Source organism: Paenibacillus massiliensis 2301065 = DSM 16942, assembly GCF_000377505.1.
Lineage (GTDB): Bacteria > Bacillota > Bacilli > Paenibacillales > Paenibacillaceae > Paenibacillus > Paenibacillus massiliensis.
In genome coordinates this window covers 1-56977 of the sequence record NZ_KB898209.1, presented here as the reverse complement: position 1 = coordinate 56977, position 56977 = coordinate 1, and the positions used below count along the sequence as shown (strand labels likewise).

Here is a 56977-nt window from a genome sequence, read left to right as displayed (position 1 = left end):
GGATGGAGAAATTACTACTACACGAACCACAGCCAAAAGAGATTAGCCAAGCTGGATTGGTATATTCTGCAGCGATTAACCCGGTGGTATGCAAAGAAGAGGCAGCGCAGGAGTTGGATGAGTTCAGGACCTGAAGTCAAGTATATTGCTAACATGTATGGACTAAAAACGTTATTGTGATCTGCATGCCCATGAAAGACGAACATCGGAAAGCCGTATGAGGGAAAACCTCATGTACGGTTTGATGAGGAGGGGCTGGTTTGAATCCAGCCCTTTACTCTAGAAGAGAATGATGTACCTACAAATACACACCTTCTTTGTTCAAGAGATAGTTCATCAGATCGAATCCAATCCTCATAATCGGAACCAGCTCAAAAGCAAAAACTAACCGAGTAAATTATTCACTATATCAGCTATGTTCTATTTGAACAGCTCTTAAAATAAAAACAGCTCCTGGCCATAAGGCCAAGAGCTGCATATTCTTGATAACAAGAAATATTAACGTTTGGAGAACTGAGGTGCGCGACGAGCGGCTTTGAGACCGTATTTTTTACGTTCTTTCATCCGTGGGTCACGAGTCAGGAATCCTGCTTTTTTCAGAGCTGGACGGAATTCTGGATCTGCTTTGAGCAGTGCACGGGAAATCCCGTGACGGATTGCTCCAGCTTGACCAGAGATACCACCACCATGTGCGATAACTACAACATCGTAGTTACCATTTGTTTCAGTCAGGTTCAGTGGTTGTCTTACGATCATTTTCAGTGTTTCTACACCGAAATAATCATTGATATCACGTTTGTTAATGACAATGCGTCCTTCACCCGGTACAAGACGAACACGAGCTACCGAATGTTTACGACGACCTGTCCCATAGTATTGTACTTGTGCCATGAAACTGTCCTCCTTTTAATTATCCGCGAAGTTCGTAAACTTCAGGTTTTTGTGCTGCATGTGGATGCTCAATGCCTTTGTAAGCTTTCAATCTCAGCTTCATTTTTTCGCCCATACGAGTCTTAGGAAGCATACCATAAACAGCCAATTCCAACATACGCTCTGGTTTGTTTTTAATCATGTCTTGAGCGACAGTCACTTTCAGACCACCTGGGTGCAGCGAGTGACGGTAGTATTTTTTGTTTTCCATTTTCTTACCAGTCAGTACAACCTTCTCCGCATTGATAACGACAACGAAATCACCGCCGTCAACGTGTGGAGTGAATTGTGGCTTGTGCTTACCGCGAATCAATGAAGCAGCTTCACTAGCCAGACGACCAAGAGTTTTGCCTTCAGCATCAATGATATGCCAATTGCGCTCAACTTCACTTGGCTTAGCCATATACGTAGTACGCATGAAAATGTTCCTCCCTTAGATCATTACAATCATTAATATTCATTTATCTTCGTTCATTAAGTTATTGCATTTGTGATGGATATTTACTCATTAGGTGTACATCTTAATTGGGGCTGTGGGAAAGCCATTAAGAAAACACAACTTATATACTACACGATATATTGAAATTCCGCAAGCAAATTATCATGTATTTTTAACTGTTTTATGTGTTTTCTTCATAATCCACTTTCCACAGCATCAGGGCATGAGCCACGGCAGTCGGACCAGCCGCACTTCGGTTCTTGGCAGCCAAAATATGCTGGATATCCTCAGGCTGTTTCTTCCCTTCACCAATCTCCAACAGCGTTCCCATCATGATCCGAACCATATGCTGCAAGAAGCCGTTGCCGGTAAAATACGTATGAATAATTCCTTGATCATCCGAACCTGGTCTAGAAAAGGAATAATCCACCGTCATATGGGCATCATACACGGTCCGTACATGATTCGTCTTCTGCGAATGCCGGGAAGCGAACGATGTATAATCATGCGTTCCGATGAGGAGCTGAAGCCCCTGCTTCATGGCTTCAACATCCAGACGAGTTGGATGATGCATCTGCGTCCTGCGATGAAAAATATCCGGGAAGCGATTGGCATTCACGGTATAGCGGTACGTCTTACGCTTGGCCATATGACGTGCGTGGAATTCCAGCGGCACTTCTGTGGCCTCCGTAAGAATGATGTCCTCCGGCAACCACGCATTCAGCGCCAGACACCAGCGGTGTAACGGGATACGTGATTCCGTTAGGAAGTTGAAGACTTGCCCATACGCATGCACACCTGCGTCCGTACGCCCTGAAGCAGTTATCTTGAGCCTTTCTCCTGTTAAGGAAAAGATGGCATCTTCAATATAATCCTGAATCGTATTACCGCCAGGCTGTGTCTGAAAACCGTAATAGCTTGTTCCATCATAGTTCACTTTCATGCAAATATTCCGCATGTCTGAAATCGCACCTTCTTATGGATCGTGTATGGCTTCATTTAGACCCGTACACTCAGATGAATGGATGCATGAATCCCTTCTATATCCCCGCCTACCGCCAAGCTTGCAGGAGTCCAGCGGACAACGTCCAATGAGCCCTTTCTGGCTAAAGAGAATGTAGGGGGACCGAAGACCGTTAATCAATTCATTAAAAAGGAGAAGCCCTTACGGAGCTTCTCCCACAGAAGAAAAAAAGGGCCGCTCAGAATCATCGGATTCTGCCACCCTTTCCTCTTCCACCTGCTTACGCGCGGTCAACCAATTCCAAGTAAACCATTGGAGCAGCATCGCCACGACGAGGTCCCAGTTTCAGGATACGAGTGTATCCACCTGGACGCTCGGAGTAACGAGTAGCCAAATCGCTAAACAGTTTTTGGATTGCATCCTGATCGCCGTCCAAAGTTTCGCGACGAACATAAGCAGCTACTTGACGACGTGCATGCAGATCACCTTTTTTAGCTTTAGTGATCAGCTTTTCAGCGATAGAACGAACTTCCTTCGCTTTCGCCTCAGTAGTTTGGATACGCTCATACAGGAACAGATCCGTTACCAGGTCACGGAACAATGCTTTACGTGCACTGGAGTTACGGCCCAATTTTTGATATGCCATGTGTTTTCCCTCCTTCACTCAGGACGTTGCTAAACTATTCTTCCGTACGAAGTCCTAAACCAAGCTCTTCCAGCTTCTCTTGAACCTCTTCCAAAGATTTGCGGCCCAAGTTACGGACCTTCATCATATCTTCTTCAGATTTCGTTGTAAGCTCTTGTACCGTGTTGATACCAGCGCGCTTAAGGCAGTTGTAGGAACGGACGGAAAGATCCAGTTCTTCAATCGTCATTTCCAATACTTTTTCTTTCTTGTCTTCCTCTTTTTCAACCATAATCTCAGCGTCCTTGGCTTCATCAGTCAAGCCAACGAACAGCATAAGATGTTCAGTCAAAATTTTAGCCCCGAGACTTACAGCCTCTTCAGGTCGAATACTTCCGTCGGTCCATACTTCGAGTGTCAGCTTATCGTAGTTGGTTACTTGGCCAACACGCGTATTCTCCACTCCGTAGTTTACACGTGAGATCGGTGTATAGATGGAGTCGACGGGGATAACGCCGATCGGCTGATCTTCGCGTTTGTTCCGGTCTTGCTTAACATAGCCGCGACCGCGATTGGCGAAAATACGCATGTGAAGTCTCGAACCCGGCCCCAATGTGGCGATATGAAGATCCGGATTCAGGATTTCAACATCACTATCCGCACGAATATCTCCTGCCGTCACAGTTCCTTCGCCTTCCGCATCGATTTCGAGCACTTTCTCTTCATCGGAATGGATCTTCAGCGAGAGAGCCTTCAGGTTCAAGATAATCTCCGTTACATCTTCCATCACACCTGGAACTGTTGCAAACTCGTGCAGAACTCCATCGATTTGCACCGATGTCACTGCCGCACCCGGCAGAGAGGAGAGCAGAATACGACGAAGCGAGTTGCCCAGCGTCGTACCGTATCCGCGTTCCAGAGGTTCTACTACGAATTTCCCATAGGTGCCATCATCATTGACGTCCACCGTCTCAATTTTCGGCTTTTCGATTTCAATCACTGCAATATCCCTCCTTCAAAACGTCGCTCCTATATGAAACCTTCACCATATCCATTTTTAACCATGCAGTATTGTCTAAACAATCATTATTAGCAGATTGCAATGGTTTTATACTACACGTACAGGATAAATCTCATTAGACACGACGACGTTTTGGAGGACGGCATCCGTTGTGAGGTACCGGAGTCACGTCTTTAATCAGGTTAACTTCCAGACCCGCAGCTTGCAGGGAACGAATCGCTGCTTCACGGCCTGCGCCTGGTCCTTTAACCATAACTTCAACACTCTTCATGCCATGCTCCATTGCAGCCTTGGCAGCTGTTTCAGCAGCCATTTGTGCAGCGTACGGAGTGGATTTACGGGAACCGCGGAATCCAAGACCGCCAGAGCTTGCCCAAGAGATTGCGTTACCGTGAGGGTCCGTAATTGTAACGATAGTGTTGTTGAACGTGGAACGGATGTGTGCCACGCCAGATTCGATATTTTTACGGTCACGACGTTTGGTGCGTACAACTTTTTTCGGTTTAGCCATTGAATGTTATCCTCCTTTCTTATTTCTTTTTATTTGCTACAGTACGACGAGGACCTTTACGTGTACGGGCATTCGTTTTTGTACGTTGACCACGAACAGGCAGACCACGACGGTGACGAATACCGCGGTAGCAACCGATCTCAGTCAGACGTTTAATATTCAAGGAAATTTCACGACGCAGATCACCTTCTACTTTTACCGATCCGTCGATTGTTTCACGTAATTTGCTCACTTCATCTTCTGTCAAGTCGCGAACACGAGTGTTCACATCGATGCCTGATTCTTTAAGGATTTTCTGAGAAGTCGTTTTACCGATTCCGAAAATGTAAGTCAAGGCGATCTCAACGCGTTTGTCACGTGGCAAATCCACACCAGCTATACGAGCCATTTTACGCTACACCCCCTTCTTTAACCTTGTTTTTGTTTGTGTTTCGGATTTTCGCAAATAACCATTACATTGCCTTTGCGGCGAATGACTTTGCATTTCTCGCAAATGGGCTTTACAGAAGGTCTTACCTTCATGCTAATTACCTCCTCCAAGTCTTACCCTGGTAAAACTCGTTTCATAACCATTCATAGTTTTTGGAACAAAAGATAACACACGATTTATTTCCGGTACGTTATACGACCTTTGGTTAAATCGTAAGGCGATAACTGAACGACCACTTTGTCGCCTGTCAGAATGCGGATAAAATGCATCCGCAGCTTTCCGGAAACATGAGCAAGAATTTGGTGACCGTTCTCGAGCTCCACCTTGAATGTTGCGTTGGGAAGAGGTTCGATCACAGTACCTTCTACTTCAATGACATCTTCTTTGGCCACAGCTAGTCTCCTTTCTCTTCAGTTGTTGGATTGGTGGAATCCAGGAATTCATTCACTGCATGACGCAGCTTTCCGTTCGTTACCCGACCGCATTCCTGCAAACTATTCACAACTTCGCTGCTAATTACTGGCTGCGGCATCAGGTGAAGAATATTCTTCTTCTTGGCCTGATCAAACTTGCGCTTGTTGCCATCAGCAATATATACAAAACGATCATCCGCTATGGATACTACGACAGCTGCCTGACCGGTATCTCTACCTCTCAGGATTTTCACAATCTGACCGATCTGCAGGCTGTTTTGTGCTTTCATGCTTACCACCTACGATTTCAGTATAGTGAAAATCTCCATGCCGTCCGGCGTTACCGCGACCGTATGCTCAAAATGAGCACAAAGTGATCCGTCCACCGTTACGACCGTCCAGTTGTCTTCCAACGTCCGTACATGCCGGGAGCCGGCATTGACCATGGGCTCAATCGCCAGTACCATGCCTGGTCTGAGCCTCGGTCCCACGTTCGGGATACCGTAGTTCGGAATTTGCGGATCCTCATGCAGCTTGGCACCTATGCCGTGACCGACATATTCCCTCACTACTGAGAAGCCAGCTTCCTCAATGTATCTCTGAATCGCATGCGAGATTGTAAACAGGCGAACGTCCGGCTTGACCTGAGACAGTCCCTCCATCAGGGCGCCTTCCGTCACATCTAATAACCTTTGGGCGGCATCTGAGATGCTGCCAACTGGATATGTCCATGCGGAGTCCCCATGGTACCCCCGATACTGCGCACCAATGTCAAACGTAACGATATCACCTTCGTCTAGCTTGCGGCTGCCGGGGAACCCGTGCACCAATTGTTCGTTGACTGAAGCGCAAATGCTAGCAGGAAAACCATTATAACCTTTAAAAGACGGCACAGCTCCCTGACTGCGAATGTACTGATCAGCTATATGATCAAGCTCACCGGTGGTTATGCCGGGCTCGATCTGTTCGGCCAGAATCTTGTGGGTCTCAGCTACGATGCGTCCGGCTTCCCTCATATAGCTCAATTCCGTTTCGGACTTGCAAACGATCATTACAATTAACCCCGCAGCAAGGATACCAGATCTTCAGATACCTGATGAATATCCTGCTCCCCGTCGATTTGACGCAAAAGATCTTTGTTCTCATAGAACGAGAGGAGTGGTGCCGTTTTGTTGCTATACTCATCAAGCCGTGTCGCAACGCTCTCTTCATTATCATCAGCGCGTTGGTACAGCTCGCCTCCGTCTTTGTCACAAATGCCTTCTACCTTTGGTGGATTGAATACCAGATGGTATGTTGCACCACAGGTCTTGCAGATGCGGCGTCCCGTAATACGGGCCAGCAGACGGTCGCGGTCTACCTTCAGATCGACAACATGATCAAGCGACATGCCCAGACGTCCGAGAATTTGGTCCAGCGCCTCAGCCTGTGCCAAAGTTCTTGGAAATCCATCCAACAGAAAGCCTTTCTTGCAGTCCGGCTGCTGGAGTCTCTCCTCTACGATACCGATCGTAATATCGTCGGGTACCAGATCTCCACGATCAATGTATTCTTTGGCCTTGATTCCGATTGGAGTACCGAGCTTCATAGCCAGACGGAATGCATCACCTGTAGAGATATGTGGGACACCGAGTTCATTAACGATTACTTCAGCTTGTGTGCCTTTTCCAGCCCCAGGAGGGCCCATGATCAGAATGTTCACTCTCTCACTCCTCAGGAACGACCCCTACACAAGAAACAGCACAATAGGTGCCGATGAACAGGCATAATCCTGTCCCGGAACCTATTGACTATTTATTGATGAAGCCTTTGTAATGGCGTTTAATGAGCTGGCTTTCGATTTGCTTCATGGTATCCAATGCAACACCAACGATGATGAGCAATGAAGTACCACCGATCTGTACAGAACGAGGCAAACCGGAAAGTGCACCGAAGAATACCGGCAGAACCGAGATGACTGCCAAGAACAGTGCCCCAGTCATAGTTAGACGGGACATTACCCGCGTCAGGTAAGTCTCAGTGGCTTTACCAGGGCGAATGCCTGGGATATAGCCGCCGTTCTTCTTCATATTGTCGGCCATTTGCTGCGGATTCATCTGCACAAAGGTGTAGAAGAATGTGAAGCCGATGATCATTACAACATATAACACCATACCGAGCGGTTTGTCATAGTACAAGTGAGTAGTTACCCATTGTGCCCATACCTTATCCGCCCAGAAGCTTGCAATAATAATCGGGAACTGCAGCAACGACACTGCGAAGATAACCGGAATAACGCCTGCCGCATTAATTTTCATCGGAATATGCGTATTCTGGCCACCGTACATTTTGTTCCCCACAACGCGCTTGGCATACTGCACAGGAATCTTACGAATTCCTTGCTGGATAAAGATAACACCCACGACAATCAACACGATTACCAAAACGATAATAATCGCCTTGAGAATATTGATGAACAGTTGATCCGCTTGGATGAACTGCGACTCAGCAATTGTCCGAATGTGTCTTGGTATACCAGCTGCGATCCCTGCGAAGATGAGGATGGAAATACCGTTACCAATACCTCTTTCCGTTATTTGCTCTCCAAGCCACATCAGGAACGTAGTCCCCGCTGTAAGCACGATCGCAATCAGGATGTAGTCTGCAACTGTTGCTCCAGGAATCATTTGTGCTCCATACAGACGATTAAATCCGATCGAGGTACCAAATGCCTGAATGAGCGCCAGTACTACCGTACCATAACGTGTAACTTGCGCCAACTGCTTTTTACCATGCTCTCCTTGCTTTGCCCATTCCGCAAGCTTCGGAATGACGTCCATGGATAGGAGCTGCACGATGATCGAAGCCGTAATATACGGCACGATCCCGAGAGCAAAGATAGAGAACTGATACAGCGCACCTCCGGAGAAGGTGTTCAGTAGGCCGAACAGCTCACTGCCTGCTGTATCATTAGCAAATACATTTTTGTCGACTCCTGGTACTGTAATAAATGAGCCAATACGGAACACTATGAGAATCATAAGTGTAAACCCGATGCGGTTCCGCAGATCTTCAACCCGCCATATATTAGAAAGGGCTTTGAACATTAGATCACCTCGGTTTTACCGCCGGCAGCTTCAATTTTCTCTACCGCAGATTGAGAAAACTTGTTAGCTTTTACAGTAAGCTTGACAGTGACTTCACCGTTACCAAGAATTTTGATTCCGGATTTTGTGTTTTTCACAACTCCGCTGTTAACCAAAAATTCAGGAGTCACTTCAGTACCTTCTGCAAAACTATTCAGATCTTCGATATTCACAACTGCATATTCTTTGCGAGTTGGGTTCACGAAACCGCGCTTAGGCAAGCGACGATACAATGGGTTTTGGCCACCTTCGAAGCCCGGACGTACACCACCACCGGAACGTGAGTTTTGACCTTTATGACCGCGACCTGATGTTTTACCTGTACCACTACTAGTACCGCGACCTACGCGTTTGCGTTCTTTGCGGGAGCCAGTAGCTGAGGACAGCTCATGTAACTTCATCGTTCGTTGCACCTCCTTGATTATTTGTTGAACTTCTGTATCTCTTAAGCTTCGATTTCTTTAACCGAAACCAGATGACTTACTTTGTTGATCATACCGCGAATGGCAGGATCGTCGTTGTGAACTACAGTTTGGTTCAGCTTACGCAGTCCCAGAGTGTTCACAGTTGTTCTTTGAGTACCTGGGCGGCCAATCAAAGAACGGACAAGGGTAATTTCTAATTTACTCATGACATATCCTCCTTAACCGCGCAGCTCTTCGACAGTTTTGCCACGCAATTTCGCTACATCTTCAGCGCGTTTCAAGCGGGACAAACCTTCCAAAGTCGCATTGACCATGTTCATGGAATTCGAAGAACCCAGAGATTTTGTCAAAATATCACCTACGCCAGCCAGTTCGAGCACCGCACGAACAGGACCGCCTGCAATTACACCAGTACCTTCAGATGCTGGCTTCAACAGAACGCGGCCTGCGCCGAACTTACCAGTAACCAAGTGAGGAACTGTAGTTCCTACGAGTGGAACGTGTACCAGGTTTTTCTTAGCGTCTTCCACACCTTTGCGAATCGCTTCAGGTACTTCGCCAGCTTTACCGATACCAGCACCAACCCAGCCATTGCCGTCACCGACAACAACCAGTGCGCTGAAACTAAAGCGACGTCCGCCTTTTACAACTTTAGCTACACGATTAATATTTACAACTCTTTCAGACAGTTCTAAAGTGTTCGGATCTACACGCAAGTCGTTAACCTCCTTTTGTAAAATGTCTTAAAACTCAAGTCCAGTTTCGCGAGCTGCTTCAGCCAGCGCTTGGATACGTCCATGATACAGGTAGCCTCCACGGTCGAAAACAACCGCAGTAACACCTTTTTCTTTACCGCGCTTAGCAACGAGTTCTCCGACTTTACGTGCGGATTCCACGCTAGCACCGTTAGCGATGTCTTTGCTCAGCTCTTTATCCATAGTGGATGCAGCTGCCAATGTCACGCCTGCTACGTCATCAATCAGTTGAGCGTAGATATGTTTTTCAGAACGGAATACGTTCAAACGAGGACGTTGAGCCGTTCCTTGGATTTTTTTACGAACACGCAGATGTCTTCTCACACGTGCTTTGTTTTTATCCTTTTTCGTAATCATCTTCTTCTTTCACTCCCTTCAGTTTGCCTTTAACAGCTTCAGATCAAGACGCACTGGGTAAAAAAGAGGCACGTAGTCTCCCCAAGACGGAAGACCACAGAAAGGCGGTAAGAAAGTTATTTCTTCTTACCGGCTTTACCTTCTTTACGGATGATGCGTTCGCCTTCATACTTAATACCTTTACCTTTATACGGCTCAGGCTCACGAACGGAACGGATTTTAGCAGCGTAGGCACCTACGCGCTCTTTGTCGATTCCGCGAACGATGATTTTAGTGTTCGAAGGAACTTCGAACTCGATGCCCGGTTCTGGAGTGATTTCTACCGGATGGGAGTAACCAACGTTCAGAACGATTTTATCTCCGGATTTGCTTGCACGATATCCGACCCCAACCAGTTCCAGAGATTTAGCGAATCCTTCAGTTACACCACTTACCATGTTATTGACAACGGAGCGGGTTGTTCCGTGCAAAGAACGGTGAAGTTTGTTGTCAGAAGGACGAACTACGTTAATTTCATTGTTTTCAACAGTAACCTGCATGTCTTTGTGAAGTTCACGAGTCAGAGTTCCTTTCGGTCCTTTAACAGTGATCACTGCGTTATTCAGTGTTACATCCACACCACTTGGTACTGCGATTGGTTTGCGACCAATACGGGACATGTATTGCACCTCCTATCTTCTTAGCTTTGTATTACCACACGTAGCAAATAACTTCTCCGCCGGCTTTGGACTGACGAGCTTCTTTATCAGTCATGATGCCTTTAGATGTAGAAATGATCGCGATTCCGAGTCCACCCAGTACGCGAGGAATCTCATTACTCTTCGTGTACACGCGCAGACCAGGCTTACTGATTCTTTTCAGACCAGTAATAACACGCTCGTTATTAGCACCGTATTTCAGGAAAACACGGATAATCCCTTGTTTGTTATCCTCAACAAATTCCGCATCACGAATGAAGCCTTCACGCTTCAGAATGTCTGCGATTTGCTTTTTCATTGTCGAAGCAGGCATCTCAACTGTCTCGTGGCGAACAGTGTTCGCGTTACGAATACGAGTAAGCATATCTGCAATTGGATCAGACATAGTCATTGTGTATAAACCTCCTTCCCGTTCAGGACTTTTTACCAGCTTGCTTTTTTCACGCCAGGAATCTGGCCTTTATAAGCTAATTCACGGAAGCAAATTCTGCAGATCTTGAATTTTTGCAACACGGAATGTGGACGACCACAACGCTCACAACGAGTGTATGCGCGAACTTTGAATTTCGGCGTGCGTTGTTGTTTAACTTTCATCGAAGTTTTTGCCACTTAGCCTGACACCTCCTAGATAGATTCGGAGAAATGGGCAGCTGCCCACAACGTTAAGCCAATATTACTTTGCAAAAGGCATTCCCAGTTGAGTCAGCAACTCACGGGACTCTTCGTCAGTGTTCGCAGTTGTTACGATAACGATATCCATACCGCGAACTTTGTCCACTTGATCATACTCGATCTCAGGGAAGATCAATTGTTCCTTCAGACCGAGTGTGTAGTTACCACGGCCGTCAAAGGCTTTAGTGGATACACCACGGAAGTCACGAACGCGTGGCAGTGTGATGTTGAACAGCTTATCCAGGAAGTAGTACATACGCTCGCCGCGCAGTGTTACTTTAACCCCGATTGGCATGTTCTCACGCAGCTTGAAGCCTGCGATGGATTTCTTAGCACGAGTGATAACTGGCTTTTGACCAGTAATCAGCTGCAGATCGTTAACAGCGGAATCAAGCACTTTGGAGTTTTGAACAGCTTCGCCAACCCCCATGTTGATTACAACTTTCTCGATCTTAGGCACTTGCATTACAGTCGTATAGTTGAACTTCTGCATCAGAGCAGGAGTGATTTCATTCAGAAAACGCTCTTTCATTCGAATAGCCATGAACAATGGTCCTCCTTTCCTTTAAAGATTATTTATCGATTTGTTCTCCGGAACGTTTAGCAACGCGCACTTTTTTACCGTTATCCAATACTTTGTAACCGATACGGGTTACTTTTCCGCTCTTTGGATCGATATGCATCACGTTGGAAACATGAATTGGAGCTTCTTTCTCGATGATGCCGCCTTGTGGATTTTGCTGGTTAGGCTTTTGGTGTTTTTTGATCATGTTAACACCTTCCACAAGCACACGGTTTTCACGAGGATAAGCAGCAATTACGCGTCCCTTTTTACCTTTATCCTTGCCTGTAATCACCATAACAGTGTCGTCTTTTTTGACGTGCAGCTTGTTGTTGTGGGATTCCAGAACCTTTTTCACTTTTGGCATTTCGTACACCTCCTATAACTTGCTGTATACGGGCAGGGTCTCTGCTTAGATTACTTCCGGAGCCAAAGAAACGATTTTCATGAAGTCTTTATCACGAAGTTCGCGAGCAACTGGTCCGAAAATACGAGTTCCGCGTGGGCTCTTGTCTTCTTTCACAACTACCGCTGCATTTTCGTCAAAGCCGATGTAGGAACCGTCTTTACGACGCACGGAACGTTTTGTACGAACAACAACCGCCTTAACTACATCACCTTTTTTGACAACGCCGCCTGGTGTTGCTTGTTTGACGGAGCAAACGATCAGATCACCGATTTGGGCTGTACGACGTCCAGTTCCGCCCAATACACGGATACACATCAGTTGCTTAGCACCAGAGTTATCGGCCACAGCCAAACGTGTAAATGGTTGAATCATTTAGATATCCTCCTTTCGGACAAAACTGCTTCTGTATTAGATAATTACTGCTTTCTCAACGATCTCGACCATTCTCCAATTCTTATCCTTGGAAAGTTTGCGAGTTTCCATGATTTTCACAGTATCACCGATTTGTGCAGTGTTGTTCTCATCATGTGCTTTGAACTTTTTCGTATACTTGATACGTTTATGGTAGAGATCATGTTTTTTGTAAGTTTCTACAGCTACCACGATCGTTTTATCCATTTTGTCACTAACTACTTTGCCGACTTGTACTCTACGGGCATTACGTTCGCTCATTGTTGGCCTCCTTCCTAATTACAGACGATGTCCTCGTCTGGTATGAGTTCTTAGCTAATCCCAAGTTCTCTCTCACGGATTACGGTTTTAGCACGAGCAATTTCCTTACGAACATCGCGGATGCGAGTCGGGTTGTCGAGCTGACCGGTAGCGAGTTGAAAGCGGAGGTTAAAGAGTTCTTCTTTAAACCCGGTAATTTTTTGTTCAAGTTCAGCAGTGGTTAGGTTGCGAAATTCACTAGCCTTCATTTACTTCACCACCCAATTCTTCACGTTTCACAAACTTAGTTTTGATTGGCAGCTTGTGAGCGGCAAGACGCATTGCTTCGCGAGCAACCTCTTCCGGTACGCCAGCAAGTTCGAACATGATCTTACCTGGCTTCACGACTGCAACCCATTTTTCAACGTTACCTTTACCGCTACCCATCCGCACTTCAAGAGGCTTTTGTGTAATCGGTTTGTCTGGGAAAATCTTGATCCACACTTTACCGCCACGTTTGATGTAACGTGTCATCGCGATACGAGCAGATTCGATCTGACGGTTAGTGATCCAAGCTGGTTCAACAGCTTGCAGACCGTATTCGCCAAAGTTCAGCGTTGTGCCGCCTTTAGCACGGCCTTTCATGTGTCCGCGTTGTTGCTTGCGGTGTTTTACGCGCTTTGGTACCAACATGATTAGTTGCCTCCTTCCTGAGCAGCTTGTTTCTTAGCCGTAGGAAGAACCTCTCCACGATAGATCCATACTTTTACGCCAATACGACCATAAGTAGTATGAGCCTCCGCTGTACCATAATCGATGTCGGCACGAAGCGTGTGCAGTGGAACAGTTCCTTCACTGTAGCCTTCTGAACGAGCGATCTCAGCACCGCCAAGACGGCCGCCCACTTGTGTTTTAATCCCTTTTGCACCGGAACGCATAGTTCTTTGAATCGCTTGTTTCAAAGCACGACGGAACGATACGCGACGCTCCAGTTGTTGTGCAATGCTTTCAGCAACCAGAATTGCATCCAGTTCAGGGTTTTTGATTTCAGAGATATTGATGTGTACTTTTTTACCGCCTGCGATTTTGGTGATTTCACCACGCAGAATTTCAACTTCAGAACCACCCTTACCGATTACCATACCTGGCTTCGCAGTGTGGATTGTTACGTTGATGCGGTTCGCTGCTCTTTCGATCTCGATACGGGAAACAGCGGAGTCTTTCAGTTTGTTCTTCAGGTGTTCACGAATCTTTACGTCTTCCAGCAAAAGATCACCGAAATCTTTGCCTGCGTACCATTTGGATTCCCAATCACGGATAATACCGACTCGGAGTCCTACGGGGTTTACCTTTTGTCCCACACGTTTTCCCTCCTTATTTTTCAGATACCACCAAAGTGATGTGGCTAGTGCGTTTGTTAATCCGGCTAGCACGACCCATTGCGCGTGGACGGAAGCGTTTCATTGTTGGTCCTTGGTTTACGAATACCTCGGATACATACAATTTGTTTACGTCCATGGAATAGTTGTGATCAGCGTTAGCAATTGCAGAGTTCAGCAACTTCTCTACTACTGGAGAAGCCGACTTTGGTGTGTGGCGCAGGATTGCGACCGCTTCACCCACTTGCTTGCCGCGGATCAAGTCAATAACGAGTTTAACTTTACGTGCGGAGATCCGAATAGATCTAGCATGTGCTTTTGCTTCCATTGAGTTACCCTCCTCTCAAACATAGCAGTGGTTCATTATCTTCTTGTTTTCTTGTCGTCGTCGTGGCCTTTGTAAGTACGGGTAGGAGCGAACTCTCCCAACTTGTGACCAACCATATCCTCAGTTACATATACAGGCACGTGCTTGCGACCATCGTATACACCGAAAGTGTGTCCGATGAACTGCGGGAAAATTGTGGAACGACGGGACCAGGTTTTGATTACTACTTTCTTGTCCGTTTCATTCAAAACCTCTACCTTTTTCAGCAGGTATGCATCTACGAATGGTCCTTTTTTAAGACTGCGGCTCATATGTGAATCCTCCCTTCGTCAAACGTTCTCGTTCTTAGTCCAGGCACGCATTAAGCAATGCGTGCATTATTTCGTGCGGCGACGAACGATGTATTTATCAGAAGCTTTATTTTTCTTACGAGTTTTGAATCCGAGTGTCGGTTTGCCCCAAGGAGACATTGGAGACTTACGTCCGATTGGCGCACGACCTTCACCACCACCGTGAGGGTGATCGTTAGGGTTCATTACTACCCCGCGGACTTCAGGACGCTTGCCCAACCAACGATTACGTCCCGCTTTACCGATCTTCACGAGCTCGTGATCTTCGTTACCAACGGAACCGATTGTAGCGCGGCAAACTTTCAGAATGCGGCGAACTTCACCGGAGGACAGACGAACTGTTACATACTTTTCTTCTTTACCAAGAAGTTGAGCTTCAGTACCAGCTGCACGGACCAATTGTCCGCCTTTACCTGGCTTCAACTCAATATTGTGGATCACTGTACCTACAGGAATGTTTTCCAGTGGCAGGGAGTTACCGATTTTGATGTCGGAAGCTGGTCCGGACACTACCTCGTCTCCTACTTTCAGACCTTTAGGAGCGATGATATAGCGCTTCTCGCCATCCACATAATGAATCAACGCGATGTTGGAAGTACGGTTCGGGTCATACTCGATTGTAGCAACGCGGCCCGGTATTCCATCTTTGGTACGTTTGAAGTCAATGATACGGTATTTACGTTTGTGTCCACCGCCGTGGTGACGAACCGTAATTTTACCTTGGTTGTTACGTCCTGCTTTTTTGCTCAGAGGCGCCAGCAAGGATTTCTCCGGCTGATTAGTCGTGATCTCTTCGAAAGTAGATACGGACATTGCGCGTCTTGCAGGTGACGTCGGTTTGTACTTTTTAATTGGCACTGATTTTCCCTCCTTACTTTAAAGGTTTCTTATACCGATTCAAAGAACTCAAGCGGTTTGCTGTCTTTGCTCAGCGTTACGAAAGCTTTCTTCCACTCGCTAGTGTAACCGGAGTGACGACCGTAACGTTTTGGCTTCGCAGGAACACGCAGAGTGTTCACATTGGAAACTTTCACGTTGAAAATAGCTTCAATCGCTTGTTTGATTTCGATCTTGTTGGAACGCATATCCACTTCGAACACATATTTCATATCGCCCATCATCTCAGCTGTACGCTCAGTGATAATAGGACGTTTGATAATATCACGAGGATCTTTCATTACGCGAACACCTCCTCAACTTTCTGGACTGCTTCTTTCGTAATGATCAGCTTGTCGTGTTTGAGCACGTCAAGAACATTAATACCGTCTGCTGCAACAAACTTCACCCCAGGAATATTGCGGGCGGAAAGAGCCACATTATCATCATAGCTAGGCGCTACGATCAACGCTTTGCGGTCTGCTTTCAGGTTGTTCAGGATAGCAGCGAATTCTTTCGTCTTTGGAGCATTCATAGTGAGTGCATCCAATACGATAATTTCGTTCGCGATCACTTTGGAAGACAGTGCCGATTTGATGGCAAGACGACGAACTTTCTTAGGCAGTTTGTAGGCATAGCTACGTGGTGTAGGTCCGAAAACAACACCGCCGCCTTTCCATTGTGGAGAGCGAATAGAGCCTTGACGAGCGCGACCTGTACCTTTTTGTTTCCAAGGTTTACGTCCACCGCCACGTACTTCAGAGCGCCCTTTCACTTTGTGAGTACCTTGACGCAAGGATGCCAGTTGCATAACAACTGCTTCGTGAAGAACGTGCTTATTCGGCTCGATTCCGAAAATTGCATCATTCAGTTCAACTTCGCCAACTTGGCTTCCGCTAATATTGTAAAGTGCTACCTTAGGCATTTCGTGTTCCTCCTTTCTTCAGTCCTTATTTCTTCACCGATTCTTTAATTTTCACTAAGCTGTTTTTAGGTCCAGGAATGGAGCCTTTTACGAGCAGCACGTTGCGTTCTGCATCGACTTTAACAACTTCAAGACGTTGGATCGTCACTGTATCATGACCCATGTGTCCTGGCAGACGTTTACCTTTAGGTACGCGGTTCGCTTGGATGGAACCCATGGAACCTGGACCTCTGTGGTAACGGGAACCGTGAGACATAGGACCTGTGCTTTGTCCCCAACGTTTGATAACACCAGCGAAACCTTTACCTTTGGAAGTACCGGTTACGTCAACGAATTCACCTTCAGCGAAGATATCTGCTTTCAATTCTTGACCTACTTCGTAGGCAGCAAAATCAACACCGCGGAATTCACGAACGTAGCGCTTAGGTGCAGTATTAGCCTTTTTGGCATGTCCTGCTTCTGGTTTGTTGGCATTCTTTTCTTTCTTATCTGAGTAACCCAGTTGAATCGCTTCGTAGCCATCGTTTTCTACGTCTTTCTTTTGCAGAACAACGTTAGGACCAGCTTCGATTACTGTAACCGCAACTACATTACCTTCAGCGGTAAACACTTGGGTCATTCCAAGTTTTTTTCCTAAGATACCTTTCATGTTGACACCTCTTTTCCTTTCCTTAGTTACATCTACTTATTACAGTTTAATTTCGATATCTACACCGGACGGCAGATCCAAGCGCATCAAGGCATCCACAGTTTGTGGAGTTGGGTTCACAATATCGATCAAACGCTTATGAGTGCGTTGTTCGAATTGCTCCCGGGAATCCTTGTACTTGTGCACCGCACGGAGAATAGTAATAACTTGTTTTTCAGTTGGCAGCGGAATTGGCCCAGATACACCTGCACCCGAACGTTTTGCTGTCTCAACAATTTTCTCAGCGGATTGATCAAGAATTCTGTGATCGTATGCTTTCAAACGAATACGAATTTTTTGCTTTGCCATTGTAGTCCCTCCTTCTATCGCCCAATTTGGTATCGGACATACTCCGTGAAAATTTTCCAACCACCACCCCATGGCAAAGGGGCCGGGTGTGTCAGTAACCTCTCACATCATCGCACAGTCACAAACAACATTCTTATTATATAGAATATATAGGCTTAATGCAAGCATTAAACCAAAAAAATATAAAATAATAATATCATTGCAGATACGCTAATGAAAAAGCCCCCACCCGAAGGTGGAGGCTTCCGAATCGTTACAGTACAATGTTACTCGTTCCAGTACAATGTTGCTTATGTGATAAGGGATAATCCCTTATTATTTAATGATTGTTGCTACAGCGCCAGCGCCTACTGTACGTCCGCCTTCACGAATCGCGAAGCGAGTACCTTCTTCGATCGCGATTGGAGCGATCAGGTTAACTGTAACTGTGATGTTGTCACCAGGCATAACCATTTCAGTACCTTCTGGCAGGTTGATGATACCAGTTACGTCAGTTGTACGGAAGTAGAACTGTGGACGGTAGCCAGTGAAGAAAGGTTTGTGACGTCCACCCTCTTCTTTAGTCAAAACATACACTTGAGCAGTGAACTCAGTGTGTGGTTTAACGGAAGCAGGTTTAGCCAGTACTTGACCGCGCTCGATTTGAGTACGATCTACACCCCGAAGCAGTGCGCCGATGTTGTCACCAGCTTGAGCGGAATCCAGCAATTTACGGAACATTTCAACGCCCGTAACAACGGATTTTTTAGTTTCTTCTTGGATACCGATGATTTCGATTTCGTCACCGACTTTAACAGTACCACGCTCTACACGACCTGTAGCAACAGTACCACGACCAGTGATGGAGAATACATCCTCAACAGGCATCAAGAAAGGTTTTTCAGTGTCGCGCTCTGGAGTTGGGATGTAAGTATCGATTTCTTTGAACATCTCAACGATTTTTTGAGCCCACTCACCATCAGGGTTTTGCAGAGCTTCACGAGCGGAACCACGAGTGATTGGAGTGTCATCGCCTGGGAACTCATATTCGTTCAGCAGGTCACGAACTTCCATTTCAACCAGTTCAAGCAACTCTTCGTCTTCAACCATGTCGCATTTGTTCAAGAATACAACAATGTAAGGTACGCCTACTTGGCGGGACAGAAGGATGTGCTCACGAGTTTGTGGCATTGGGCCGTCAGCTGCGGATACAACCAGGATTGCTCCGTCCATTTGAGCTGCACCAGTGATCATGTTTTTAACATAGTCAGCGTGACCTGGGCAGTCAACGTGTGCATAGTGACGGTTGTCAGTTTCGTACTCAACGTGAGCTGTGGAGATTGTGATACCACGCTCTCTTTCTTCTGGAGCTTTATCGATTTGGTCGAACGCTACTGCAGCACCACCGTAAGTTTTGGACAATACAGTTGTGATTGCAGCAGTCAGAGTTGTTTTACCATGGTCAACGTGACCGATAGTACCAATGTTAACGTGCGGTTTATTACGCTCAAACTTAGCCTTTGCCATTTGAACAAGTCCTCCTCAATATCTTGGTTTTATGTGTAGACTGTCGGGGCGACACCTTATGAGTGAAGCTCCGCCAGTCCAGTTACACTTCAGGTGTATTACTCACCTTTTGTTTTGGACACAATTTCGTCCGCAATGCTCTTAGGAACTTCTTCATAGTGAGAGAGTTCCATGGAGAACACACCGCGTCCTTGTGTACCAGAACGAAGAGTTGTCGAGTATCCGAACATCTCGGACAAAGGCACCTTCGCACGGATGATTTGAGCACCACCGCGAGCATCCATACCTTCGATGCGTCCACGACGGGAGTTCAGCATACCCATAACGTCGCCCATGTACTCCTCAGGAACCGTTACTTCAACTTTCATAATCGGCTCGAGCAATACCGGCTTACATTTGTCTTTCGCAGCTTTCAGCGCCATCGAACCAGCAATTTTAAATGCCATTTCGTTGGAGTCAACATCATGGTAGGAACCATCAACGATGGTAGCCTTAACGTCAACAAGCGGGAAGCCTGCGATTACGCCGTTCTTCATTTGCTCTTCGATCCCTGCAAGAGCAGGTCCGATATATTCTCTCGGAACAGATCCACCAACTACTTTACTCTCGAACTGGCTTCCTGTACCTGCTTCAAGCGGCTCGAACTCAACCCATACGTGACCGTATTGACCACGACCACCAGATTGACGAACGAACTTACCTTCAACACGTGCAGGAGCACGGAATGTCTCACGATAGGCAACTTGTGGTTTACCTACGTTCGTCTCCACTTTGAACTCACGACGCATACGGTCGATGATGATATCCAAGTGAAGTTCACCCATACCAGCCAGGATAGTTTGTCCTGTTTCTTCGTTAGTAGAAGCGCGAAGAGTTGGATCCTCTTCAGTCAACTTACCCAGAGCTACGGACATCTTGTCTTGGTCAGCCTTAGTCTTAGGCTCAACCGCGATCTCGATAACCGGATCAGGGAAGTTCATGGACTCAAGGATAACTGGATGCTTCTCATCACACAGTGTATCACCTGTTCCAGTATCTTTCAAACCTACAGCTGCTGCAATATCACCGGAGAATACTTCTGTGATCTCTTGACGGCTGTTAGCATGCATTTGCAGGATACGTCCGATCCGCTCACGCTTGCCTTTAGTTGCATTCAATACGTAAGAACCGGATTGCAGAACACCGGAGTATACGCGGAAGAATGTCAATTTACCAACATAAGGGTCAGTCATGATTTTGAAAGCCAAGGCAGAGAATGGCTCTTCATCAGAAGAGTGACGCTCTACTTCAGTTCCATCTTCCAGGTGACCTTGAATGCTTGGTACGTCAACTGGCGCTGGCAGGTAGTCGATAACTGCATCCAGCATCAATTGAACACCTTTGTTACGGTATGAAGATCCACAGATAACTGGGAAGATCTTAACTTCTACTACACCTTTACGGAGAGCAGCTTTGATTTCCGCTACGGAAATCTCTTCACCCTCAAGGTATTTCATAGTCAGTTCTTCATCCAGCTCAGCAACCTTCTCGATCAGCTCATTGCGGAGCTCCTCGACTTGGTCTTTGAACTCATCTGGAATTTCTACCTCTTCGATGTTTTGACCCAGATCATCCTTGTACATGTGAGCTTTTTGCTCAACGATGTCAATGATACCTTGGAAGTCATTCTCAGCACCGATTGGCAGTTGGATTGCAACAGCGTTTGCCTGCAGGCGATCACGCATATCAGCAACAACGTTCAGGAAGTCAGCACCGATGATATCCATTTTGTTAACATATGCGATCCGTGGAACGCCGTAGCGATCAGCCTGTCTCCATACAGTTTCAGACTGAGGCTCAACGCCTTCCTTCGCACTGAAAACACCTACTGCTCCGTCCAATACACGAAGGGAACGTTCAACTTCAACAGTGAAGTCAACGTGCCCCGGGGTGTCGATGATATTAACGCGGTGACCCTTCCAAGCGGCTGTAGTCGCAGCGGATGTAATCGTAATTCCGCGCTCCTGTTCTTGCTCCATCCAGTCCATTGTCGCAGCACCCTCGTGAACCTCACCGATTTTGTGCGTACGGCCTGTGTAGAACAAGATCCGCTCAGTTGTTGTAGTTTTACCCGCATCAATATGAGCCATGATCCCGATATTACGTGTATTTTTCAAGGAGAACTCTCTTGCCATGAAATGGGTCTCCCTTCAAAATAGAAGTTATTTTGTAAAACTGAATCCTACCAGCGGTAGTGAGCGAATGCTTTGTTCGCTTCAGCCATTTTGTGCGTGTCTTCGCGTTTCTTAACGGAAGCGCCTGTGTTGTTGGATGCATCGATAATCTCAGCAGCCAAACGCTCTTCCATTGTCTTCTCACCGCGGTTGCGGGAGTAGTTCACGAGCCAACGAAGTCCCAGGGAAGTACGTCTCTCTGGCTTAACCTCGATTGGTACTTGGTAGTTAGCGCCGCCTACACGACGAGCTTTAACTTCCAGGACTGGCATGATATTCTTGATAGCTGCTTCGAAAACTTCCATTGGGTCATTCCCAGTACGTTCTTGGATAAGCTTGAACGCATTGTACAGAATGTTTTGAGCAACTCCGCGTTTTCCGTCGAGCATGATGCGATTGATCAGACGAGTAACCAACTTGCTGTTGTATACCGGATCAGGCAGCACGTCTCTCTTGGTAACTGGACCTTTGCGTGGCATGGATATCCCCCTTTCTCACATATTCACCGACATTCATGCCGGGATTGAATTCATTAAGCTTTTTTAGCTTTTGGACGCTTCGCACCATATTTGGAACGAGCTTGCATACGGTTGTTAACACCTGCAGTATCCAATGCACCGCGAACGATGTGGTAACGTACCCCTGGAAGGTCTTTTACCCGACCTCCACGAATCAGCACGACACTGTGCTCTTGCAGGTTATGTCCGATACCCGGAATGTAAGCAGTCACCTCTACACGGTTCGTCAAACGAACACGAGCATATTTACGAAGTGCGGAGTTCGGTTTTTTCGGAGTCATTGTACCTACACGAGTGCAGACACCACGCTTTTGTGGAGCACTGATTTCAGTAGCCTCACGTTTCAGAGCGTTGAATCCTCTTTGCAGAGCTGGTGATTTGGATTTGTAAATTTTAGCTTTACGGCCTTTACGCACCAATTGATTGATAGTTGGCATGTTAATTGCCACCTCCTTCCTCGATTTTTAAAATGATCTTTTGCAAACTCACTTTTAAGTCCACAGACCCAGGCGGTTCATAAAAGAACAAATGAAAAGTTCTTGCCTTTGATGCTTACAGAAGCACTGACAAAAACATTCCTTACGTTATTGTTTTACGATAGCAGCCATCGCTGCTCCCACTTCAATTCCGCAAGCTTTACCAAGCTCTTGCATGGTAGCTACAAGCGTAACCTTCACTTCTTGTCTGTTACACAGTTCAAGCAAGCGTGAAGCGAGGCGTGGATCTGCGTCCTGCGCCAGATATACCTCTGAGGCCAAACCCAATTCGACAGTCTTAAGTGTCTGCTTGGTACCGATCTTGACATGAGCATCTTGCAGTGCATATTCATTGTTAGACATTTCGCATTCCTCCGAAAAGACCTGAATATCTCAGCTGCAACTCACGCACCTTTGCTATATTAGCATTCCTAATAGACAATGTCAAGACATATATCTATTTCACAAAAAAACTCCGAAAATACTGCTACATCGCAATTCACGACCAGTTACGGCCATACATCGAGGCAGTATTTTCGGGAATTTTTTAATGCGGAGCGTGTCTACATCAGACAGCGCTCCTGAATATTTATGGGTACGTTACAGCAGCTTATTCAACGCTAGCTGTCTCCAGCTCTTCAGCAGACAATTCACCATTGTCAGCCTCGGCAAATCTTACACTGCGGTAACGGTTCATTCCCGTACCCGCTGGAATCAGCTTACCGATGATAACATTTTCTTTCAGACCAAGCAATTGGTCTACCTTGCCCTTGATTGCAGCATCGGTAAGTACGCGTGTCGTCTCCTGGAAGGAAGCCGCAGACAAGAAGGAGTCTGTCTCCAGGGAAGCTTTCGTAATACCGAGCAGGACTGGCTTGGCAACAGCCGGCTCATTACCACCAAGAATGGCAATCTTATTGGCTTGCTCATATTCATGAACATCCACGAAGGAGCCGGGTAGCAATGTCGTGTCACCAGCGTCAATGATACGAATTTTACGCAGCATTTGACGAATCATAACTTCAACGTGCTTGTCGTTGATCTCAACACCCTGGTTACGGTATACACGTTGAACCTCTTGCAGAATGTAGTTCTGCACACCGCGAACGCCTTTAATGCGCAGCATTTCCTTCGGATCGATAGAACCGTCGGTCAGCTCATCCCCTGCTTCAATGGTCATGCCTTCGCTTACGCGCAGACGAGAGCCATAAGTAACAGAGTATGTCTTAGTCTCAGCTTCACCCTCAACTTCAATCTCACGACGATCTTTACCTTCGCGGATCTCCTTGACGACGCCGTCAATTTCACTGATCGTAGCTTGACCTTTAGGGTTACGTGCTTCGAACAGCTCCTGAATACGAGGCAAACCTTGTGTGATATCGTCTCCAGCTACGCCCCCGGTATGGAACGTACGCATCGTGAGCTGTGTTCCTGGCTCCCCGATGGATTGAGCTGCGATGATACCGACCGCTTCACCGATCTCCACGTGCTTGCCAGTCGCAAGGTTGCGACCATAGCACTTCTTGCAGACACCGTGCTTCGCACGGCAGCTGAGTACGGAGCGAATCTGCAGCTTAGCTACACCAGCTTTGACAATGGCTTCGGCTTTGTCAGAATCGATCAGCTCGTTACGGCGAGCCAATACTTCACCCGTTTCTGGATGACGAACTGTCTCGAAGCAGTAACGACCTTCAATACGGTCATACAGATCCTCGATAACCTCTTTACCGTCTTGGATACGGCTTACTGTGAAGCCTTTATCCGTACCGCAATCCTCATCGCGAACGATAACGTCCTGAGCTACGTCTACCAGACGGCGAGTCAGGTAACCGGAATCCGCTGTACGCAGCGCCGTATCCGCCAGACCTTTACGTGCACCGTGTGTGGAGATGAAGTACTCGAGAACCGTAAGACCTTCACGGAAGTTCGATTTAATTGGGAGTTCGATGATACGACCTGATGGATTCGCCATCAGACCACGCATACCGCCCAGCTGGGTAATCTGCGATTTGTTACCACGCGCTTTGGAATCCACCATCATCATAATGGAATTATAACGATCCATGGACTTCATCAGCACTTCGGTAATATCATCTTTTGCTTTAGACCAGATATCAATGATTCTATCGTAACGCTCTTCGTTCGTAATCAGACCACGACGGTACTGGTTCGTAACGATTTGCGCTTTATCATCGGATGCCTTCAGGATCTCCTGCTTCTCATGCGGTACGACTACGTCTGCTACGGCTACGGTTACACCCGCACGAGTAGAGTACGTGAAGCCAAGCTGCTTGATCTTATCCAAGATCACTGCAGTCAGCGTCGTATGGTAGATCTCGAAGCAACGGGCGATAATGTTACCCAGATAATCCTTACCAACACCACCAGCTTGAGGCGCATTCTGAATAGCTTCGTTCAGATTGACACCCTTCTCGTATACGAAGAACTCCTCAGCTGTACCCTGCAGCAGGTTCGCACGGGTAGCGTCGTTAATATACGGGAAGCTTGGCGGGAAGATTTCGTTGAAAATGATTTTACCGATCGTTGTGATCAGCAAAGCACCTTGTTGTTTTTCGGTAAAGCTCGTTTTGCCCAAAGACTTAACCGGGATAGCTACACGCGCATGCAGACCGGCGATACCGCGTTGGTATGCGGACACCGCTTCATGTACGTCACGCAGCACCATGTTGCTGCCGATTTCTTCTTTGTTGTCCATTGTCAGATAGTAAGAGCCCAAGACCATATCCTGAGACGGAGTAACAACAGGCTTGCCGTCCTTAGGGTTCAGGATATTACCGGAAGCGAGCATCAGAAGCCGTGCTTCAGCTTGTGCTTCAGCGGACAATGGTACGTGAACCGCCATTTGGTCACCATCGAAGTCAGCGTTGTAGGCTGTACATACGAGTGGATGCAGACGAATCGCACGTCCTTCTACCAGGATTGGCTCGAATGCCTGAATACCAAGACGGTGAAGCGTAGGGGCACGGTTCAGCAGAACCGGGTGCTCCTTGATAACTTCTTCAAGAACATCCCATACTTCAGCGCTCACGCGTTCAACCTTGCGCTTCGCACTCTTGATATTATGAGCCAGACCTTTATTAACAAGCTCCTTCATAACAAATGGCTTGAACAGCTCCAGTGCCATTTCTTTCGGGAGACCACATTGATACATTTTCAGGTAAGGACCTACTACGATAACGGAACGACCGGAATAGTCAACCCGTTTACCGAGAAGGTTCTGCCGGAAACGACCTTGCTTACCCTTCAGCATATGGCTGAGGGATTTAAGCGGACGGTTACCTGGTCCAGTAACAGGACGACCGCGACGACCATTGTCGATCAGCGCATCAACAGCTTCCTGTAGCATCCGTTTTTCGTTCTGTACGATAATGTCAGGAGCACCGAGGTCCAACAGTCTTTTCAGACGGTTGTTACGGTTGATTACGCGACGATACAGATCATTCAGGTCAGACGTCGCAAAACGTCCACCATCCAGCTGTACCATTGGACGCAATTCTGGCGGGATAACCGGAAGGACATCCATAATCATCCAGTCTGGTTGGTTACCAGAGTTGCGGAATGCCTCAATAACCTCAAGGCGCTTGATAGCACGGTTACGACGTTGTCCCTGAGCTGTACGCAGCTCTTCCTTTAGGAACTCCAGTTCTTTCTCGATGTCCAGATCTTGGAGGAGCTTCTTAACAGCCTCTGCTCCCATACCAGCCTGGAATCCATAGCCGTATTTCTCACGATAGCTGCGGTATTCCTTCTCGGAGAGCAATTGCTTCTTTTCGAGCGGTGTATCACCTGGATCAGTGACTACGTAGGAAGCGAAGTAGATGATCTCTTCCAGGGATCTTGGAGACATATCGAGCGCAAGGCCCATACGGCTTGGAATCCCTTTGAAATACCAGATATGCGAAACTGGAGCAGCCAGCTCAATGTGGCCCATCCGTTCACGGCGAACCTTGGCGCGGGTTACTTCGACACCACAACGGTCACATACAACGCCCTTATAACGGACACGTTTGTATTTACCACAGTGACATTCCCAGTCCTTCGTCGGTCCGAAAATCTTTTCGCAAAACAGTCCTTCTTTTTCCGGTTTCAACGTACGGTAGTTAATTGTCTCCGGTTTTTTGACTTCTCCGCGGGACCAAGAGCGAATTTTTTCCGGGGAAGCAAGCCCGATCTTCATATATTCGAAATTGTTGACGTCCAACAAGGAGCAACCCTCCTTAACCCAATCCTATGTTCTAGGTTCCACACCGGAGAGAATTCTCTCCGGTACGGGAGCCTGCAGAATACCATTGCTGTAGACGAATATCAGCGGCACTTGCCGGAGCTTATTCAGCTCCGACTTCAGCACCTTCCAAGTTAAGGCTCAGCTTGTCGCCTGTGTTATCGTCCTCGTCGTCGATTTCTTTCATTTCAATTTCCTGCTCGTCTTCAGAGAGAATCTTGACGTCCATCCCCAAGCTTTGCAGCTCCTTGATCAATACCTTGAAGGATTCAGGCACGCCTGGTTCTGGAACATTCTCGCCCTTCACGATGGATTCGTACGTTTTCACACGGCCGACCACATCGTCAGATTTGACGGTAAGGATCTCTTGAAGTGTATAAGCAGCACCATAAGCCTCAAGTGCCCATACTTCCATCTCACCGAAACGCTGTCCACCAAACTGAGCTTTACCACCCAGCGGCTGTTGCGTAACGAGAGAGTATGGTCCAGTGGAACGGGCATGGATTTTATCATCAACCATGTGCGCCAGTTTGATCATATGCATGACGCCTACAGTAACTTCACGCTCAAAACGGTCGCCTGTACGTCCATCGTACAGTACGGTCTTACCATTACGCTGCATACCTGCTTCTTCCATGGTATCGAATACATCGTACTCGTTCGCTCCGTCGAAGACCGGAGTAGCCACGTGAATTCCCAGACGCATTGCCGCCATACCCAAGTGAACCTCGAGTACCTGACCAATGTTCATCCGTGATGGTACCCCCAGCGGGTTCAGAACGACCTGAACCGGAGTACCGTCCGGCAGGAACGGCATATCCTCTTCTGGCAGAATACGGGCAACGACACCCTTGTTACCGTGACGTCCGGCCATCTTATCGCCTTCGGAGATTTTACGTTTTTGGGCAATGTATACGCGAACCAGCTGATTCACACCTGGTGGCAGTTCATCACCGTTCTCACGAGTGAACACCTTAACGTCCACAACGATACCGTCAGTACCGTGTGGTACACGCAGGGAGGTATCACGCACCTCGCGCGCTTTCTCACCGAAGATCGCATGCAAGAGACGCTCTTCCGCCGTCAGCTCCGTTACACCCTTCGGTGTAACTTTACCTACGAGAATATCGCCTGCGCCAATCTCGGCACCAATACGGATAATACCACGCTCATCCAGATTGCGGAGCGCTTCTTCGCCCACGTTCGGGATATCACGCGTAATTTCTTCAGGACCAAGCTTCGTGTCACGTGCTTCGGATTCGTATTCCTCAATATGAATGGAGGTGTATACATCCTCTTTCACAAGCTTCTCACTCAGCAGGATCGCATCCTCGTAGTTGTAACCTTCCCAAGTCATGAATGCTACGACTACGTTACGTCCCAATGCCAATTCGCCCATCTCTGTGGATGGTCCGTCTGCAAGAATGTCGCCCTTCTTGACGGCATCCCCACGTTTCACAATTGGACGCTGATTGATGCATGTTCCTTGGTTCGAACGCATAAATTTGTGTAATTTATATTTAACAATGTCGCCTTTGACTTCTTGACCGTCCACTAATTCAACCCGGCGCAGCCAGATCTCATTCGCAGAGGAACGCTCAATAATTCCGTCATATTTGGACACAATACACACACCAGAGTCTTTCGCAGCCTTATGCTCCATTCCTGTACCTACCAGCGGAGCCTTCGGAATCAGAAGCGGAACAGCCTGACGTTGCATGTTAGATCCCATGAGCGCACGGTTGGAGTCATCGTTCTCAAGGAACGGAATGAGCGCCGTCGCTACGGATACAACCTGCTTCGGTGATACGTCCATGTAGTCAACACGGCTACTTTGCATCGGAATGATGTTGTCGGATTGTTTGTTGTAACGCACAATTACGACTTCATCCTTGAAGGTATTCTCTTCTGTCAGCTCCGCATTCGCCTGTGCCACGACATAGTTATCCTCTTCGTCAGCCGTCAGATAATCAATCTGTGTAGTAACTTGGCTGTTCTTAGGATCAACCCAACGATAAGGTGCTTCAATGAAGCCATACTCATTGATCCGCGCAAAGGTGGACAAGGAGTTGATCAGACCGATGTTCGGTCCTTCCGGTGTCTCGATTGGACACATACGACCGTAGTGACTCGGGTGAACGTCCCGTACTTCCATGCCCGCACGCTCACGTGTCAGACCGCCTGGTCCCAGTGCTGATAGACGACGCTTATGCGTCAGTTCAGCCAGTGGGTTGGTCTGATCCATGAACTGAGACAATTGGGAGCTTCCGAAGAACTCTTTAATGGATGCGATAACGGGACGTATGTTGATCAGGGCCTGTGGTGTAATCACATTTGCATCCTGAATCGACATTCTCTCACGAACTACACGCTCCATACGGGATAGACCGATACGGAACTGATTCTGCAGCAACTCACCTACAGAACGCAGACGACGGTTACCCAAGTGGTCAATGTCATCGGTGCTACCGATTCCGTGAAGCAAGTTGATGAAGTAGCTAATCGACGAAATGATGTCCGCAGGAGTTACGTTCTTCACGGATTTATCAATATTGCCGTTAGCGATCAACTTGATTACCTTGCCATCCTCGATCGGCGAGAACACGTCAATCGTCTGGAGAGGAATATCATTGCTGTCCAGTACACCGCTCGCTACATGATAAGTGCGGTGGCCAACAGTGCTCTCCAGATGCGGCATGATCTCATCCAGCAGACGACGGTCCACCATTTGACCCGCCTCGGCAATGATTTCACCTGTAGTGGTATCTACCAGTGACTCAGCCAGACGTTGGTTGAACAGACGGTTCTTGATGTGCAGCTTTTTGTTGATTTTGTAACGACCTACATTAGCCAGGTCATAACGTTTTGGATCAAAGAAACGCGCTACGAGCAAGCTCTTGGCGTTATCCAGCGTAGGCGGCTCACCCGGACGAAGACGCTCGTAAATCTCAATGAGGGCCTTTTCCGTAGAATCGGTGTTATCCTTGTCCAGTGTGTTGCGAATATATTCGTCATTGCCAAGCAAATCCAGAATCTCGGCATCGGTGCCGAACCCCAGAGCACGCAGCAGAACAGTAACCGGAATCTTACGGGTACGGTCAATGCGGACATAGATAATATCCTTCGCGTCCATTTCCAGCTCAAGCCAGGCTCCGCGGTTAGGAATTACTGTTGCCGTATAGGCCTGTTTACCGTTTTTATCTACTTTAGTACTGAAATAGACGCTGGGAGAGCGAACCAACTGGCTGACGATAACCCGTTCCGCACCGTTAATAATAAACGTACCGGTCTCGGTCATCAGCGGGAAGTCTCCCATAAATACTTCCTGCTCTTTAACTTCTCCGGTTTCTTTATTAATAAGCCGGACCTTTACACGCAGAGGCGCTGCATACGTGACGTCGCGTTCCTTCGCATCGTCAACTGTATATTTAGGCTCCCCGAGGCTGTAATCGATGAATTCCAGCACCAGATTTCCCGTAAAATCCTGAATTGGCGAGATATCCTGGAACATTTCACGCAATCCTTCTTCAAGGAACCAGTCATACGATTTCTGCTGGATCTCAATCAGATTGGGAACTTCGAGTACCTCGTTAATTCGTGCATAACTGCGCCGAGTGCGTCGACCATATTGAACAAGATGTCCTGCCAACTTTAACTCACCCCTCATGTCTACTCACTTAAAAATTTCATTGCGAACCTCTGTTTGGAGCCGTATAATGAACTCATACAGAAGAGCATGTAACACACATACCACACAAATAAAGAAAAGCCCTTACTCGAATTCATTCGAAAAAAGAGCGACTCATCTGTGAGGTCTTCCTGCCGGAACCACATTATTACTTGTAGATTTACCCAAAATGGTTATATTATACGTAGAGAAGGACTTATCCATGCCTAATTCTCGTATAAAATAGTTGACATTTCAGCAAACTAAAGCCATAAAGGGCATCCTAATACTGACATTATACAATAATATCATAGGCTATGACCTAAGTCAATGGTCTTATTCGAATTTTCTGTAATTATTTACTTGCCTTAAATATCCGATAGCCTTTGTCCTTGGTGACTTCCTCGACCTGTGAAAATAACTCCTCCAGCTTGGCTCGTGCCGATGGCGCACCTTGCTTCTTCTGAATGACTACCCACAGTGTTCCGCCTTCCTTCACATGAACCGCAGCCTGCTCAAAGATCGAATGCACCGTTTGCTTACCGGCCCGTATAGGCGGATTGGTCAGAATCACATCGAATTGCTGTCCTTGCACAGCCTCTAGCCGATCACTCTGCATCACAGTCACATTCTTAATCCCGTTGTTGCTTGCATTTTCTTTGCTCAGTTGAACTGCCCGCTCATTAATGTCCAGCATCGTTACATGACCCGAAGGATTCAGGCGTGCTGCCACAAGACCTATCGGCCCATATCCGCAGCCCACATCCAAAATGCTTGCACCCACCGGCAGCTCCATGGCCTCGATCAACACTCGACTGCCATAGTCCACTCCATCCCTAGAAAATACCCCGGCATCACTAATAAAGCGAAGAGAACGTCCGCGCAGCTCCGTCTCCAGCACACGCCGATCATGTCCCACACTCGGGCTATTGGAATAATAATGCTCAGACATCATCTGCCCACCTTTGGTTTTGTTATGATCGCGGTCCGTCTCCTGAGAGTACGATGATAGAGGGTTTCTTAACATCCTATCCATCTCCAGGTTTTTTCAGACATCTATACTGAACAAACTACAGCAATAAACCCCTTGAAGAATACTCCAAGGGGTTTATTACTAACCTCATAGCAAAATACTATTTCAGCTCGATTGTAGCGCCTGCTTCTTCCAGCTTAGCTTTGATGGACTCAGCTTCTTCTTTGCCCACTTTTTCTTTAACTGGCTTTGGAGCGTTGTCAACAAGCTCTTTAGCTTCTTTCAGGCCGAGACCTGTAACTTCACGAACTGCTTTGATAACGTTGATTTTGGATGCGCCTGGGTTAGTCAGAACTACATCAAACTCGGATTGCTCAGCTTCAGCAGCGCCACCAGCAGCTCCGCCTACTACTGCTACTGGAGCAGCAGCTGTTACGCCGAATTCTTCTTCGATTGCTTTAACAAGATCGTTCAGTTCCAGTACAGTCATACCTTTAATTGCTTCCAAGATTTGCTCTTTACTCATGGTTGAACCTCCGTTTATATAATAGTTTTTTTGTTTATACCATTACTGCCGTCGCAGAACCGAATAATCGATTATGCGCTTTGCTCTTCCTTCTCGGCAACAGCTTTAACTGCAAGCGCGAAGTTGCGCACAGGAGCTTGAAGCACGCTGAGGAGCATGGAAAGGAGACCTTCGCGGGATGGCAGTTCTGCCAGTGCTTTAATTTCTTCAGCACCAACTACACGACCCTCTACTACTCCGCCTTTCAGTTTCAAAGCATCGTTCTTTTTAGCAAAATCATTAAGGATTTTTGCTGGAGCAACAGCATCGTCAACGCTGAACGCGATTGCGGTAGGACCCGTCAATACTTCGTCCAGTTCAGACAGTTCTGCAGCTGCAGTTGCACGACGCAACAATGTGTTCTTCAGTACTTGAAGTTCTACGCCTGCTTCACGCAGTTGCTTGCGCAGCTCAGTTACTTGAGCAACATTCAGACCACGATAGTCAGCAACAACAGTAGTTGCGCTCTCGCGCAGCTTTGCAGTTACAGCTTCAACGGCTTCTTGTTTTGCTTGAATCACTTTTGCATTTGCCAAACTGTACACCTCCTGATGAAATTTATTCACTTCTAATGAAGATCCCTAGATCTCACTACAAGTAGGCTACTTGAGCACAAGAAAAGCCTCCGTAGCAATCACGAAGGCTTGATAAATCAACATGAGCGGTAACAACCGCCGCATGAGTCGTTCTATCATAACACCTCGGTAGGAAATTAAGCCTGATGGCACCTACTGTCTACGGTAAGCATATTCAAATTTAACGGTCAATCTTCCGTAACCAACTTTAATATAATAACAGATCAGACTGAACTAGTCAATCAAAATTTATTATCTAAAGCTAGCTGTGTTTACACGAGCACTTGGGCTCATTGTGGAAGATACTGCGATGTTCTTCAGGTATACACCTTTAGCAGCCGCAGGCTTCGCGCGGTTCAGGGCATCAACCAGAGCTTTGAGGTTCTCACCCAGTTGCTCAGCTGTGAAGGACGCTTTACCGATTGGCGCGTGAATTTGACCAGCTTTGTCGAGACGGTATTCGATTTTACCAGCTTTGATTTCTTGAACAGCTTTGGCAACATCGAAAGTAACTGTTCCTGCTTTAGGGTTAGGCATGAGACCTTTACCACCGAGCAGACGACCCAGTTTACCAACCTCGCTCATCATATCTGGTGTAGCTACGCAGACATCGAATTCGAACCAGCCTTGTTGGATTTTGTTGATCATATCTTGATCACCAACATAATCAGCACCAGCTGCTTCTGCTTCTTTCACTTTGTCGCCTTTAGCGAACACCAAGACGCGTTGGGTTTTACCAGTACCGTGCGGCAATACAACTACGCCACGAACGGCTTGGTCTTGTTTACGAGCGTCAACGCCCAGACGAACTGCTACTTCAACGGTCTCGTCGAATTTTGCAGTCGCTGCCTTTTTCACCAGTTCAACGGCTTCCAAAGGCTCGTAAGTTGCTTCGCTATCGATCAGCTTAGCAGCTTCCAGGTATTTCTTACCGTGTTTAGCCATTTTCATTTCCTCCTTTGTGGTATTAGCGGATATACCTCCCACATGAATCGGTACAAAGCCGATTGTCGAAGCTTACGATTAATCTTCGATGGTGATACCCATGCTGCGAGCAGTACCTTCAACCATACGCATAGCTGCTTCAACGGAAGCTGCGTTCAGGTCAGGCATTTTTTGCTCAGCGATTTGACGAACAGTATCGCGTTTTACAGTAGCTACTTTCGTTTTGTTCGGCACGCCGGAACCTTTTTCGATTTTAGCAGCAACTTTCAACAGAACTGCAGCCGGTGGAGTTTTTGTGATGAAAGTAAAGGAACGATCTTCAAACACAGAAATTTCAACCGGAATGATCAGGCCTGCTTGATCAGCAGTACGAGCATTGAATTCCTTACAGAATGCCATGATGTTGACACCTGCTTGACCCAAAGCCGGACCTACTGGAGGCGCTGGATTCGCTTTACCTGCAGGGATCTGCAGTTTTACCATTTTGATTACCTTTTTTGCCATGGTGACACCTCCTTGACTCAATAGTGGTACAATGGATCAGATGATCCTCCCACAAGAAACCTTAAGAAAACCTATATTTTCTCCACTTGAGTATAATCCAACTCCAGCGGGGTTTCCCGTCCAAACATGTTGACATGCACTTTCAACTTGCTTTTGTCAGCCAATATTTCTTCCACGGAGCCCACAAAATTCGCAAATGGACCAACTTTAATCCGAACGGATTCCTTCACGTCGAATTCAATCTTCGGTTTCGGCTCGACCATACCCATATGCTTCAGAATCTGCTCAACTTCCTCAGGAAGCAAAGGCGTAGGCTTGGAACCAGAACCCGTCGATCCTACAAATCCGGTTACACCCGGTGTATTGCGTACAACATACCAGGAATCATCGGTTTGAATCATTTCGACCAAGACATAACCCGGGTAAACTTTACGCATGACAGTCTTTTTCTTACCGTCTTTGTTTACCAGTTCTTCTTCCATCGGAACAAGAACTCGGAATATCTTGTCCTCCATGCCCATGGACTCAACGCGTTTTTCCAAATTGGCTTTGACTTTGTTCTCATACCCAGAATAGGTATGAACGACATACCATCTTTTTTCCATATCAAGCCACCTGGGACCCTTCTTAAATAATCGCTTCGATCACAGCAGAGATGCCGATATCCAGAACCCAAAAATAAATTGTGACAAACGCAATTGTACCGATAACGATCAACGTATAGTTCGTCAACTCTTTACGATTGGGCCAGCGAACTTTCTTGAGTTCAGCCCAGCTTTCAGAGAAAAAGGAAATCAGAGACTTGAAACTACGTTTCACGCCGACTACACCTCCAAAAAACTATCTAGTTTCCCGATGAGGAGTCTGCTCGTTACAGAACTTGCAGAATTTCTTCATCTCCATGCGGTCAGGGTGATTACGCTTGTTTTTGGTCGTAGTGTAATTTCTTTGTTTGCAAGTTGTACAAGCCAAAGTAATTATTACCCGCATGATGTGCACCTCCCGAAGACATCCAAAAAAGACGGAGTCTCTAAATTGATCCTAAAAAAACGCGAATTTAGGCCTACCTAAAACACTTTATCACAAGGGGGTAGTCATGTCAACGAATGTTTGTAGTCATTTTCTCTGATTTATTTTCCGCATCTTGCTGTCTAAATCCCAAACGGCTAAAGGCTTCTGGCCACAATCACCAGATTGGATATCCATACATTCATATGCCAGTATTTATCAAATCGCAGCGTTATAAACCTCCGACTTGTCGACAACCAACATTTTGTACCGTTTGATGTCATTGCTCTTGTGAAATACATAGACGGATGAATCATTTCGATCCCTCATTGCTGAAATTGGAGACTACACTTCAGATTACTCACTTTAGACTTTGTAGAATAGTCTCCAACAAAAAAAGACTCGAATCACTGAGCCTTTTCTCGAAACGTATATACTAATTATCGCGAACTTCTAGGTATTTTTCAAGCTTTCGTTTGACTCGCTGCAAAGCGTTGTCTATGGACTTCACATGACGGTTCAAATCCACTGCAATTTCTTGATAGGAACGTCCATCGAGATATAACATTAATACCTTGCGCTCCAGATCGCTCAATATCTCAGACATCTTGTCTTCCAGGCCGACAAATTCTTCCTGATTGATAATTAATTCCTCAGGGTCACTGACCTGCGAACCGCAGATGACATCCATCAATGTACGATCCGACTCTTCATCATAAATAGGTTTGTCCAGCGACACGTAAGAGTTCAAAGGAATATGCTTCTGACGTGTGGCCGTCTTGATCGCCGTAATAATCTGTCGCGTGATACATAATTCCGCAAACGCTTTAAAGGAAGCCAGCTTATCACCCTTGAAATCACGAATGGACTTATACAGACCAATCATGCCTTCTTGAATGATGTCTTCGCGATCGGCACCGATCAGAAAATAAGATCTGGCCTTCGCGCGAACAAAGTTCCGATACTTGTTGATCAGGAACTCCAGAGCCTCGCTGTCACCTTCATGGACCGCTGCAACAATGTCTTCATCATCCCTGTAATCATAATCAGATAACATGATATCCTTGAGGTCGACACTCACTTAACAATCCCTCCGGCCGCAACGCAAGGTCCCCGTTACTTCTCTCAAAATATACGACAAGTATAAGCGAACGCATACGACAACGTCAACTGAACTTTCCACAATTATCATAAAGGAGGATAATTAATGTGTAATTTGTAAAAATTTAAAATTATTTGGAGAAGATTAGGATCACTCTCTGCGCCAGCGCTCGAATAGCTTTCTCATCTCTGGCGAAAGCTTTGCATCCAGTGTATTGCCCTTTGAGCGCTGCTGATCCAGCTCAATCCTTTGCTTCACCTGTCGCTCGGACTCCTGCACCTCAATCTTCAGCTCACGGGCAGATACCCGTAAAGCTCCCTGAGCAAAAGCCACATGCTGCTCCACCTGATCGCTTGTTGCCACATAGATCGTTCGACGCCTCGTACTTAACTCCCGGACCAGACGCTCGATGCATTCGTCTGCCGTCTCTTTCTCCTTGGTAAAGTAAATCTGTACTTTGCTATGTGTAAAAGATTTGCCAAGCCCGGGTACACGATACGCATCAAATACAACGATGACCCTTCTCCCCGAAAAGGCCTGATGATCCGCGAGCCTCTCCAGCAGACTGTCCCGTGCCTCCTGCAAGCTGTACTGCGCCAATGCGGAAAGTTCGGACCAGGCCCCGATCATGTTATAACCGTCCACAAGCAGAACATCCCGCATATCAGCCATAGGCTAGCTCCCGGCCAATCGACCGCGCAGCACTTCGTACATTACGACCCCGGCGGCTACGGAAGCGTTCAGGGAATTAATGCGACCCTCCATCGGCAACTTGACAAGGACGTCACATTTTTCACGGATCAGCCGTCCCATCCCTTTGTTTTCATTTCCGATCACAACAGCGACCGGCCCTGTGAACACATTGTTGCCGAACACTGGCTCTGTAGCTTCGACATCGGTGCCGACCACCCATATACCAGCTTCCTTCAAACGATCAATGGTCTGTCCAAGGTTGCTCACTCTGGCGACGGGGACATACTCTACTGCGCCCGCCGACGTTTTGGAGACCGTTGCCGTGATGGATGCAGAACGTCTTTTGGGTACGATTACACCATGAGCACCTGTGCAGTCAGCTGTACGTAGAATGGAGCCCAGATTATGAGGGTCCTCTATTTCGTCCAGCAATATCAGAAAAGGAGCTTGTCCTTTTGCCGCAGCAGCTGCGAGCAGGTCCTCAACCTCTGCATAGGCATATGGCGCTGCCTGTGCGACTACTCCTTGGTGCTGTATGCCTGGTACCATCTGATCCAGCTTACGCTTGTCCGCCTGCTGTACGATGACACCCGCTTTTTTAGCCTCCGCAATGATTGGCTGAACCAAGTGCTTCTGTGCTTGCTCAGCCAGCCATATTTTATTAATTGTCCTGCCTGACTTCAAAGCCTCGATAACCGAGTGCTTACCGGCAATCCATTCTTCTTCCATCCGTGTGACCTCCCTGCTGTATGAAGCCTTCCTGCCCACTTCTTACATGCACTATATAATTTCTTTATTGTATGCCCACAAAGTATTTGCCCAAAGTGAGCTTTCAAACATTTTATCGAAATTCGCCTAGTTAATACTAGACATTAGACTCCATCGCCCGAATCCCCTCATCAAGCAGCTCGGTGAGCCTGTCCAGTCGACCATCACAGTACAGGAATCCTACCAGCCCTTCCAGAGCTGTAGCATGTCTGTACTCTAGCACGTCCGCATTTTTGGGGATGCTGCCTGATTTAGCATTGCGACAAGCCCGTACAATATCCTGCTCCTCTTCTGTGAGGATCGCTTCGAGCTTCTGCAGCATCACACTTTGTGCCTTGGCTGACACCAGACTTATCGCTTTGCGGTGCAGATGGTGTGGGCGCAAGTTAGTCTGGCTCAGCAAAAATTGGCGGATGGCAACCTCATATACAGCGTCCCCAATATAAGCCAACGATATAGGGGGGATGAGTCTTGCTGGCTTGGAAGGGGGGTAGGGGAACCAAAGCTTCTGCAATTCCATTTTCCCTCCGCTTATCTCCGCCGCCAGCGCATGCCTTGAGCCGTATCCTCCAGCAGAATGCCCTGTTCTGCCAGCAGATCACGAATCTCATCAGCTCTGCCCCAATTTTTCGACTTTCTTGCCTCTACGCGCTCTGCGATCAGCTGCTCTACTTCCTCATCCAGCAGTTCACTGCTCGTAGCGTCATAAAGTCGCAGCACACTGTTCATCCCCTCGAAGGTCTTCAGGAGAGCTGTCAGCTCAGCAGAAATCACTACCTCCCGCTGCAATGTCTGATTAGCTTCACTTACCCAATCGAACAGTGCTGTAATCGCATCTGGAGTATTAAAGTCATCATCCATTTTCTCGCGGAACTGAGACTGGATTTGCTGCAGCTTGCTCTCTAGCTCTTGGCCTACTTGACCATCACCTGGCAATGCCGTCTTCAAGCGGTGTGTTACATTTGCGACAGCATTCGCAATACGTTCGACACTTTTCTCAGCCTGACTCATGGTCTCCTCATTGAAATTCAGTGGATTGCGATAATGCGTAGACAGCATGAAGTAACGTATGGCTTCCTTCTTATACTGTGCCCGCAGATCCTTGACAAGGATACCATTGCCGAGCGATTTCGACATCTTCTCATTATTGATTCGAATATAGCCATTATGCATCCAGTAGCGAGATAGTGGCTGACCAGTCAACGCTTCTGATTGTGCGCATTCGCATTCATGGTGCGGGAACTGTAAATCCTGTCCGCCGCCATGAATATCCAGCGTATCGCCCAGATAATGACGGGCCATGGCAGAGCACTCGATATGCCAGCCGGGTCTGCCATTCCCCCACGGACTGGACCAATAGATCTCACCTGGCTTGGCAGCCTTCCATAGTACAAAATCCTCCGGGCGCTCCTTGCGCTCATCGACACCGATCCGAATGCCAAATTGCAGCTGCTCCAGATTCTGACCTGACAGCTTACCGTAGTCCTTGAACTTCTCGGTACGGTAGAATACATCTCCGCCGTTCTCATAGGCGTAATCACGCTCAACCAGCTCACGGATGAATTCAATAATCAGATCCATGCTCTCGGTAACTCGCGGATTAAGAGTGGCCGCAGGTATGCCGAGCCCCGCAATATCCTCGTAGTAAGCGTTAATGAAACGCTCAGCCACTGTAGGTACATCTGTGCCAAGCTCTTCCGCCTTACGGATCAGCTTGTCGTCCACATCGGTAAAATTCGTAACGTAGTTAACTTCGTATCCCGAATACTCAAGGTAGCTACGCACCATATCAAACACGATAATTGGACGGGCATTGCCAATATGAATATAGTCATACACCGTCGGTCCGCATACATACATCTTGACCTTTCCAGGTTCTTGGGGGACGAACACCTCTTTATTTCTATGCATCGTGTTATAGACCTGAAGCGTCATACGCTATTCCTCCTTAACCGGAATCCCATGCACCGCATGAGGAGCTATATCCGGACAGCTTTTGCTGTATTAATATCATCTTACTTGATTGCCACGACGTTTCTCAATCCTGCTCGTCTTTTACCGATGGGACATGCATACGCTCATCGTGAAGCTTTTCCCGCGAAGATGGGCTGCTTTTCACTTCAGCAAGCTCTGTGCGCAGTAGCTCGATTTCAGCCTGCAGACTCCGTATGGAATCTACGATCGGGTCTGGAAGCTGGTGGCTTAAGCGATCCTGTTTAATTCCCGCCTGCTTCACAATACGTCCTGGAATGCCTACTACCGTACTATATGGAGGAACCTCCTTCAGGACCACTGAGTTGGAGCCTATATTGGACTGATCTCCGACAGTGAATGACCCTAGTATTTTCGCGCCCGAGCCGATAACTACATTATTACCAATGGTAGGATGCCTTTTACCCTTTTCTTTTCCCGTCCCCCCAAGAGTAACTCCCTGATATAAAATGACATCATTTCCGATCTCGCAGGTCTCACCAATGACGATTCCCATACCGTGGTCTATGAACAGACGATCCCCGATGCGGGCTCCCGGATGAATCTCGATTCCTGTCATAAAGCGCGAAAATTGCGATATAATGCGAGGCAGTGTACGCCACCCCCTGCGATAAAGGCCATGAGCTGCTCTGTGAAACCAAATGGCATGAATCCCGGAGTACGTAAAAATAACCTCCAGCGGCCCTGTAGCTGCCGGGTCATTATCCAGCACCGCCTGAATGTCCGACTTCATCTTCCTGAACATAGGAGCCCCCTTTTTGCTTCGGTCGAGATTCCATACATGCAATAAGGCAAATAAGGCATAAAAAAACGCCTCCGCAGCCAAAGCTGCAGAGACGTTTTACCGTGGTTCCACTCTGCTTGAGATGCCGCAGCATATGCCGACCTCTCATCTTTCACATCCAGTAACGCGGATGACACGGTTCAACCTGTCCTGGGCTACCGATCCGGCATCTCAGGTTCAATCGAACAGCTCCCAGGCGCATTTCTACTGCTGGCCATCTGGACAACTCACAGCCCCGGCCTTCGCCTTCGTCTGTCCTCTCTGGTTAGATGACTATTGCAATGTACTTCTCCTGCTCGTTGCTTTTATGTTACGGCGCAAATACGCCGTCATCAATCATTTCGTTGGTGACACCCATTATAGCGGAAAGACAACAAACTGACAACAATTCCAGTCCAGGAATTAGCCTTTGATCTGGGATTGCAGACGCTGAATGACCTTATCCCGACCAAGAAGATAAATAGTCTCGTTCAGATCTCTTCCGTGGGTCTGGCCCGTCAATGCCACACGAATCGGCATAAATAGCTGCTTGCCCTTGAAGCCAGTCTCCTTCTGCACTTCCTTGATGAGGGCAGCCATACGTACTGCTGTGAACTCTTCACTTGCCTGTACCTTGTCCACAAATGCCTGTAGTACAGCTGGGACCTGCTCTTCTGCCAGTACAGCCTGGGCTTCCCCGTCAAGCTCCAGATGTGAGCGGAAGAAGACGTCTGATAATTTGACAATATCCGAAGCAGCTGTCATTTGCTCCTGATACAAGCGTACCAGAGCCTCGGCCCATGCAGCCTGCTCCTCTGTCAGCTCCTGTGGAATTAATCCAGCTTCCTGCAGATGCGGAACAGCCATTGCCGTAATCCGTGCAGGGTCAGCATGCTTGATGTAGTGATTATTCAGATGAGCCAGCTTCAGCGGATCAAATACAGCCGGACTCTTGGACAGACGATTCGGATCGAAGATGGAGATCAACTGCTCTTGATCGTAGATCTCTTCTTCTCCCTCAGGTGACCATCCCAGAAGTGCGATAAAGTTGAACATAGCCTCTGGCAAATAGCCAAGACGGTCATATTGCTCCATGAATTGGATAATGGATTCATTCCGCTTGCTAAGCTTCTTGTGATCCTCACCCACGATTAGAGTCATGTGTCCAAAGATCGGCGGCTCCCAACCAAGCGCCTCATAGATCATCAGCTGCCGCGGAGTATTGGATACGTGATCCTCGCCGCGCAGGACGTGAGTAATCTTCATCAAATGATCATCCACCGCTACCGCGAAGTTGTAGGTCGGAATTCCATCCTTCTTGACGATAACGAAATCGCCACTCTCCTTGGAGTTGAACGTAATGGAGCCCTTCACCATATCATCAAATGTATATTCACGGTCCTCCGGTACCCGGAAACGAATGCTCGGCACACGTCCCTCTGCCTCGAAGGCCTTACATTGTTCTTCAGTCAAATCCCGGTGCTTGCCAGAGTAGCGAGGCGTCTCGCCACGAGCCATCTGCTCTTCACGCTCTTTCTCCAGCTCTTCCTCCGTGCAATAACAACGATAAGCAAGCCCATTGTCCAGCAAGGACTGCCATTGCTCCTTATAGATATCCAGACGCTCGGTCTGACGATAAGGGCCGTATTCACCGCCAACATCCACGCTTTCATCCCAGTCGATGCCAAGCCACTTCAAGTATTTGAGCTGACTCTCCACGCCACCCTCAATGTTACGCTTCACATCGGTATCTTCAATACGAATAATGAATTTACCGCCCTGATTTCTAGCATACAAATAATTGAACAGTGCTGTTCTTGCATTTCCGATATGTAGATGTCCCGTTGGACTTGGCGCATACCGTACACGGACTTCCGTGCTCATACAATCCCCTCCGAATGGGCGTTTTCCGAAATTAGTACCCGCTTTTGCTGGCAAAGTCTCCATTGTTCAAGGAGCTTTTCCAGCAAATTAGCGGTACTTTATTTCGGAAAGCTGCCTAACTTATCTCTCAACTCATGATGATAGCATACCCTTGACAAGGCACACAACCGATTGTGCAGCGACTCCCTCACCACGCCCAGTGAAGCCAAGCTGCTCAGTCGTTGTAGCCTTGACGTTAACCTGTGAACGTTCCTTCGCTCCAAGTGCTTCTGCTATAACATCTACCATTTGTGGAATATATGGAGCCATCTTTGGGCGCTGGGCAATAATCGTGCTGTCAATATTGCCAAGCTCGTATCCCTGCTCCTTGGCCAATTGCCATACATGCTGCAGTAGCTTGAGGCTATCCGCATCCTTAAATGCAGGATCATTGTCAGGAAAATGCTTGCCGATGTCTCCCATACCCAGGGCTCCCAAGATCGCATCCGTAATCGCATGCAACAGTACATCCGCATCAGAGTGGCCCAACAGACCTTTCTCATACGGAATGGTTACGCCCCCGATAATACACGGCCTTCCTTCGACCAACTGATGAACATCGAATCCTTGTCCTACTCGAATCATTCTGTCTCCTCTTCCTCTCTGCCCGTCCATAATGTTGCGATCTCCAGATCCTCCGGGGTAGTAATCTTGATATTGGTATAACTGCCCTCTACCATCTGTACACGGATACCAAGACGCTCTACCAGCATCGAATCATCCGTACCCAGGAATCCGTCTTTCTCCGCCAGCACATATGCCTCTTCCAAATCGGAAAGACGAAAAGTCTGTGGCGTTTGAATGCTCCACAGACTTCGGCGTTCTGGCGTTGCCACAACTTTACCGTCCTGATCCACCTGCTTAATCGTATCCTTGACAGGAACACCCAGCACGGATGCTCCATGCTCGCGAGCAGCTTCCAGACAGTCCCGTATGGCCTTCCGGGTCACAAAAGGGCGTACCCCATCATGAACCATGACCCACTCCGTATTCAGCCGCGCAAGACCGCGCTTGACCGAATGCTGACGCTCAGCACCACCAGCGACGATAGATGACACCTTATCAATGCCGAATTCATCAATCCAGTCACGACAGCGGTCCGTATCTCCTTCACCAGTGACGAGTACGATCTCCTGAATCTCAGGCATACGGGCGAACACCTCAAGAGTATATATAAAAACAGGCTTGTCCCCTAATTTCAAAAACTGCTTGCTCTCTGTCGTGCCCATTCGGGTTCCGCGTCCTGCGGCCACAACGACGACACCGAGACTATTGTCCATCGCTCCAATCCCTACCTTAACAGTCAGTATGCCGGAATGGCTATGGTCGGTAACACCGACCCTTCCATCATACCGTGTTTACTGAGCTTTTTCCAATAATTTCGGTTTGGCGAAGATCATGCGGCCCGCAGAGGTCTGCAGTACACTCGTCACAAGCACTTCCATGGTCGTGCCAATGTAATCCCGTCCACCCTCTACTACGATCATGGTCCCATCATCTAGATAAGCGACGCCTTGACCGTGCTCCTTGCCGTCCTTAATGATCTGCACGACAATCTCTTCACCCGGCAGCACGACTGGCTTCACCGCATTGGCTAGATCATTGATATTCAGTACAGACACACCCTGCAGCTCACATACCTTATTCAGGTTGAAATCATTGGTCACGACCTTGCCCTGCAAAAGCTTCGCCAGCTTGACGAGCTTGCTATCCACCTCAGAGATTTCTTCAAAATCACCCTCATAGATAAGCACCTTCACATCAAGCTCCTTCTGAATCTTGTTCAGAATATCGAGCCCCCTGCGCCCACGATTACGCTTGAGTAAATCGGATGAATCCGCAATATGCTGGAGCTCCTCCAGTACGAATTCTGGAATAACAATTGTGCCTTCAATGAATCCCGTCTTGCAAATATCAGCTATTCTGCCGTCAATGATGACGCTGGTATCCAGAATCTTGTGCTCCTCCAGCCAGCGTTCCTCAGGCTCCTCCGTGTGGTGAAAGCGTCCTGACGTCCATAGAGACGTAAGCTCATCACGCTTTTCCAATCCCACCATCATACCGACATATCCGCACACGAGCATGATGCCCAGACCGAGGATCTGCCCACTAACTCCGAGCCAGGACAGCCCTGGATAAATGAGTATCGCAAACAGCAGACCACTCAGCAAGCCTACTGTGCCCGAAGCAATCTCATGAATTGGGATGCCAGCCAGCCTATCAATTCCTCGTTGTAATCGGTTGGAAAGCGCTGAGCCCGCAGCTGAACAGCTAACGAGAAACACCAACGCACCCAGTATCGTCCAAATCACGCCACCCGCAGGAGAATCCTGCATCCATACCGGCAGCCAGCGAACAGTCCCTGCAACTCTATCATATAACGTATAGCCGAACCATGCCCCGCACAATCCTGTAAAAGTTAAAATGGCTCTTTTCCACATGAACCCCCGCACCTCCTCTGTTTCCTTGGTATCCATTTCTATCTGGATTCTTTATCCAGTATGGTCCAATTCAGCCAGGGTTAACCGTGGGTTGATGAACTTTTTTCCCAAGCTAGACAGGGAGAGTCAACGAGCAACCTTGATCTTTATATTGAAAGGGTATATTTTTTTGGCATATAATGAATTTATTCCTATAAATCAGAGGTGGGTAGCGAAATGACCGTACAAAGCTTGCACGCTTTTCAAGATCAGGTATCCGAACTGCTGCTCCGTCACCGCAGTCTGCTAGATGTTCTGTCCAAAACTGGGCAATCAGGCGCCTCTGTGAACCGTGCCGTTGCCAAAGCAATAACAGAATGCGGCTGCATTGAGGTCCACGCCAAAAAACAGGATTATGAGCTGGAGTCCAGTCTGGAGGATGCCAAAGCTCAGTTGGATAACCACGTTCAAGGGTCGCTTTGTGAGAATTGTAAGGAAGTTATTATGTCCGAGCTTGGTCGTAGCCTCTTCTACATGTCCGCTCTTTGCAATCTGCTGGAGATCAATTTGGAAGATGTGGTGGAGCGCGAGTCTCAGAAGTGCTCGACGCTGGGACTATTCAATATGTCTTAATGCTTTCTTTTACCTGAACAATGCTTCTCATCAACATCATAGAAGGCTTGGGACGCTAAGTATCCACGCTAGTGCCCTAAGCAACAAAAAGCATGTGTGCCCCATTAATGAGACATACATGCTTTTCCTTTTGCTTTGTTGAAATGGCCACAGCCAACAGCCAATACTCGATCCTAGTAAACATGGATAACAGCTTAATCGCTAAATCTATTCCAAAGCATATGTGATACGAATAATTCCTGTAACTTGTATTAGCTATCGCATAATTAGCGTACAAACATTAACGTTCAGAGTGGCGATACTGATCATCAGACGATTTACGCTTCTTCCGTCGTCTGCCGAAGATTCTTTCCAGGTGATGCTTCATACCGTAGAGCGCATAGAGCACCAGAGGTACGAAAATCAGCTTGGAGAGATTATCAGCGAACTGGATCGCAATGAACACGGCCCCGATTGCAACCAGAGGTGCAATCCATATCGCTTTCTTTGGAAGACCAACCTTCTTGAAGTTAGGATACTTTAAGGAGCTGATCATCAGGTATGAGAGTAGCATCGTCGCTACAGCCATCGGTATAGGAGATATATCTGCATGGAACAGGGACAGAGTCGCGAGCACACCGCCCGCTGCTGGAATCGGAAGTCCCGTAAAATAGCCTGGAATCCCCGCACGCACGTTGAATCTCGCTAGGCGCATTGCACCACACATAGGAAAAATGGCCGTAGCCGTCCAGCCCAGTGCTGGATGTACATCATGGAAACTAACCATATACATAATTACAGCAGGTGCTGCGCCAAAAGAAACCATATCCGACAAAGAATCAAGTTCTTTGCCGAAATCACTCTGTGCATTAAGTGCTCTCGCAGCACGGCCATCCAATCCGTCAAGCAACATTGCAACAATAACCATAATGGCTGCATAGCTGTATTTACCGTCTACCGCAAGCATCATGGCAATCATTCCAAGGAACAGATTACCCAAAGTAAACATGTTCGGAATTGATTTGGCTATCATATTTTCACCTCATAAGCTAAGCTCTAGTTCCAATATCATCCACTGATGATATTGCAATTACATCTGCCTGTCAATGAACACTTGCTCCTGCAGTCGCTTCAGCCCTTCCTTGATGGTACGGGCACGCACCTCACCAATGCCATCCACCTCATCCAGTTCCTCAATGGAAGCCATCATAACCTGTGGCAGCTCACTGAATTGGTCTACCAGATTATGAATAATCACATTAGGTAGCCTTGGAATTTTATTCAGTACACGATAGCCTCTTGGGGATACCGTTTCCTCTGAAGTGGCCGCGGACGAAGGATAACCAAGCAATCGTGCTATATGATGGGCATCGAGCAGTTCTTCATCCGTTGAATGCTTTAGACCATTAATGATTTCGCGAATTTTCTCATCACTGTCTTCTTTGGCATAGTCCTTATAGAGTAACCAAGCTTCTTCCTCTGTGGTCCCCACAAGCTCCTCCATCTGCATGCTGATCAGACGGCCTTCATTGCCAAGCTCGTTGACATAACGCTTAATTTCCATCTTAATCCGCATGACCATCTCCGTACGCTGGATTACATTGATAACCTCAGGGATGGTTACCAGCTCCTCGAATTCGGAGGCAGACAGGTTCGTCAGGGCCTGATTCAGTACAGATTTGTATTTCTCCAGCGTCTGAATAGCCTGATTGGCTTTGGTCAATATGACACCAATTTCCTTAAGGGCATAGCGAAGTGTGCCTTGATACAAAGTAATGATATTACGACGCTGAGAAATGGACACAACCAGCTTCCCCGTTTGCTTCGCAACACGCTCGGCCGTTCGATGACGAATCCCGGTCTCAATGGAGGAGATAGAGGAATCCGGTATCAACTGCGTGTTCGCATATAAAATCCGCTTTAAATCTTCGCTCAAAATGATGGCCCCATCCATTTTGGCCAATTCATACAGATAGTTCGGTGAAAAGTCACAATTAATGGAGAACCCTCCATCTACCACTTCCATAACCTCTGGACTGTAGCCGACGACGAGAAGCGCTCCGGTCTTAGCCCTGAGTACGTTTTCTAGACCTTCACGAAAGGGTGTACCCGGCGCTACAAGCCGCAATAAATCGTTCATTTTACCGAGTTGGCTCGTTTCCTTCATTGTATTTTTTCCCCCTAATTTAATGCGGCTGCCAGTGCTTCAGACACAGTCCCTACCCCAATGATCTCCAGATTTTTAGGTGGCGTCCAGCCTTTCAGACTTTTTTCCGGCAAAATCACTCGTTTGAATCCGAGCTTATGAGCTTCACGCACCCGCTGCTCTGCCCTGGACACAGCACGTACCTCACCAGTCAGTCCTACTTCACCAAAAATCACATCATAAGGCTTCGTAGGTACATCACGGAAGCTTGAAGCAATACTGACGGCAATTGCCAGATCTACCGCCGGCTCATCTAGCTTCACGCCTCCTGCTACATTCAGATACGCATCCTGATTCTGCAAGAACATTCCCATACGCTTCTCCAGCACCGCAATAATCAAACTTAAGCGGTGGTGATCAATGCCCGTGCCCATTCGCCGCGGGGAAGGAAAGTGGGTACTTGCAATCAACGCCTGCAGCTCCACCAATACAGGTCTCGTGCCCTCCATACTCGCAACCACTGTTGAGCCTGCTACTCCTAGTGGACGTTCGGATAGGAATAGCTCTGAAGGATTCTCTACTTCCCGCAAGCCTCCTTCTCCCATCTCGAAGATCCCCATTTCATTGGTGGAACCAAATCGATTCTTGACGGCCCGAAGCAAGCGATAGGTATGATGACGTTCCCCTTCAAAATACAGTACACAATCCACCATATGTTCAAGCAGTCTTGGACCTGCAATGGCTCCTTCTTTGGTAACATGACCTACGAGGACCGTGGCTATGCCAAGACCTTTGGCGATGCGCATAAAACGAGCTGTGCACTCTCGCACCTGGGATACACTGCCCGGCGCACTTGTCACATCTGGCAAATAAACAGTCTGGATTGAGTCAATGACCAGAAATTGGGGCTTCATTTGATCTACAGCTGCCTCAATGGTCTCCAGATTCGTTTCACATAGAACATATAATTCAGGCGAGAGCACTCCAAGTCGATCAGCACGCAACTTGGTCTGACGAACTGATTCCTCACCAGATACATACAGCACACGCAAGCCTGAACGTGCCAGTTCATTAGACGCCTGCAGTAGTAGCGTGGATTTGCCGATTCCAGGATCTCCGCCGACGAGAACTAATGAGCCTGGAACAAGTCCTCCACCCAGCACCCGATTCAACTCTCCAATACCAGTGAGCACACGCGGCTCTTTCCCACTCTCGACCTCGGTAATCGACAAAGGCTTCTCTTGCGTCTGGTTATGAAAAAGGGATGAGCTCATCCCTGCTGTCTTTACAACAGTCTCTGTTGCCTCAACCATGGAGTTCCATGCTTGGCACCCTGGGCATTTTCCGTACCATTTAGGCGATTCATAGCCGCATTCCGTGCAATAAAATTTGGTTTTTACTTTAGCCATTCGATTCTCCTTGTTCAAAAAGCTCCAATACTAAAAGTGTACCATTGAAGCAGAGCAACCGTAAAGCAATATCACAAACTTTTCCAATCACTGTAATGAAGCAAAATTCTGATTACCGAGCATGACTATGCCCGGAATTCAAGGCAGATAAGATTAATATATGACAGCATTTCACGAACATGAAGATGCTACCTCTCGAGATAAAAAAAAGGGTTGCCCCCATTGTATGCAGCACATCGCAGTACATAACGGGAGCAACCCTTTTCTATATAGTTCTCACTTGTCAAACGCTATATTCATCAGGATTGAGTGGGAACATTCGTTTTCTTACTAACCTTCAAGCCACCATCGATCTCATCGATCAGCAGGGAATCCCCCTTGGTAATCGTTCCGCTCAACAGCTCCTCGGACAAACGATCCTCAATATGCTTCTGAATCGCTCTACGCAACGGACGTGCCCCGTAGGCTGGATCGAAGCCTTCTTTAGCCAGGAACGCCTTAGCCTTGTCAGTCAGCTCGAAGTCCACATCGTATTCGTTCAGACGCTTACGAAGCTCTTCGGACATGAGGGAAACGATTTGACCAATGTGCTTCTCTTCAAGAGAGTGGAACACTATGATCTCATCAATACGGTTCAGGAACTCTGGACGGAAGCTCTTCTTAAGCTCTTCCATGACCTTACCCTTCATATTGTCATAGTCTGCCCCAGCATCCACCACAGCTGTGAAGCCCAGCGTAGAGTTCCGCTTGATGGCTTCTGCCCCGACGTTGGAAGTCAGGATGATGAGCGTATTCCGGAAGTCAACTACGCGACCTTTGGAATCCGTCAAGCGTCCATCCTCCAGCACTTGCAGCAGGATGTTGAAGACCTCAGGGTGAGCTTTCTCAATCTCATCAAGCAATACGACTGAGTATGGCTTACGGCGAACCTTCTCCGTCAGCTGACCGCCTTCCTCATACCCTACATACCCTGGAGGCGCTCCGACCAGACGTGATGTAGAGTGCTTCTCCATGTATTCGGACATATCGATACGGATAACTGCATTTTCATCACCGAACATGGACTCGGCAAGTGCACGAGCAAGCTCAGTTTTACCTACCCCTGTAGGACCAAGGAAGATAAAGGAGCCCATTGGACGCTTAGGATCTTTGAGACCAGCACGTGCACGACGGATCGCACGGCTGACTGCCTTGACGGCTTCGTCCTGACCGATTACACGTTCATGCAGCAGTTGCTCCATGTTCAAGAGACGCTCCGTTTCTTCTTCCTTCAGCTTGCTGACAGGTACGCCCGTCCAGAGTGCTACGATCTGCGCGATATCCTCAGGTGTCACCTCGGAATCGGTACGACCTTGTTTTTCTTTCCACTGATTTTTGGTCAGATCCAGCTCTTCACGCATTTTCTGCTCTGTATCCCGAAGCGCAGCAGCCTTCTCAAATTCTTGACTTTGTACAGCTGAATCCTTCTCTTTACGAATATCCTCAAGACGGTTCTCCAACTGTTTCAGGTTTGGCGGTACGGTGTAGGAGTTCAGTCTTACTTTAGAACCCGCTTCATCAATCAGATCAATCGCTTTGTCCGGCAGGAAACGGTCTGTAATATAACGGTCAGACAGCTTAACAGCTGCTTCAATCGCTTCATCCGTAATTTTCACACGGTGATGTGCCTCATAGCGGTCACGCAATCCGTACAAAATCTGAATGGCTTCCTCTGGAGATGGCTGATCCACTGTAATAGGCTGGAAGCGTCGTTCCAGGGCTGCATCCTTTTCAATGTATTTACGATACTCGTCCAGGGTGGTGGCCCCGATACATTGCAGCTCGCCACGTGCCAGTGCAGGCTTCAGAATATTGGACGCGTCGATCGCTCCCTCTGCACCACCAGCGCCGATCAATGTGTGCAGCTCATCAATGAACAGTACAATATTACCAGCTTGGCGAATCTCGTCCATAATCTTTTTCAGACGATCCTCGAATTCACCGCGATATTTTGTACCAGCTACAACAGAGCCCATATCAAGTGTCATAACACGCTTATCACGTAGTGTCTCCGGAATCTCATTAGCGATAATCTTCTGAGCAAGACCTTCAGCAATCGCCGTCTTACCTACCCCTGGCTCACCAATCAACACTGGGTTATTCTTCGTACGACGACTCAGCACCTGAATGACCCGCTCAATCTCTTTGCTGCGGCCAATTACAGGGTCAAGGTTACCATCCTTCGCGATGGCTGTCAGATCACGAGCCAGGCTATCCAATGTAGGAGTGCTCACATTCGCTTGTGTGCCGCTGTGACTGGATACCGCTTCACTGCTACCAAGCAGCTGAAGCACTTGCTGGCGAGCCTTGTTCAGGCTAATGCCTAGATTATTCAGTACACGAGCAGCTACACCTTCACCTTCACGAATAAGACCCAGCAAAATATGCTCTGTGCCCACGTAGGTATGACCCAGCTTGCGAGCTTCGTCCATGGAGAGCTCAATAACCTTCTTCGCACGAGGTGTATACGCGATATTCGTAGGCTGCTCTTGACCGCGTCCGATCAATGTCTCTACTTCGTCCTGAATTTTCTCAAGACCCAGCCCCAGACCAATCAGAGCCTTGGCAGCGATTCCTTCACCCTCTCGAATTAGTCCCAGCAGGATATGCTCTGTACCAATATTGTTGTGTCCAAGACGGACCGCTTCCTCTTGAGCCAATGCGAGTACCTTCTGCGCTCGTTCTGTAAATCTTCCGAACATCATATGTGTTGCACCTCCATATATAGTGTAGTTCTTTGTAATCCAATATTCATTAAACTATATGACTATATCATGCTCGGGAAGCTGAGGAACGAAGTTGCTCCCGAATCAATGTTGCTCTATAGGTGTCTCGCCCAGCATTGTCGAGCTCACCTCCAAATTTCTTTTGCAGGAAGCCCGGCTGCGTCATGACATGTAGCTCATTTAACGTCTGAATCGAGGGTCCCTCCAGGATGCCCATGTCCACACCAAGTCGTACATCAGATAACCGCTGAGCGGCTTCCTTCGATTCGACAACAGTGGCATAAGACAAGATACCGTAGGATCGCATAATTCGGTCTGTAATCCGCAATATCGATTCATTCATCAGACGCTCTCTGGCTGCTCTCTCATGCTCAATAATCTGCAGTACGACACCGTGAAGGTTCTCTATGATCTCCTCCTCGGTCTGTCCCAGCGTAATCTGGTTGGAGACCTGGAACAGATTACCTACTGCTTCGCTGCCTTCCCCATAAATTCCTCTAACCGTCAGTCCCACTTGTGAGACAGCAGACAAAATTCGATTAATTTGATGGGTCATTACCAAAGCTGGCAGGTGCATCATGACAGAGGCCCGCAGTCCAGTACCTACATTGGTCGGACAACTGGTCAGATAACCACGTCGATCATCAAAGGCATAATCTACAGCTGCCTCGAAGACATCATCAATACTGCTTGCCTTTTGCCAAGCCTCTTTGACCTGACAGCCGGGATACAGACATTGAATACGTAGGTGATCCTCCTCATTAATCATAATACTTACGGCCTCGTTCTCGCTGATCATCACGGCACCATTGCGAGATTCACTGGCCAGATTTGGACTAATCAGATGCTTCTCCACCAACACTCTTTGATCCAGATCACTGGTCTCGGGAATCTTAAGCAAATGAAAAGCACCATACTCCTTCATTTCCTCTTGCTCCAGCACCTCACTGAGCTTGTTCAACACCGCTTCCGATTGCTGGTTCGTAGCAAGCATAGGGAAGGGAAAATGCTGCAGATTGCGTGCGATCCGGACTCTACTGCTAATTACAATCTCAGAGTCCACAGCATCGCTGCGCATCCACTCACTTAAGGGCTGTTCGGTGAATCGGAGATTAGGCATGTCGCATCCCTCCTACTTTCCAACTTTACTCTTGGGCTATCTGTTTTTCAAGCTCACGGATCTGATCGCGCAATTGTGCAGCTGATTCGAACTCTTCCTGCTGGATCTTGAATTGCAGCTCACGCTTGAGTTCATCCACTTGCCGTCTGACTTTCATTTTGCCGCCAGTACGCACGGGCACCTTGCCCACATGTGTAGTGCCACCATGCACACGCTTGAACAACGGATCTAGTCGTTCATCAAAATATTTATAGCAAGAGCTGCAGCCAAAGCGCCCGATCTTGCTGAATTGAGAATAGGTCATTCCGCATTCCTCACACCGTATAGCCTGTGGTGCGGAAGCTCCCTGCATCTGACTCTTATTAGCAGGATCAAAATCAAGAAGGCCTGATAATAGACTGTGAATAGAAAATCCGTTAGAGGTTCCGGGAATGAGCTCACCCTTTTCCCTGGCACAGGCCTCACAGATATGAAATTCCGTCTTCTCTCCATTCACGATCTTGGTGAAATGGAGCGTTGCCGGCCTCTTATTACATTCTTGGCACAGCATACAAGTACCTCCTTTATAATGTAACCCAGACTTGGTCACAATCAGTCAAGAATTCCCTGACCAACGGACTAATCCCATCAGGCTACATGTCTTGGTTCAACCTCCATCAGCACTATAGATGCAGCTCAACTGAGTGGAACTCGGTCCTGCTCTATACTGCCGAAGAAGGCTTTATCTGGCGAGAAGTGCTATAAGCATCGCCTTGAAGACTCGCGCCCGCAACTGGTCCCTTAGTGGAAGCTTTAATGCCAAAGACTCTCTGGAGATCGCTGCTTTCATGATTGCTGCCTCCCGCCTGTTCAGCACACGGGCTTCCTCCAACTGATAGATTAACCCTTCTGCTGCGCTCTGGCTAATCTCATCTCCTATCGTATGGTGCAGATGAGTATGCAGTATGTGCTGAGCTGGTAGCTCAATTCGCTGAATGCGAATATACCCACCGCCTCCGCGTTTACTTTCAACGAGATAGCCTTTCTCAAGGGTGAACCGTGTACTTATAACATAATTAATTTGGGAAGGCACGCAAGAGAAGCGGTCAGCCAAATCGTTGCGCTGGATTTCCACTAATCCTTCAGGACTCTCGACCAGCATGCTTTTCAGATATTGTTCGATAATATCAGAAACATTACGCATTTCATCATCCTCCACTGATGAAGACACAGGAATTGCTCTGTGCTCCACAGAGTGTGCCGTATACACAACTTAACCAAAGACTAAAGCCACGAATCTTGCAAAAATAAGCCCTACAGCAGCTCAACCCCTGTAAAAAGGACCTTATCCACCATAACGCTTGATTCGTTTTTCGACCTACAAGGTCTGAATAATCAAAGACTGTTCCAAAAGACCAAAGCTTACCCAAGCTACATAGACAATTGAACTCCGTTGACTTTGACTTTCTTTGACTTTGTTTTTATTATAACATAATTTTCTCATTTGCCAAGTCATCCTGTTTTTATTTTTTGCACTTTTTGGCGTTCTTAATCGTTCCAGAGAGGTTTCGCCGCAAATCGTTCCAAATATAAAACACAGGCCCCTAACATAGGAGCCTGTGTTGTTGAACTTATTTATGCTAAACTATACAATTCTGCAACTTTGAAAGGGCCTGCTTAGAAGTGATCCATCAAATGAGTAGTAGCTTGTGGTAAGCGCGCTGCCCATGTGGCAGCGATACTAGAGCTACCTTGGAGCTTTTCCCATGTGGACAAATAAATCGGATCCCTGTAGCCGAGCATCATGGCAGTCAAAGCCTGAATGTCACAGGTGAGATCAGCCTTCTCTGCCTCTAGGTTGGATGGACGCCAGCTACCCTGACCACTACTTGAGATAACGATCTCCCAGACACCATCATTCCAAGGTGCATATGGATCTGTAAGTGCAAGCGTGAACCTGGTCTCCTCTGCAGCCGGAACAAAAGGATACTGGGACCAGAATGCTGATGCATCGACAATTCTACCCATGAAATAAGGAATAATCTCCTGTTGTATCCTCGGGTCTTGAAGCAGGTAAGGCATTGCGTCATCCATAGGAACGAATGTAAAGATGCCTCGCTCCACCATTGAATCGTGATTGGCTAAATAAGTCCATAGCCCACGTCTAGCCCGTTCAGTGGTGAAGACCAATTCATTACACAACAGCTCTCTATTTTCAATCTTATACAGCACGTAACCTTCAGGTTCACCCTTGCCGTTATAATATACTGCTGTATAGCGGTGGTCACGGAACACCCGCTCCTGCCACCAGCTCTCACTACGTGCCAAGGTTCCGTTATATCGACGTGCATAGACTTCATAAATTGAGCTTAAAATGGCAATATCACGAATATCCCGTCGGACCTCGCCTTCCTCCACTGTCTTGCGGGGGAATTTCTCCGCTGGAATCGTATACTTACGATACTCTGTATAGATTTCCCACCCGAATTTGCGATAGAACGGGAAAGAGAACGGGTGTAAAAATGATAGAGTCTGACCAGCACGCTTCATTTCCTCAAGGGCATGGACTAGTAGTCGGGACACCATTCCCCCACGCCGCTTCTCTGGCCAAGTCGCTACCCCAGCGATTCCTCCCATCAGAAAGGTCTGCCCATGAATATAAGCCTCCAGAGGTATTATAGTAAGCTTCGCCTGTAAATCCTCGCCCTGAAATATCCCCCAGCTATCCTCCGGCTTAAATCGCTTCTGTATAGTCTCACGTTGCTCTTCTGTTAATCGAGCCTGAAATGCATACTCTGACAAGGCCATATTTTTATCAAACTCATCTGCCCTGAATTGTCTAATATTCATTGGTCCACCTCAATTCTGATTTTTATCCAGCAGACTTTATCATTCACATGTGTGACCGTATCATCTGGCACACTACATGAGTGTCTCAAAGCTGTGAAAGGAAGTCAATTCATCCGCAAAAACTATTGGGAGCCATTGAGGAACTCTATACATTATTTACCTAATCACTATCTGGTGTTAACCATTCGCTTATGCTCACTTCGTACAATGAATCATATAACAAAATTCAGAATATAGGAGTGATGTGAAATGAATAAGTGGAAAAAGATAACCCTGTCATTCATGCTCGGCTTGGTTGCCTGGGGAGGTAGTATTACTGGTATTGGAGGACTAGAGACTGCCAAGGTATCTGCCGCTGCCAATGCCATTCCCTCCTACGAGGTTAAATTTCTGGCAGACCCAGCGCTCGTATTAAACGAGAATGGAAATCCAAGCAGGGACGTTCTGAATACCTTCGGGCTGGAAGACAATGCAGAGGCTATTCGAGTAGAATATTTTGATACAGACCAGCTTGACCTCAACGATGAAGGCTGGAATGTTCGTTTTCGTAAAAAAGAAGACAAATCCAATTATGAACTAACCTACAAAAAACGCTATCCCATCCTAAACGGCGATGTGGAAGCTGCTCTTACGCTAGCCAACAAAGAGGGATTCGATGCGTCCGATGATAACTATGATGCTGAGATTGATTGGGGATATGGCAAGCAGACGCTAAGCTTTTCTAATACCAAAAAGGTAGACACTAAAGATAAAGGAGCCGTATTGCCATCCGAAGCGAAGGCGCTGGAGATGCTGCTGGACAAGCTACCTGGAAAATTAAAAAACTGGTCCTCCTCTAATTGGGGTAAGAAGAGACTGAATGACTCACGTGCTTATGGTCCATTAACCTTCGAACGCTATAAAGGAACCTGGAACGGGCAGGAGATGACTCTTGAAGTATGGCCTGTTCGCAACGAGGCAGGCACTGGCATTGAGCCTATCGTCGAAGTTTCGTTTAAGACGGATGCTCCGGCAACTGCAGCAGACATGCGCCACGAATTATTAGATGAGCTTGACACACAAGGGTGGCTTATTCCAGCAGACGGACTAAAGACACAACAAATTTTAGAGCGTTACTAGTAGCAAAGGCGATTTGTAGAAAAAGGACCTGTTCTGCGGCCAATATATACGGCTACTCAGAACAGGTCCTTTCAACTTGCATAAGAAAAAATGTCTATTGACGTAATATCACAGAAAAAAACCACCACCGAATATCGGCAGTGGTTCTTGTGCTTGGCGGCGTCCTACTCTCCCAGGACCCTTCGGTCCAAGTACCATCGGCGCTGGAGGGCTTAACGGTCGTGTTCGGGATGGGTACGTGTGGAACCCCTCCGCTATCGCCACCAAACGTGCATTTGTTT

69 protein-coding genes, 1 rRNA gene and 1 other annotated feature are annotated in these 56977 nt (G+C 47.5%); of the genes, 2 read left to right on the top strand and 68 right to left on the bottom strand.

Features of this window, described 5'->3' with window-relative positions; all coding sequences use genetic code 11:
• Positions 1-498 precede the first annotated feature (498 nt).
• The 59 genes from rpsI to D328_RS0127195 all read right to left on the bottom strand — a co-directional run bounded on the left by rpsI (position 499) and on the right by D328_RS0127195 (position 44717).
• A complete protein-coding gene (rpsI, locus tag D328_RS0127475; RefSeq protein ID WP_018888251.1) occupies positions 499-891 on the bottom strand; it encodes a 30S ribosomal protein S9 in 393 nt (130 codons plus the stop codon).
• Positions 892-910: 19 nt separating this feature from the next.
• Positions 911-1348, bottom strand: a complete 438-nt coding sequence (gene rplM / locus D328_RS0127470) for a 50S ribosomal protein L13 (RefSeq protein ID WP_018888250.1) — start codon at positions 1346-1348, stop codon at positions 911-913.
• 202 nt (positions 1349-1550) lie between these two features.
• On the bottom strand, positions 1551-2327 hold the full coding sequence (truA, locus tag D328_RS0127465) for a tRNA pseudouridine(38-40) synthase TruA (RefSeq protein WP_018888249.1): 777 nt from the start codon (positions 2325-2327) through the stop codon (positions 1551-1553).
• 286 nt (positions 2328-2613) lie between these two features.
• Positions 2614-2979, bottom strand: coding sequence for a 50S ribosomal protein L17 (rplQ, locus tag D328_RS0127460; protein WP_018888248.1), 366 nt, complete (start codon positions 2977-2979; stop codon positions 2614-2616).
• Positions 2980-3013: 34 nt separating this feature from the next.
• Positions 3014-3958, bottom strand: a complete 945-nt coding sequence (locus tag D328_RS0127455; RefSeq protein ID WP_018888247.1) for a DNA-directed RNA polymerase subunit alpha — start codon at positions 3956-3958, stop codon at positions 3014-3016.
• 136 nt (positions 3959-4094) lie between these two features.
• Positions 4095-4490: a 30S ribosomal protein S11 gene (rpsK, locus tag D328_RS0127450; RefSeq protein WP_018888246.1), complete on the bottom strand. Its 396-nt coding sequence runs from the start codon at positions 4488-4490 to the stop codon at positions 4095-4097.
• Between the two features lie 19 nt (positions 4491-4509).
• The gene (gene rpsM / locus D328_RS0127445) at positions 4510-4878 is read right to left on the bottom strand and encodes a 30S ribosomal protein S13 (RefSeq protein WP_018888245.1); all 369 of its coding nucleotides are present in this window, start codon (positions 4876-4878) and stop codon (positions 4510-4512) included.
• 20 nt (positions 4879-4898) lie between these two features.
• Positions 4899-5012: a 50S ribosomal protein L36 gene (gene rpmJ, locus D328_RS0127440; protein ID WP_003333770.1), complete on the bottom strand. Its 114-nt coding sequence runs from the start codon at positions 5010-5012 to the stop codon at positions 4899-4901.
• A gap of 84 nt (positions 5013-5096) precedes the next feature.
• Complete coding sequence (infA, locus tag D328_RS0127435; RefSeq protein WP_006212898.1) at positions 5097-5312, bottom strand: translation initiation factor IF-1; 216 nt, start codon at positions 5310-5312, stop codon at positions 5097-5099.
• 2 nt (positions 5313-5314) lie between these two features.
• Positions 5315-5623 (bottom strand): KOW domain-containing RNA-binding protein, encoded by a 309-nt coding sequence (locus tag D328_RS0127430; protein ID WP_018888244.1) that lies wholly within the window; start codon positions 5621-5623, stop codon positions 5315-5317.
• A gap of 9 nt (positions 5624-5632) precedes the next feature.
• The gene (gene map, locus D328_RS0127425) at positions 5633-6385 is read right to left on the bottom strand and encodes a type I methionyl aminopeptidase (RefSeq protein WP_018888243.1); all 753 of its coding nucleotides are present in this window, start codon (positions 6383-6385) and stop codon (positions 5633-5635) included.
• A gap of 5 nt (positions 6386-6390) precedes the next feature.
• Positions 6391-7035 carry an adenylate kinase gene (locus D328_RS0127420; protein WP_018888242.1) on the bottom strand — a complete coding sequence of 215 codons (645 nt, stop codon included), beginning with the start codon at positions 7033-7035 and terminating at the stop codon, positions 6391-6393.
• Positions 7036-7123: 88 nt separating this feature from the next.
• The gene (gene secY, locus D328_RS0127415) at positions 7124-8419 is read right to left on the bottom strand and encodes a preprotein translocase subunit SecY (protein WP_018888241.1); all 1296 of its coding nucleotides are present in this window, start codon (positions 8417-8419) and stop codon (positions 7124-7126) included.
• Positions 8419-8859, bottom strand: coding sequence for a 50S ribosomal protein L15 (gene rplO / locus D328_RS0127410; protein ID WP_018888240.1), 441 nt, complete (start codon positions 8857-8859; stop codon positions 8419-8421). Before rplO ends, secY begins: the two co-directional genes overlap by 1 nt.
• A 44-nt stretch (positions 8860-8903) precedes the next feature.
• Positions 8904-9089 carry a 50S ribosomal protein L30 gene (gene rpmD, locus D328_RS0127405; RefSeq protein WP_018888239.1) on the bottom strand — a complete coding sequence of 62 codons (186 nt, stop codon included), beginning with the start codon at positions 9087-9089 and terminating at the stop codon, positions 8904-8906.
• Positions 9090-9101: 12 nt separating this feature from the next.
• Entirely contained in the window at positions 9102-9599 is a 498-nt protein-coding gene (gene rpsE / locus D328_RS0127400; protein ID WP_018888238.1) for a 30S ribosomal protein S5, read from the bottom strand.
• Positions 9600-9626: 27 nt separating this feature from the next.
• A complete protein-coding gene (gene rplR / locus D328_RS0127395) occupies positions 9627-9995 on the bottom strand; it encodes a 50S ribosomal protein L18 (RefSeq protein ID WP_018888237.1) in 369 nt (122 codons plus the stop codon).
• A gap of 116 nt (positions 9996-10111) precedes the next feature.
• Positions 10112-10654: a 50S ribosomal protein L6 gene (rplF, locus tag D328_RS0127390; protein ID WP_018888236.1), complete on the bottom strand. Its 543-nt coding sequence runs from the start codon at positions 10652-10654 to the stop codon at positions 10112-10114.
• 31 nt (positions 10655-10685) lie between these two features.
• Positions 10686-11084: a 30S ribosomal protein S8 gene (gene rpsH / locus D328_RS0127385; RefSeq protein WP_018888235.1), complete on the bottom strand. Its 399-nt coding sequence runs from the start codon at positions 11082-11084 to the stop codon at positions 10686-10688.
• Positions 11085-11116: 32 nt separating this feature from the next.
• The gene (locus D328_RS30915; protein WP_013312154.1) at positions 11117-11302 is read right to left on the bottom strand and encodes a type Z 30S ribosomal protein S14; all 186 of its coding nucleotides are present in this window, start codon (positions 11300-11302) and stop codon (positions 11117-11119) included.
• Positions 11303-11366: 64 nt separating this feature from the next.
• Positions 11367-11909: a 50S ribosomal protein L5 gene (rplE, locus tag D328_RS0127380; protein ID WP_018888234.1), complete on the bottom strand. Its 543-nt coding sequence runs from the start codon at positions 11907-11909 to the stop codon at positions 11367-11369.
• 28 nt (positions 11910-11937) lie between these two features.
• On the bottom strand, positions 11938-12294 hold the full coding sequence (gene rplX, locus D328_RS0127375) for a 50S ribosomal protein L24 (protein ID WP_018888233.1): 357 nt from the start codon (positions 12292-12294) through the stop codon (positions 11938-11940).
• Positions 12295-12339: 45 nt separating this feature from the next.
• Positions 12340-12708, bottom strand: coding sequence for a 50S ribosomal protein L14 (gene rplN / locus D328_RS0127370; RefSeq protein WP_018888232.1), 369 nt, complete (start codon positions 12706-12708; stop codon positions 12340-12342).
• Between the two features lie 36 nt (positions 12709-12744).
• Positions 12745-13008 carry a 30S ribosomal protein S17 gene (rpsQ, locus tag D328_RS0127365; protein WP_018888231.1) on the bottom strand — a complete coding sequence of 88 codons (264 nt, stop codon included), beginning with the start codon at positions 13006-13008 and terminating at the stop codon, positions 12745-12747.
• Between the two features lie 50 nt (positions 13009-13058).
• Entirely contained in the window at positions 13059-13256 is a 198-nt protein-coding gene (rpmC, locus tag D328_RS0127360) for a 50S ribosomal protein L29 (protein WP_018888230.1), read from the bottom strand.
• Positions 13246-13680 carry a 50S ribosomal protein L16 gene (gene rplP, locus D328_RS0127355; protein ID WP_018888229.1) on the bottom strand — a complete coding sequence of 145 codons (435 nt, stop codon included), beginning with the start codon at positions 13678-13680 and terminating at the stop codon, positions 13246-13248. Before rplP ends, rpmC begins: the two co-directional genes overlap by 11 nt.
• A 2-nt stretch (positions 13681-13682) precedes the next feature.
• Positions 13683-14348: a 30S ribosomal protein S3 gene (gene rpsC / locus D328_RS0127350; protein WP_018888228.1), complete on the bottom strand. Its 666-nt coding sequence runs from the start codon at positions 14346-14348 to the stop codon at positions 13683-13685.
• 13 nt (positions 14349-14361) lie between these two features.
• Positions 14362-14694, bottom strand: coding sequence for a 50S ribosomal protein L22 (rplV, locus tag D328_RS0127345; protein ID WP_018888227.1), 333 nt, complete (start codon positions 14692-14694; stop codon positions 14362-14364).
• A gap of 35 nt (positions 14695-14729) precedes the next feature.
• Positions 14730-15005: a 30S ribosomal protein S19 gene (gene rpsS, locus D328_RS0127340; RefSeq protein ID WP_018888226.1), complete on the bottom strand. Its 276-nt coding sequence runs from the start codon at positions 15003-15005 to the stop codon at positions 14730-14732.
• A gap of 66 nt (positions 15006-15071) precedes the next feature.
• The gene (gene rplB / locus D328_RS0127335) at positions 15072-15902 is read right to left on the bottom strand and encodes a 50S ribosomal protein L2 (protein ID WP_018888225.1); all 831 of its coding nucleotides are present in this window, start codon (positions 15900-15902) and stop codon (positions 15072-15074) included.
• A 29-nt stretch (positions 15903-15931) separates the two neighbouring features.
• Positions 15932-16222, bottom strand: a complete 291-nt coding sequence (gene rplW / locus D328_RS0127330; RefSeq protein WP_018888224.1) for a 50S ribosomal protein L23 — start codon at positions 16220-16222, stop codon at positions 15932-15934.
• Positions 16222-16845 (bottom strand): 50S ribosomal protein L4, encoded by a 624-nt coding sequence (rplD, locus tag D328_RS0127325; RefSeq protein WP_018888223.1) that lies wholly within the window; start codon positions 16843-16845, stop codon positions 16222-16224. The genes rplW and rplD overlap by 1 nt, the downstream gene beginning before the upstream one ends.
• Positions 16846-16870: 25 nt before the next feature.
• Positions 16871-17494: a 50S ribosomal protein L3 gene (rplC, locus tag D328_RS0127320; protein WP_018888222.1), complete on the bottom strand. Its 624-nt coding sequence runs from the start codon at positions 17492-17494 to the stop codon at positions 16871-16873.
• Positions 17495-17533: 39 nt separating this feature from the next.
• On the bottom strand, positions 17534-17842 hold the full coding sequence (rpsJ, locus tag D328_RS0127315) for a 30S ribosomal protein S10 (RefSeq protein WP_009226637.1): 309 nt from the start codon (positions 17840-17842) through the stop codon (positions 17534-17536).
• A 315-nt stretch (positions 17843-18157) separates the two neighbouring features.
• Positions 18158-19348: an elongation factor Tu gene (gene tuf, locus D328_RS0127310; RefSeq protein WP_018888221.1), complete on the bottom strand. Its 1191-nt coding sequence runs from the start codon at positions 19346-19348 to the stop codon at positions 18158-18160.
• A gap of 98 nt (positions 19349-19446) precedes the next feature.
• Positions 19447-21522 (bottom strand): elongation factor G, encoded by a 2076-nt coding sequence (fusA, locus tag D328_RS0127305; RefSeq protein WP_018888220.1) that lies wholly within the window; start codon positions 21520-21522, stop codon positions 19447-19449.
• A gap of 47 nt (positions 21523-21569) precedes the next feature.
• Entirely contained in the window at positions 21570-22040 is a 471-nt protein-coding gene (rpsG, locus tag D328_RS0127300) for a 30S ribosomal protein S7 (RefSeq protein ID WP_018888219.1), read from the bottom strand.
• 53 nt (positions 22041-22093) lie between these two features.
• Complete coding sequence (gene rpsL / locus D328_RS0127295; RefSeq protein ID WP_018888218.1) at positions 22094-22516, bottom strand: 30S ribosomal protein S12; 423 nt, start codon at positions 22514-22516, stop codon at positions 22094-22096.
• A 147-nt stretch (positions 22517-22663) separates the two neighbouring features.
• Positions 22664-22918, bottom strand: a complete 255-nt coding sequence (locus D328_RS0127290) for a ribosomal L7Ae/L30e/S12e/Gadd45 family protein (protein ID WP_018888217.1) — start codon at positions 22916-22918, stop codon at positions 22664-22666.
• Between the two features lie 247 nt (positions 22919-23165).
• Complete coding sequence (gene rpoC, locus D328_RS0127285; RefSeq protein WP_018888216.1) at positions 23166-26780, bottom strand: DNA-directed RNA polymerase subunit beta'; 3615 nt, start codon at positions 26778-26780, stop codon at positions 23166-23168.
• 121 nt (positions 26781-26901) lie between these two features.
• The gene (gene rpoB / locus D328_RS0127280; RefSeq protein WP_018888215.1) at positions 26902-30447 is read right to left on the bottom strand and encodes a DNA-directed RNA polymerase subunit beta; all 3546 of its coding nucleotides are present in this window, start codon (positions 30445-30447) and stop codon (positions 26902-26904) included.
• Positions 30448-30820: 373 nt separating this feature from the next.
• Positions 30821-31417, bottom strand: a complete 597-nt coding sequence (locus D328_RS0127275) for a class I SAM-dependent methyltransferase (RefSeq protein ID WP_018888214.1) — start codon at positions 31415-31417, stop codon at positions 30821-30823.
• Between the two features lie 181 nt (positions 31418-31598).
• Positions 31599-31964 carry a 50S ribosomal protein L7/L12 gene (gene rplL, locus D328_RS0127270; RefSeq protein ID WP_018888213.1) on the bottom strand — a complete coding sequence of 122 codons (366 nt, stop codon included), beginning with the start codon at positions 31962-31964 and terminating at the stop codon, positions 31599-31601.
• Between the two features lie 71 nt (positions 31965-32035).
• The gene (rplJ, locus tag D328_RS0127265) at positions 32036-32539 is read right to left on the bottom strand and encodes a 50S ribosomal protein L10 (protein ID WP_018888212.1); all 504 of its coding nucleotides are present in this window, start codon (positions 32537-32539) and stop codon (positions 32036-32038) included.
• 70 nt (positions 32540-32609) lie between these two features.
• Positions 32610-32762 (bottom strand) — a sequence feature (ribosomal protein L10 leader region).
• A 68-nt stretch (positions 32763-32830) separates the two neighbouring features.
• Positions 32831-33523 (bottom strand): 50S ribosomal protein L1, encoded by a 693-nt coding sequence (rplA, locus tag D328_RS0127260; RefSeq protein ID WP_018888211.1) that lies wholly within the window; start codon positions 33521-33523, stop codon positions 32831-32833.
• 78 nt (positions 33524-33601) lie between these two features.
• A complete protein-coding gene (rplK, locus tag D328_RS0127255; RefSeq protein WP_018888210.1) occupies positions 33602-34027 on the bottom strand; it encodes a 50S ribosomal protein L11 in 426 nt (141 codons plus the stop codon).
• A gap of 71 nt (positions 34028-34098) precedes the next feature.
• On the bottom strand, positions 34099-34632 hold the full coding sequence (gene nusG / locus D328_RS0127250; protein ID WP_018888209.1) for a transcription termination/antitermination protein NusG: 534 nt from the start codon (positions 34630-34632) through the stop codon (positions 34099-34101).
• A 22-nt stretch (positions 34633-34654) separates the two neighbouring features.
• Complete coding sequence (gene secE, locus D328_RS0127245) at positions 34655-34846, bottom strand: preprotein translocase subunit SecE (protein ID WP_018888208.1); 192 nt, start codon at positions 34844-34846, stop codon at positions 34655-34657.
• Positions 34847-34867: 21 nt separating this feature from the next.
• The gene (gene rpmG / locus D328_RS30910) at positions 34868-35017 is read right to left on the bottom strand and encodes a 50S ribosomal protein L33 (RefSeq protein WP_081625363.1); all 150 of its coding nucleotides are present in this window, start codon (positions 35015-35017) and stop codon (positions 34868-34870) included.
• A gap of 454 nt (positions 35018-35471) precedes the next feature.
• Positions 35472-36116, bottom strand: coding sequence for an RNA polymerase sporulation sigma factor SigH (gene sigH, locus D328_RS0127240; RefSeq protein WP_018888207.1), 645 nt, complete (start codon positions 36114-36116; stop codon positions 35472-35474).
• A gap of 171 nt (positions 36117-36287) precedes the next feature.
• Positions 36288-36809, bottom strand: a complete 522-nt coding sequence (locus D328_RS0127235; RefSeq protein WP_018888206.1) for an NYN domain-containing protein — start codon at positions 36807-36809, stop codon at positions 36288-36290.
• Positions 36810-36812: 3 nt separating this feature from the next.
• Positions 36813-37559: a 23S rRNA (guanosine(2251)-2'-O)-methyltransferase RlmB gene (gene rlmB, locus D328_RS0127230; protein ID WP_018888205.1), complete on the bottom strand. Its 747-nt coding sequence runs from the start codon at positions 37557-37559 to the stop codon at positions 36813-36815.
• Positions 37560-37695: 136 nt separating this feature from the next.
• Positions 37696-38118 (bottom strand): Mini-ribonuclease 3, encoded by a 423-nt coding sequence (locus D328_RS0127225; RefSeq protein WP_018888204.1) that lies wholly within the window; start codon positions 38116-38118, stop codon positions 37696-37698.
• Between the two features lie 11 nt (positions 38119-38129).
• The gene (cysS, locus tag D328_RS0127220) at positions 38130-39533 is read right to left on the bottom strand and encodes a cysteine--tRNA ligase (RefSeq protein ID WP_018888203.1); all 1404 of its coding nucleotides are present in this window, start codon (positions 39531-39533) and stop codon (positions 38130-38132) included.
• A gap of 103 nt (positions 39534-39636) precedes the next feature.
• Positions 39637-40335 (bottom strand): serine O-acetyltransferase, encoded by a 699-nt coding sequence (gene cysE / locus D328_RS29875; protein ID WP_018888202.1) that lies wholly within the window; start codon positions 40333-40335, stop codon positions 39637-39639.
• Between the two features lie 441 nt (positions 40336-40776).
• Positions 40777-42237, bottom strand: coding sequence for a glutamate--tRNA ligase (gltX, locus tag D328_RS0127210; RefSeq protein WP_018888201.1), 1461 nt, complete (start codon positions 42235-42237; stop codon positions 40777-40779).
• A gap of 132 nt (positions 42238-42369) precedes the next feature.
• Positions 42370-42861 (bottom strand): 2-C-methyl-D-erythritol 2,4-cyclodiphosphate synthase, encoded by a 492-nt coding sequence (ispF, locus tag D328_RS0127205; RefSeq protein WP_018888200.1) that lies wholly within the window; start codon positions 42859-42861, stop codon positions 42370-42372.
• Entirely contained in the window at positions 42858-43556 is a 699-nt protein-coding gene (gene ispD / locus D328_RS0127200; RefSeq protein WP_018888199.1) for a 2-C-methyl-D-erythritol 4-phosphate cytidylyltransferase, read from the bottom strand. Before ispD ends, ispF begins: the two co-directional genes overlap by 4 nt.
• Positions 43557-43634: 78 nt before the next feature.
• Complete coding sequence (locus D328_RS0127195) at positions 43635-44717, bottom strand: PIN/TRAM domain-containing protein (protein WP_018888198.1); 1083 nt, start codon at positions 44715-44717, stop codon at positions 43635-43637.
• 216 nt (positions 44718-44933) lie between these two features.
• On the opposite strand from D328_RS0127195, the gene D328_RS0127190 reads away from it, so the two are divergent.
• Positions 44934-45329 carry a nucleoside triphosphate pyrophosphohydrolase family protein gene (locus tag D328_RS0127190; RefSeq protein WP_018888197.1) on the top strand — a complete coding sequence of 132 codons (396 nt, stop codon included), beginning with the start codon at positions 44934-44936 and terminating at the stop codon, positions 45327-45329.
• Between the two features lie 280 nt (positions 45330-45609).
• Here D328_RS0127190 and pssA read toward each other — a convergent pair whose 3' ends face one another.
• From pssA to D328_RS0127150, 8 genes are all read right to left on the bottom strand, one after another.
• Positions 45610-46341, bottom strand: coding sequence for a CDP-diacylglycerol--serine O-phosphatidyltransferase (gene pssA / locus D328_RS0127185; RefSeq protein WP_018888196.1), 732 nt, complete (start codon positions 46339-46341; stop codon positions 45610-45612).
• Positions 46342-46398: 57 nt separating this feature from the next.
• Positions 46399-47475 (bottom strand): DNA integrity scanning diadenylate cyclase DisA, encoded by a 1077-nt coding sequence (gene disA, locus D328_RS0127180; protein ID WP_018888195.1) that lies wholly within the window; start codon positions 47473-47475, stop codon positions 46399-46401.
• Positions 47476-47489: 14 nt separating this feature from the next.
• Positions 47490-48863 carry a DNA repair protein RadA gene (gene radA, locus D328_RS0127175; RefSeq protein ID WP_018888194.1) on the bottom strand — a complete coding sequence of 458 codons (1374 nt, stop codon included), beginning with the start codon at positions 48861-48863 and terminating at the stop codon, positions 47490-47492.
• A gap of 299 nt (positions 48864-49162) precedes the next feature.
• Complete coding sequence (gene clpC / locus D328_RS0127170) at positions 49163-51607, bottom strand: ATP-dependent protease ATP-binding subunit ClpC (RefSeq protein ID WP_018888193.1); 2445 nt, start codon at positions 51605-51607, stop codon at positions 49163-49165.
• 67 nt (positions 51608-51674) lie between these two features.
• The gene (locus tag D328_RS0127165; protein WP_018888192.1) at positions 51675-52748 is read right to left on the bottom strand and encodes a protein arginine kinase; all 1074 of its coding nucleotides are present in this window, start codon (positions 52746-52748) and stop codon (positions 51675-51677) included.
• 25 nt (positions 52749-52773) lie between these two features.
• Positions 52774-53298: a UvrB/UvrC motif-containing protein gene (locus tag D328_RS0127160; RefSeq protein ID WP_018888191.1), complete on the bottom strand. Its 525-nt coding sequence runs from the start codon at positions 53296-53298 to the stop codon at positions 52774-52776.
• Positions 53299-53469: 171 nt separating this feature from the next.
• Positions 53470-53931, bottom strand: coding sequence for a CtsR family transcriptional regulator (locus D328_RS0127155; RefSeq protein WP_018888190.1), 462 nt, complete (start codon positions 53929-53931; stop codon positions 53470-53472).
• 473 nt (positions 53932-54404) lie between these two features.
• Positions 54405-55577 carry a GNAT family N-acetyltransferase gene (locus D328_RS0127150; RefSeq protein WP_018888189.1) on the bottom strand — a complete coding sequence of 391 codons (1173 nt, stop codon included), beginning with the start codon at positions 55575-55577 and terminating at the stop codon, positions 54405-54407.
• A gap of 249 nt (positions 55578-55826) precedes the next feature.
• Here D328_RS0127150 and D328_RS0127145 point away from each other — a divergent pair, with 249 nt between their 5' ends.
• Entirely contained in the window at positions 55827-56696 is an 870-nt protein-coding gene (locus tag D328_RS0127145; RefSeq protein ID WP_018888188.1) for a hypothetical protein, read from the top strand.
• Between the two features lie 151 nt (positions 56697-56847).
• Here the strand turns inward: D328_RS0127145 and rrf are convergent.
• A 5S ribosomal RNA gene (gene rrf / locus D328_RS0127140) occupies positions 56848-56964 on the bottom strand.
• Positions 56965-56977 lie beyond the last annotated feature (13 nt).

Bases quoted from the DNA above. Each gene is read 5' to 3' on its own strand.
- D328_RS0127160 (WP_018888191.1), bottom strand. From the start codon at position 53,298: ATGCTGTGCCAAGAATGTAATAAGAGGCCGGCAACGCTCCATTTCACC.
- rplO (WP_018888240.1), bottom strand. From the start codon at position 8,859: ATGAAGTTACATGAGCTGTCCTCAGCTACTGGCTCCCGCAAAGAACGC.
- rplM (WP_018888250.1), bottom strand. From the start codon at position 1,348: ATGCGTACTACGTATATGGCTAAGCCAAGTGAAGTTGAGCGCAATTGG.
- rplW (WP_018888224.1), bottom strand. From the start codon at position 16,222: ATGAAAGATCCTCGTGATATTATCAAACGTCCTATTATCACTGAGCGT.
- rplN (WP_018888232.1), bottom strand. From the start codon at position 12,708: ATGATTCAACCATTTACACGTTTGGCTGTGGCCGATAACTCTGGTGCT.
- disA (WP_018888195.1), bottom strand. From the start codon at position 47,475: ATGAAGGAAACGAGCCAACTCGGTAAAATGAACGATTTATTGCGGCTT.
- rplP (WP_018888229.1), bottom strand. From the start codon at position 13,680: ATGTTGGTACCAAAGCGCGTAAAACACCGCAAGCAACAACGCGGACAC.
- rpsS (WP_018888226.1), bottom strand. From the start codon at position 15,005: ATGAGCCGCAGTCTTAAAAAAGGACCATTCGTAGATGCATACCTGCTG.
- rplC (WP_018888222.1), bottom strand. From the start codon at position 17,494: ATGAAAGGTATCTTAGGAAAAAAACTTGGAATGACCCAAGTGTTTACC.
- D328_RS0127165 (WP_018888192.1), bottom strand. From the start codon at position 52,748: ATGCCTAATCTCCGATTCACCGAACAGCCCTTAAGTGAGTGGATGCGC.
- rpsK (WP_018888246.1), bottom strand. From the start codon at position 4,490: ATGGCTAAACCGAAAAAAGTTGTACGCACCAAACGTCGTGACCGTAAA.
- D328_RS0127150 (WP_018888189.1), bottom strand. From the start codon at position 55,577: ATGAATATTAGACAATTCAGGGCAGATGAGTTTGATAAAAATATGGCC.
- gltX (WP_018888201.1), bottom strand. From the start codon at position 42,237: ATGAGCACGGAAGTCCGTGTACGGTATGCGCCAAGTCCAACGGGACAT.
- nusG (WP_018888209.1), bottom strand. From the start codon at position 34,632: ATGGAAAAAAGATGGTATGTCGTTCATACCTATTCTGGGTATGAGAAC.
- rplL (WP_018888213.1), bottom strand. From the start codon at position 31,964: ATGAGTAAAGAGCAAATCTTGGAAGCAATTAAAGGTATGACTGTACTG.
- rplX (WP_018888233.1), bottom strand. From the start codon at position 12,294: ATGCCAAAAGTGAAAAAGGTTCTGGAATCCCACAACAACAAGCTGCAC.
- rpsH (WP_018888235.1), bottom strand. From the start codon at position 11,084: ATGACTATGTCTGATCCAATTGCAGATATGCTTACTCGTATTCGTAAC.
- fusA (WP_018888220.1), bottom strand. From the start codon at position 21,522: ATGGCAAGAGAGTTCTCCTTGAAAAATACACGTAATATCGGGATCATG.
- clpC (WP_018888193.1), bottom strand. From the start codon at position 51,607: ATGATGTTCGGAAGATTTACAGAACGAGCGCAGAAGGTACTCGCATTG.
- D328_RS0127235 (WP_018888206.1), bottom strand. From the start codon at position 36,809: ATGGCTGATATGCGGGATGTTCTGCTTGTGGACGGTTATAACATGATC.
- rpsJ (WP_009226637.1), bottom strand. From the start codon at position 17,842: ATGGCAAAGCAAAAAATTCGTATTCGTTTGAAAGCATACGATCACAGA.
- secY (WP_018888241.1), bottom strand. From the start codon at position 8,419: ATGTTCAAAGCCCTTTCTAATATATGGCGGGTTGAAGATCTGCGGAAC.
- rplQ (WP_018888248.1), bottom strand. From the start codon at position 2,979: ATGGCATATCAAAAATTGGGCCGTAACTCCAGTGCACGTAAAGCATTG.
- rpmG (WP_081625363.1), bottom strand. From the start codon at position 35,017: ATGCGGGTAATAATTACTTTGGCTTGTACAACTTGCAAACAAAGAAAT.
- D328_RS0127225 (WP_018888204.1), bottom strand. From the start codon at position 38,118: ATGGAATTGCAGAAGCTTTGGTTCCCCTACCCCCCTTCCAAGCCAGCA.
- rpmJ (WP_003333770.1), bottom strand. From the start codon at position 5,012: ATGAAGGTAAGACCTTCTGTAAAGCCCATTTGCGAGAAATGCAAAGTC.
- truA (WP_018888249.1), bottom strand. From the start codon at position 2,327: ATGCGGAATATTTGCATGAAAGTGAACTATGATGGAACAAGCTATTAC.
- rpmC (WP_018888230.1), bottom strand. From the start codon at position 13,256: ATGAAGGCTAGTGAATTTCGCAACCTAACCACTGCTGAACTTGAACAA.
- map (WP_018888243.1), bottom strand. From the start codon at position 6,385: ATGATCGTTTGCAAGTCCGAAACGGAATTGAGCTATATGAGGGAAGCC.
- rpsG (WP_018888219.1), bottom strand. From the start codon at position 22,040: ATGCCACGCAAAGGTCCAGTTACCAAGAGAGACGTGCTGCCTGATCCG.
- D328_RS0127275 (WP_018888214.1), bottom strand. From the start codon at position 31,417: ATGTCTGAGCATTATTATTCCAATAGCCCGAGTGTGGGACATGATCGG.
- D328_RS0127145 (WP_018888188.1), top strand. From the start codon at position 55,827: ATGAATAAGTGGAAAAAGATAACCCTGTCATTCATGCTCGGCTTGGTT.
- rpsL (WP_018888218.1), bottom strand. From the start codon at position 22,516: ATGCCAACTATCAATCAATTGGTGCGTAAAGGCCGTAAAGCTAAAATT.
- D328_RS0127430 (WP_018888244.1), bottom strand. From the start codon at position 5,623: ATGAAAGCACAAAACAGCCTGCAGATCGGTCAGATTGTGAAAATCCTG.
- cysE (WP_018888202.1), bottom strand. From the start codon at position 40,335: ATGTTCAGGAAGATGAAGTCGGACATTCAGGCGGTGCTGGATAATGAC.
- cysS (WP_018888203.1), bottom strand. From the start codon at position 39,533: ATGACGCTTCAGGTCTATAACACGATGCATAGAAATAAAGAGGTGTTC.
- rplD (WP_018888223.1), bottom strand. From the start codon at position 16,845: ATGCCTAAGGTAGCACTTTACAATATTAGCGGAAGCCAAGTTGGCGAA.
- rplV (WP_018888227.1), bottom strand. From the start codon at position 14,694: ATGGAAGCAAAAGCACATGCTAGATCTATTCGGATCTCCGCACGTAAA.
- rplA (WP_018888211.1), bottom strand. From the start codon at position 33,523: ATGGCTAAACACGGTAAGAAATACCTGGAAGCTGCTAAGCTGATCGAT.
- D328_RS0127190 (WP_018888197.1), top strand. From the start codon at position 44,934: ATGACCGTACAAAGCTTGCACGCTTTTCAAGATCAGGTATCCGAACTG.
- D328_RS0127195 (WP_018888198.1), bottom strand. From the start codon at position 44,717: ATGTGGAAAAGAGCCATTTTAACTTTTACAGGATTGTGCGGGGCATGG.
- pssA (WP_018888196.1), bottom strand. From the start codon at position 46,341: ATGATAGCCAAATCAATTCCGAACATGTTTACTTTGGGTAATCTGTTC.
- rplR (WP_018888237.1), bottom strand. From the start codon at position 9,995: ATGATTACGAAAAAGGATAAAAACAAAGCACGTGTGAGAAGACATCTG.
- ispF (WP_018888200.1), bottom strand. From the start codon at position 42,861: ATGATTCGAGTAGGACAAGGATTCGATGTTCATCAGTTGGTCGAAGGA.
- rpsM (WP_018888245.1), bottom strand. From the start codon at position 4,878: ATGGCTCGTATAGCTGGTGTGGATTTGCCACGTGACAAACGCGTTGAG.
- rpsQ (WP_018888231.1), bottom strand. From the start codon at position 13,008: ATGAGCGAACGTAATGCCCGTAGAGTACAAGTCGGCAAAGTAGTTAGT.
- rlmB (WP_018888205.1), bottom strand. From the start codon at position 37,559: ATGGAAGAAGAATGGATTGCCGGTAAGCACTCGGTTATCGAGGCTTTG.
- radA (WP_018888194.1), bottom strand. From the start codon at position 48,863: ATGGCTAAAGTAAAAACCAAATTTTATTGCACGGAATGCGGCTATGAA.
- rplK (WP_018888210.1), bottom strand. From the start codon at position 34,027: ATGGCAAAAAAGGTAATCAAAATGGTAAAACTGCAGATCCCTGCAGGT.
- D328_RS0127290 (WP_018888217.1), bottom strand. From the start codon at position 22,918: ATGTCTAACAATGAATATGCACTGCAAGATGCTCATGTCAAGATCGGT.
- rplF (WP_018888236.1), bottom strand. From the start codon at position 10,654: ATGTCCCGTATTGGTCGCAAACCAATCGCAGTACCAAGTGGTGTGGAT.
- D328_RS0127155 (WP_018888190.1), bottom strand. From the start codon at position 53,931: ATGCGTAATGTTTCTGATATTATCGAACAATATCTGAAAAGCATGCTG.
- tuf (WP_018888221.1), bottom strand. From the start codon at position 19,348: ATGGCAAAGGCTAAGTTTGAGCGTAATAAACCGCACGTTAACATTGGT.
- rpsI (WP_018888251.1), bottom strand. From the start codon at position 891: ATGGCACAAGTACAATACTATGGGACAGGTCGTCGTAAACATTCGGTA.
- ispD (WP_018888199.1), bottom strand. From the start codon at position 43,556: ATGGACAATAGTCTCGGTGTCGTCGTTGTGGCCGCAGGACGCGGAACC.
- rpmD (WP_018888239.1), bottom strand. From the start codon at position 9,089: ATGAGTAAATTAGAAATTACCCTTGTCCGTTCTTTGATTGGCCGCCCA.
- rplE (WP_018888234.1), bottom strand. From the start codon at position 11,909: ATGGCTATTCGAATGAAAGAGCGTTTTCTGAATGAAATCACTCCTGCT.